The organism is Deltaproteobacteria bacterium (assembly GCA_016178705.1).
Lineage (GTDB): Bacteria > Desulfobacterota > Binatia > HRBIN30 > JACQVA1 > JACOST01.
The window spans coordinates 1-50,521 of sequence record JACOST010000016.1 but is presented as its reverse complement, the minus strand read 5'-3'; the positions used below and the strand labels follow the sequence as shown (position 1 = coordinate 50,521).

The 50,521-nt window shown below is 63.7% G+C and carries 49 protein-coding genes; 32 read left to right on the top strand and 17 right to left on the bottom strand.

Going from position 1 to position 50,521, the window contains the following annotated elements; translation table 11 throughout:
• The first annotated feature begins 456 nt into the window (after window positions 1-456).
• From HYR72_13080 to HYR72_13050, 7 genes are all read left to right on the top strand, one after another.
• Window positions 457-705, top strand: coding sequence for a hypothetical protein (locus tag HYR72_13080; GenBank protein ID MBI1815906.1), 249 nt, complete (start codon window positions 457-459; stop codon window positions 703-705).
• A gap of 2 nt (window positions 706-707) precedes the next feature.
• Window positions 708-1,547, top strand: a complete 840-nt coding sequence (locus tag HYR72_13075) for a hypothetical protein (GenBank protein MBI1815905.1) — start codon at window positions 708-710, stop codon at window positions 1,545-1,547.
• Complete coding sequence (locus HYR72_13070; protein MBI1815904.1) at window positions 1,548-1,877, top strand: hypothetical protein; 330 nt, start codon at window positions 1,548-1,550, stop codon at window positions 1,875-1,877.
• Window positions 1,878-1,958: 81 nt separating this feature from the next.
• Complete coding sequence (locus HYR72_13065) at window positions 1,959-3,395, top strand: hypothetical protein (protein ID MBI1815903.1); 1,437 nt, start codon at window positions 1,959-1,961, stop codon at window positions 3,393-3,395.
• A 65-nt stretch (window positions 3,396-3,460) separates the two neighbouring features.
• The gene (locus tag HYR72_13060; protein ID MBI1815902.1) at window positions 3,461-4,948 is read left to right on the top strand and encodes a hypothetical protein; all 1,488 of its coding nucleotides are present in this window, start codon (window positions 3,461-3,463) and stop codon (window positions 4,946-4,948) included.
• Window positions 4,949-5,291: 343 nt separating this feature from the next.
• Window positions 5,292-6,536 carry an adenylate/guanylate cyclase domain-containing protein gene (locus tag HYR72_13055; GenBank protein MBI1815901.1) on the top strand — a complete coding sequence of 415 codons (1,245 nt, stop codon included), beginning with the start codon at window positions 5,292-5,294 and terminating at the stop codon, window positions 6,534-6,536.
• A 132-nt stretch (window positions 6,537-6,668) separates the two neighbouring features.
• Window positions 6,669-7,118 carry a hypothetical protein gene (locus HYR72_13050; GenBank protein MBI1815900.1) on the top strand — a complete coding sequence of 150 codons (450 nt, stop codon included), beginning with the start codon at window positions 6,669-6,671 and terminating at the stop codon, window positions 7,116-7,118.
• 10 nt (window positions 7,119-7,128) lie between these two features.
• On the opposite strand, the gene HYR72_13045 is transcribed toward HYR72_13050, so the two are convergent.
• Together HYR72_13045 and HYR72_13040 are read right to left on the bottom strand one after the other, a co-directional pair.
• Window positions 7,129-7,800 (bottom strand): hypothetical protein, encoded by a 672-nt coding sequence (locus HYR72_13045; GenBank protein ID MBI1815899.1) that lies wholly within the window; start codon window positions 7,798-7,800, stop codon window positions 7,129-7,131.
• Window positions 7,784-8,326, bottom strand: coding sequence for an archaeosortase/exosortase family protein (locus HYR72_13040; protein ID MBI1815898.1), 543 nt, complete (start codon window positions 8,324-8,326; stop codon window positions 7,784-7,786). The genes HYR72_13045 and HYR72_13040 overlap by 17 nt, the downstream gene beginning before the upstream one ends.
• Before the next feature lie 128 nt (window positions 8,327-8,454).
• On the opposite strand from HYR72_13040, the gene HYR72_13035 reads away from it, so the two are divergent.
• On the top strand, window positions 8,455-11,247 hold the full coding sequence (locus HYR72_13035) for a proprotein convertase P-domain-containing protein (GenBank protein ID MBI1815897.1): 2,793 nt from the start codon (window positions 8,455-8,457) through the stop codon (window positions 11,245-11,247).
• Complete coding sequence (locus HYR72_13030; protein ID MBI1815896.1) at window positions 11,244-12,068, top strand: polysaccharide deacetylase family protein; 825 nt, start codon at window positions 11,244-11,246, stop codon at window positions 12,066-12,068. The genes HYR72_13035 and HYR72_13030 overlap by 4 nt, the downstream gene beginning before the upstream one ends.
• Before the next feature lie 136 nt (window positions 12,069-12,204).
• Here HYR72_13030 and HYR72_13025 read toward each other — a convergent pair whose 3' ends face one another.
• The 5 genes from HYR72_13025 to HYR72_13005 form a co-directional block, all read right to left on the bottom strand.
• On the bottom strand, window positions 12,205-13,341 hold the full coding sequence (locus HYR72_13025) for an ABC transporter permease (GenBank protein ID MBI1815895.1): 1,137 nt from the start codon (window positions 13,339-13,341) through the stop codon (window positions 12,205-12,207).
• A 5-nt stretch (window positions 13,342-13,346) separates the two neighbouring features.
• Entirely contained in the window at window positions 13,347-14,513 is a 1,167-nt protein-coding gene (locus HYR72_13020; protein ID MBI1815894.1) for an ABC transporter permease, read from the bottom strand.
• Between the two features lie 139 nt (window positions 14,514-14,652).
• Window positions 14,653-15,600, bottom strand: a complete 948-nt coding sequence (locus tag HYR72_13015; GenBank protein ID MBI1815893.1) for an ABC transporter ATP-binding protein — start codon at window positions 15,598-15,600, stop codon at window positions 14,653-14,655.
• Between the two features lie 226 nt (window positions 15,601-15,826).
• Window positions 15,827-16,855, bottom strand: a complete 1,029-nt coding sequence (locus tag HYR72_13010; protein MBI1815892.1) for an ABC transporter ATP-binding protein — start codon at window positions 16,853-16,855, stop codon at window positions 15,827-15,829.
• Between the two features lie 100 nt (window positions 16,856-16,955).
• Window positions 16,956-17,948 carry an efflux RND transporter periplasmic adaptor subunit gene (locus HYR72_13005; protein ID MBI1815891.1) on the bottom strand — a complete coding sequence of 331 codons (993 nt, stop codon included), beginning with the start codon at window positions 17,946-17,948 and terminating at the stop codon, window positions 16,956-16,958.
• A gap of 133 nt (window positions 17,949-18,081) precedes the next feature.
• Here HYR72_13005 and HYR72_13000 point away from each other — a divergent pair, with 133 nt between their 5' ends.
• From HYR72_13000 to HYR72_12965, 8 genes are all read left to right on the top strand, one after another.
• Window positions 18,082-18,591 carry a molybdenum cofactor biosynthesis protein MoaB gene (locus HYR72_13000; protein ID MBI1815890.1) on the top strand — a complete coding sequence of 170 codons (510 nt, stop codon included), beginning with the start codon at window positions 18,082-18,084 and terminating at the stop codon, window positions 18,589-18,591.
• Between the two features lie 179 nt (window positions 18,592-18,770).
• Window positions 18,771-19,211 carry a hypothetical protein gene (locus HYR72_12995; protein ID MBI1815889.1) on the top strand — a complete coding sequence of 147 codons (441 nt, stop codon included), beginning with the start codon at window positions 18,771-18,773 and terminating at the stop codon, window positions 19,209-19,211.
• Between the two features lie 2 nt (window positions 19,212-19,213).
• Entirely contained in the window at window positions 19,214-19,471 is a 258-nt protein-coding gene (gene moaD, locus HYR72_12990; GenBank protein MBI1815888.1) for a molybdopterin converting factor subunit 1, read from the top strand.
• Window positions 19,464-19,886 carry a molybdenum cofactor biosynthesis protein MoaE gene (locus HYR72_12985; protein MBI1815887.1) on the top strand — a complete coding sequence of 141 codons (423 nt, stop codon included), beginning with the start codon at window positions 19,464-19,466 and terminating at the stop codon, window positions 19,884-19,886. Before moaD ends, HYR72_12985 begins: the two co-directional genes overlap by 8 nt.
• A complete protein-coding gene (locus tag HYR72_12980) occupies window positions 19,883-20,131 on the top strand; it encodes a DUF4926 domain-containing protein (protein ID MBI1815886.1) in 249 nt (82 codons plus the stop codon). Before HYR72_12985 ends, HYR72_12980 begins: the two co-directional genes overlap by 4 nt.
• Window positions 20,132-20,205: 74 nt before the next feature.
• The gene (locus HYR72_12975) at window positions 20,206-21,048 is read left to right on the top strand and encodes a hypothetical protein (protein MBI1815885.1); all 843 of its coding nucleotides are present in this window, start codon (window positions 20,206-20,208) and stop codon (window positions 21,046-21,048) included.
• A 152-nt stretch (window positions 21,049-21,200) separates the two neighbouring features.
• The gene (locus HYR72_12970) at window positions 21,201-21,428 is read left to right on the top strand and encodes a hypothetical protein (GenBank protein MBI1815884.1); all 228 of its coding nucleotides are present in this window, start codon (window positions 21,201-21,203) and stop codon (window positions 21,426-21,428) included.
• A 184-nt stretch (window positions 21,429-21,612) separates the two neighbouring features.
• Entirely contained in the window at window positions 21,613-22,386 is a 774-nt protein-coding gene (locus HYR72_12965) for a hypothetical protein (GenBank protein MBI1815883.1), read from the top strand.
• A 1,225-nt stretch (window positions 22,387-23,611) separates the two neighbouring features.
• Here the strand turns inward: HYR72_12965 and HYR72_12960 are convergent.
• Together HYR72_12960 and HYR72_12955 are read right to left on the bottom strand one after the other, a co-directional pair.
• Window positions 23,612-24,067 (bottom strand): hypothetical protein, encoded by a 456-nt coding sequence (locus tag HYR72_12960; GenBank protein MBI1815882.1) that lies wholly within the window; start codon window positions 24,065-24,067, stop codon window positions 23,612-23,614.
• Window positions 24,068-24,145: 78 nt separating this feature from the next.
• On the bottom strand, window positions 24,146-25,129 hold the full coding sequence (locus HYR72_12955; protein MBI1815881.1) for an IS1595 family transposase: 984 nt from the start codon (window positions 25,127-25,129) through the stop codon (window positions 24,146-24,148).
• Window positions 25,130-25,223: 94 nt separating this feature from the next.
• Here HYR72_12955 and HYR72_12950 point away from each other — a divergent pair, with 94 nt between their 5' ends.
• Complete coding sequence (locus HYR72_12950; protein MBI1815880.1) at window positions 25,224-25,436, top strand: hypothetical protein; 213 nt, start codon at window positions 25,224-25,226, stop codon at window positions 25,434-25,436.
• A gap of 71 nt (window positions 25,437-25,507) precedes the next feature.
• Here the strand turns inward: HYR72_12950 and HYR72_12945 are convergent, their stop codons facing one another.
• From HYR72_12945 to HYR72_12935, 3 genes are read right to left on the bottom strand one after another with little or no spacing between them, the layout of a single operon-like run.
• Complete coding sequence (locus HYR72_12945) at window positions 25,508-26,200, bottom strand: 2-phosphosulfolactate phosphatase (GenBank protein MBI1815879.1); 693 nt, start codon at window positions 26,198-26,200, stop codon at window positions 25,508-25,510.
• A 3-nt stretch (window positions 26,201-26,203) separates the two neighbouring features.
• The gene (locus HYR72_12940; GenBank protein ID MBI1815878.1) at window positions 26,204-26,806 is read right to left on the bottom strand and encodes a nitroreductase family deazaflavin-dependent oxidoreductase; all 603 of its coding nucleotides are present in this window, start codon (window positions 26,804-26,806) and stop codon (window positions 26,204-26,206) included.
• A 17-nt stretch (window positions 26,807-26,823) separates the two neighbouring features.
• On the bottom strand, window positions 26,824-27,531 hold the full coding sequence (locus HYR72_12935; GenBank protein ID MBI1815877.1) for a glutathione S-transferase N-terminal domain-containing protein: 708 nt from the start codon (window positions 27,529-27,531) through the stop codon (window positions 26,824-26,826).
• Between the two features lie 84 nt (window positions 27,532-27,615).
• Between HYR72_12935 and HYR72_12930 the strand changes: the two genes are divergently transcribed.
• Together HYR72_12930 and HYR72_12925 are read left to right on the top strand one after the other, a co-directional pair.
• Complete coding sequence (locus HYR72_12930) at window positions 27,616-28,335, top strand: 16S rRNA (uracil(1498)-N(3))-methyltransferase (GenBank protein MBI1815876.1); 720 nt, start codon at window positions 27,616-27,618, stop codon at window positions 28,333-28,335.
• 102 nt (window positions 28,336-28,437) lie between these two features.
• A complete protein-coding gene (locus tag HYR72_12925; protein MBI1815875.1) occupies window positions 28,438-29,043 on the top strand; it encodes a glutathione S-transferase family protein in 606 nt (201 codons plus the stop codon).
• A gap of 17 nt (window positions 29,044-29,060) precedes the next feature.
• Here the strand turns inward: HYR72_12925 and HYR72_12920 are convergent, their stop codons facing one another.
• From HYR72_12920 to HYR72_12910, 3 genes are read right to left on the bottom strand one after another with little or no spacing between them, the layout of a single operon-like run.
• Window positions 29,061-29,360 carry a hypothetical protein gene (locus HYR72_12920; protein ID MBI1815874.1) on the bottom strand — a complete coding sequence of 100 codons (300 nt, stop codon included), beginning with the start codon at window positions 29,358-29,360 and terminating at the stop codon, window positions 29,061-29,063.
• A 23-nt stretch (window positions 29,361-29,383) separates the two neighbouring features.
• Entirely contained in the window at window positions 29,384-29,665 is a 282-nt protein-coding gene (locus HYR72_12915) for a hypothetical protein (GenBank protein ID MBI1815873.1), read from the bottom strand.
• 59 nt (window positions 29,666-29,724) lie between these two features.
• On the bottom strand, window positions 29,725-30,039 hold the full coding sequence (locus HYR72_12910; protein ID MBI1815872.1) for a hypothetical protein: 315 nt from the start codon (window positions 30,037-30,039) through the stop codon (window positions 29,725-29,727).
• A 116-nt stretch (window positions 30,040-30,155) separates the two neighbouring features.
• Here HYR72_12910 and HYR72_12905 point away from each other — a divergent pair, with 116 nt between their 5' ends.
• Both HYR72_12905 and HYR72_12900 read left to right on the top strand, forming a co-directional pair.
• A complete protein-coding gene (locus HYR72_12905) occupies window positions 30,156-31,004 on the top strand; it encodes a hypothetical protein (GenBank protein MBI1815871.1) in 849 nt (282 codons plus the stop codon).
• Window positions 31,005-31,016: 12 nt separating this feature from the next.
• Window positions 31,017-31,322 (top strand): hypothetical protein, encoded by a 306-nt coding sequence (locus HYR72_12900; protein ID MBI1815870.1) that lies wholly within the window; start codon window positions 31,017-31,019, stop codon window positions 31,320-31,322.
• A gap of 235 nt (window positions 31,323-31,557) precedes the next feature.
• On the opposite strand, the gene HYR72_12895 is transcribed toward HYR72_12900, so the two are convergent.
• The gene (locus tag HYR72_12895) at window positions 31,558-32,019 is read right to left on the bottom strand and encodes a cytochrome c (protein MBI1815869.1); all 462 of its coding nucleotides are present in this window, start codon (window positions 32,017-32,019) and stop codon (window positions 31,558-31,560) included.
• Between the two features lie 31 nt (window positions 32,020-32,050).
• A complete protein-coding gene (locus HYR72_12890; GenBank protein MBI1815868.1) occupies window positions 32,051-32,929 on the bottom strand; it encodes a cytochrome C in 879 nt (292 codons plus the stop codon).
• Between the two features lie 72 nt (window positions 32,930-33,001).
• Between HYR72_12890 and HYR72_12885 the strand changes: the two genes are divergently transcribed.
• The 10 genes from HYR72_12885 to HYR72_12840 all read left to right on the top strand — a co-directional run bounded on the left by HYR72_12885 (window position 33,002) and on the right by HYR72_12840 (window position 50,329).
• Window positions 33,002-33,763, top strand: coding sequence for a glucose 1-dehydrogenase (locus HYR72_12885; protein MBI1815867.1), 762 nt, complete (start codon window positions 33,002-33,004; stop codon window positions 33,761-33,763).
• Between the two features lie 72 nt (window positions 33,764-33,835).
• Complete coding sequence (locus HYR72_12880) at window positions 33,836-34,663, top strand: alpha/beta hydrolase (GenBank protein ID MBI1815866.1); 828 nt, start codon at window positions 33,836-33,838, stop codon at window positions 34,661-34,663.
• Window positions 34,664-34,737: 74 nt separating this feature from the next.
• Window positions 34,738-37,347 carry a DNA mismatch repair protein MutS gene (mutS, locus tag HYR72_12875; protein MBI1815865.1) on the top strand — a complete coding sequence of 870 codons (2,610 nt, stop codon included), beginning with the start codon at window positions 34,738-34,740 and terminating at the stop codon, window positions 37,345-37,347.
• Window positions 37,348-37,435: 88 nt separating this feature from the next.
• Entirely contained in the window at window positions 37,436-40,144 is a 2,709-nt protein-coding gene (gene glnD / locus HYR72_12870; protein MBI1815864.1) for a [protein-PII] uridylyltransferase, read from the top strand.
• A 29-nt stretch (window positions 40,145-40,173) separates the two neighbouring features.
• Window positions 40,174-41,085 (top strand): site-specific tyrosine recombinase XerD, encoded by a 912-nt coding sequence (gene xerD / locus HYR72_12865; protein ID MBI1815863.1) that lies wholly within the window; start codon window positions 40,174-40,176, stop codon window positions 41,083-41,085.
• A gap of 155 nt (window positions 41,086-41,240) precedes the next feature.
• A complete protein-coding gene (locus tag HYR72_12860) occupies window positions 41,241-43,076 on the top strand; it encodes a hypothetical protein (protein MBI1815862.1) in 1,836 nt (611 codons plus the stop codon).
• 191 nt (window positions 43,077-43,267) lie between these two features.
• Window positions 43,268-46,867 (top strand): AAA family ATPase, encoded by a 3,600-nt coding sequence (locus HYR72_12855; protein MBI1815861.1) that lies wholly within the window; start codon window positions 43,268-43,270, stop codon window positions 46,865-46,867.
• A 133-nt stretch (window positions 46,868-47,000) separates the two neighbouring features.
• The gene (locus tag HYR72_12850) at window positions 47,001-47,561 is read left to right on the top strand and encodes a hypothetical protein (protein MBI1815860.1); all 561 of its coding nucleotides are present in this window, start codon (window positions 47,001-47,003) and stop codon (window positions 47,559-47,561) included.
• A 106-nt stretch (window positions 47,562-47,667) separates the two neighbouring features.
• Window positions 47,668-49,251 carry a sigma 54-interacting transcriptional regulator gene (locus tag HYR72_12845; GenBank protein MBI1815859.1) on the top strand — a complete coding sequence of 528 codons (1,584 nt, stop codon included), beginning with the start codon at window positions 47,668-47,670 and terminating at the stop codon, window positions 49,249-49,251.
• Between the two features lie 199 nt (window positions 49,252-49,450).
• Complete coding sequence (locus HYR72_12840; protein MBI1815858.1) at window positions 49,451-50,329, top strand: SUMF1/EgtB/PvdO family nonheme iron enzyme; 879 nt, start codon at window positions 49,451-49,453, stop codon at window positions 50,327-50,329.
• Window positions 50,330-50,521: the final 192 nt, after the last annotated feature.

The following is a 50,521-nucleotide window of genomic DNA, read 5'->3' as shown; positions in this document are numbered from 1 at the left end:
TCGGGTCGCTGCACTACCTTGGTCATGGGAGCCTCCCTTCTTGGTGCAACAATCTTGCGGCCACGTTTGGCGTGTCCCGCGTGCACAAGGTGAGGCTCCCATCTTTCTCAGCTCACTCCAACCGAACACATGGTAACTCCGTGCCGCCGCGTTGAATTCTTCTCCGCTGGTCGCTCGCCCGCATTTGTGCCCTCTTCGCGGCACACTGTGCCGTCGAACGTCACGCCTCCTTGGTTAAGAGGTAACATGGCTTCACAGGCACGCAGGGTCACGCGCCCTGCCGTGTCGGGCACGGCCGCGGTCGTCTCACCGATCGTTGTTGGCGTGTTCCGGCAGGAAGGCGAGTACTGGACGATCGAGTACGGCGGCACATTGTTTCGTCTGCGCGACGGCAAGGGGTTGCGGTATCTCGCACAGTTGCTGCGCCATCCGGGGCGGAGCTTTCCGGCGACCGATTTGGTCGAGCCGTCAGGCGCAACCGAGGATCACTCCAGCCAGCAATCCGATTCGGAACGTGCGCGGCTCGCCGTGACGAAACGCGTGAAAGCCGCCATCGGCAACATTACCGAATATCATCCGATTCTCGGCTACCACCTCGGCGTCACGATCAGAACCGGCGCCCGCTGCGCGTATCACCCCGACCCCGAGCGGCAAGTGTCGTGGGCAACTAGCGCAACCACATCAACGAGGAACGAAGGAGGCTAGAAATGCGAACGATGAATGACAGCGAGGGCACGCAGAAACCGGTCGCTCCACCGAGAGTGGGGCTCGCCATTTTGGCGTGGGTGCTATTCACGGCGGCGGCGCACGCGGCGACCCTGAACGTTTCCAACAAAGGCGTCGACAGCGGCACCTGCGGCGTCACGCTCCAGCCGCTCTGCCGCTCCATCGGTCAAGCGATTGCGAACGCCAGCCCCGGTGACAAGATCATCGTTGGTCCCGGGGTGTACGGTGACCTCAATGGCGACGGCACGTTCGGCAATTCGCCGGGTGAGGAGGTGGCTGTGTCGAGCATCATGATTGACGTGAACAAGCCGCTCACGATTGTTTCCCGCGACGGCTCCGGGGCGACCGTGCTCGACGGGGGGACACTGACGCAGCAGGTCAACATCGACGCAAACAGCGTCGTGTTTGGTAAAGCGAATCAGGGATTCACGCTTCGTAACCTCGGCCTGCAGATCAACGGCGCGAGCGTGACCGTAGCCGGGAATGTCGCTCCAGCATTTGTTGTCGAAAACATTGCGACGATGGGGGGCGGACCAGTAACGGGCGTGGTCTTGAGTGGCAACGCCGCTATTGGTGGCGCGACCGCAGGTTTCCTGGATTTCGGCACCGGCACAATCGTGAAAGGGAATGTAGCCCGAAATAATGCCAGCGACGGCATGCAGTTCTTCGGCGCCGGCGCCGTTGTCACGAAAAACGTCGTCGTATCCAACGGCGGAAGCGGCGTGGCAATCTTCAATTTTCTGGCGACTCCCGGCAATCTTGGCACAGCGATCTTTAGCCACAATGCCATAGTCGGTAACCGCTCGGGCGTAGCCGTGTAAATGGGTGGCGACAACACGGCCGATCGATCGGTGACGCTCGATCACAACGACTATTTCGCAAATGGGGGATACTTCGGGGACATCGGGACATTTGGTGCAAACTGTGGCCTGTTTGCCCAAATCAACGACACGGATGCAACGCCGCACAACTTGATCGTGACGTCGACGAGCGACTTCTGGGGTGGCTCGGGCGGTCCGGGATCCGACCCCAAGGATGATGCCGGCACCACCAGCCCCAATTGCCAGGAAGCGATAAACGGCACGATCACCCTCAACGTCGTGACGCCCGCAGCTACGGAATTCAGAGTCATCCCGCCGAGCATAAAGTGACGGGTGCGCTGACGCATCCAGTGACGCAATGGTCGCGAGGCATGGCTCTGCAGACGAAGGGAGGGTGATTCAATGACACGCATGACCCCGAGACGAATCGTCCCCACAATCATCGCCGCACTGCTCGCGCTACGCGGCGTGTCGGCGGCGGGTGGGCTGTTCTACACGCAGCAGGCCAATGTGAGCACACCGATTCCCGGCTGGTACGACATCGCGGCCAAGAACGACGTGAGGGCCGGCGGCAAGTTCAACGGCCGGCTGTTCGCGGACTTTCCCACCAGCGCACGCGCCGCGATCGCCGCCGACACGGCGGGTTCCGGCGACTTCGTTGCGGTCTTCGCGGCGAAATTCCAAGGCCTCGCGCCCAACACCGGAATTTTTCTTTACGATTATGCCACTGGACACATCATTGATATCGCGAACGAGGGGGATCCGTTCGATGTCGCGGGCGACGGCTTCTATGGCCCGTTTGCCGGGCAGAACCCCTCCGTTGCGATCGAGGGACTCTATGCGGCGGTCTCGTATCGCTCCAAAGCCGTCGGCGCCGGTGCGCCGCCGCTGAACCAGGATACGAAAGTCGAAATGGCTTACTACCTTCTTGGCAGCGATCTGCCGCCGATTGGCAAACAGTGGAGGGCGGGAGAGGGCGATCCGAGTCCGATCGCCGGAACCGTCTACGGCGACTTTCCCAGCTCGCTGGAAACCTCGTCGGCGCCAGCTTTCATCAGCGCTCAAAACTGTGCCGGAGTGGCGTTTGTGACCAAGCTGGTGAATCCTCCCACCGGCGGTACCGTCTTCGGTGATGGCAGCAACGACACCGCGCTGGTCATTGGCGCGGATTGTTTAGGATACCCCAAGCTCGCGGTGCAGGCCGGCGAGGCTGGATGCGCATCGCACTTCGGTGGCGCCGACTACGCCAAATTCACATCGAAGCAGCACCTCGCCCTCGCCACGGATGATCATCACGGCTCGGGATTCGCGCTCGGCTTCCGCGCCAAAGCGGCGTTCGGGGCGAGCAGCACCGCCGACACCGGGATCGAGATTGCGTACCCCGGCGTCTCGTACTGCCACACAGAGGCGGTTATCCAAGAGGGCCAGCCCACCAGCGGTATCGCCGGTGGAACTTTTGGTGACTTTCCGGAAGACGTCTCGCTGGCGCTCAGCAACCCGAGCGACTACCTGTACTTCTCGAGCAAAGTGACCGGGGTTCTCGATACACCCAGCGGCATCTTCGCCGGCGACGGGTACAGCGGCGGCGGCAACAATGCTTTCGTTCTCGTACGAAGCGGGCAGCCCGACACCAGCGCCGGCTTGGGGCTGCTGTCTTTGCCCACCAATCCACAGTTGACGGTCAGCGGTGGTTCCATCGGTTGGCTGTTCGTGGGCAAAGTGAAGAACCTTGCTTCCGGCGTGTTCGGCGAAGATCAGAATGGCTCGTTCGCCTCGGTGCCGATCATGTGGAGTGCCGAGAACCCTCGCGTCGACGGCCGCGGCAACATCACCGCGCGCATGCCGTGAGCGCTGGCGCTGGTCACAACTGACAGGACGCCAAGAATGACGACGACAACAACAGGAGGTCTCCGATGAGCACACGTATTCACGTTCCATTCCTCGCGTGGGTGACCGCACGTTCGCGTGCCCTGACGGTTCTCGGTGGCAGTCTCTTGCTGCTGGTGCCACTGGTGGCGTCGGCCGCCACGATCTCGGTGAACGACACGAGCGACACCACCGGCGGCCGAGGTTGCACATTGCGCGACGCGATCGACTCTTCCAACAGCGACACGCCGGTTGGCGGCTGCGCCGCCGGCAGCGGGGCCGACACCATCGTGTTCAACGTGCCGCCGAAAACCACCATCAAACTGACCACCGGTGCCTTCCTGAAGATCCTCGACGACGTCACGATCCTCGGCCCGGGTGCCAGCTCGTTGACCATCGACGGCAACAAGAGCACGGAAGTGTTTGAGATCGACTCCGGCACGGCCACTATCTCCGACCTCACGATCAAAAACGGCGCGGCTGGGGGTGATGGTGCCGGCATCAGCAACTTCGACACGCTGACGCTCACCAACTGCACGGTGAGCGGTAATTCGTCTACGGCCAGCACAGGCGGCATTTTCAACGGCGGGTATCTGACGCTCACCAACTGCACGGTGAGCGGCAACTCGTCAGCGGGCGGCCATGGCGGCGGCATTTACAATGACGGCGTGCTGACCGTCACCAATTCCATGCTGAGCGGTAACAAGAACCTGGCCGGCTTGGGCGCCGGCATCTACAACGCCAACGGCGGTATGGTGACTCTCACCAACTCCACGCTAAGCGGCAACAAGAATCCCGGCGGCGACGGCGGCGGCATCTACAACGTCAGCGGTGGCACGGTAACCCTCAACAATTCCACCGTGATTGGCAACTCGCTCCCGGGCGCCAATGGCGTCGGCGGCGGGATCGGCGCCGGCATTGCCAACCGAGGCACGCTGACCCTCAACAGCTCCACAGTGAACGGCAACTCGTCTGCAGGCGGCTTCGGCGGCGGGGTCTTCAACGACGGCACGGCGACCCTCAACAACTCCACGCTGAACGGCAACTCGGTCCCGCCCTTCGGCTCATCCGGCGCCAAGGGCGGTGGGATTATGAACGTTGGCGCGCTGACCCTCACAGCCTGCACGCTGAGCGGCAACAAGGCTCCGAAGAATGCTTTCAGTGGCGACGGTATCGGCGGCAACATTGCCGACGAAGGCGGCACGCTGACCGTCGCCAACACCATCATCGCCAACAGTCAGAGTTCGGGCGGGGATTGTGTGCACATCGCCGGTACGGTCACCGATAACGGCCACAACCTGACCCTAGATCCGACGAACAACTGCGGACTCACCAGCGCGGCGGGCGACCTCACCGCGACCAATCCACACGTCGGGGCCCTGGCCAAGAACGGCGGCGGCACCAAAACGATGAAGTTGTCGAACACGAGCCCCGCCATTGGCGTGGGCGGCCCTGTGCAGTGTGCGATGTTCGATGTCGATCAGCGGGGCTGGTCCCGTACTTCCTGCGACATTGGTGCGTACGCGGCGCCGTAGGATGGCAACACGGAGACTCGTACAGGGTGTGACATCGCGCTCGGCACACTGTCGCTCGAAGTCTGCCCCTCTTCGATAGCGACCACAGCGGAACGGTGACGGTCGCAGCCTCGATATGAAGAAGGAAGAAGTTCACGCAGAGCCGCAGAGCAGGATGCTGAGAAGTTTCCTCAGGCAAAGGCCCTTGAACTCTATTCGGGTGGCGCTCACGCTCGATGAGCCGTTCCGTTGCAGTGATTCTTGCTGCGCCCTCTGCGGCTCTGCGTGAGATTTCATTTCTGGGTTTAGGGGCAGGGGTTACTCAGGCAACGCGCGCTTGTGCTAAGCGAGTCGGGGCAGCGCGATGACGAAGACTTTTGCACGACTGGTTGATCTCGGCGTAACGCCGGAGATGCCGCTCGACATTGCGTTCGCGGTACGGGCCGGCAACCTGGCCGGATCACTCCTGGCGTTGGTGGCGGTTGCCGGGATTGGCATGTCACTCCTCAACGACCAGAGCACAGGGCTCGCGCTTGTGCTGGCGCTCCATCTCGTTGGTTTGTTGGTCGCGGGATTTCTGAACGCTGGCGGGTTCACCATCGCGGGGCGCTTCACCGGCCTCGCAGTCGCGTGCTCTTACTATTGCGTCCTACTCGTTAGCCTCGGGCCAGAGAGCGGCGTGCGGATCGGTCTTGTCGGCTTCGTAGTGTTTGCGGTGCTTCTCTTTGCTCGTGTCGAAAGCCGGAGAGCGCTGGTCGCTTACCTCATGATCACTGCGACCTTCGTCGGTTCGGAAGTTTTGAGTCGTCAATTCGGCCCCCTGGTGACGCAGTCGGTGGCCGCGCGTGAACGCGCCAGCGTCTTCATCCTCCTCAATGTGTGTGCGCTCGTCGGTTACGGCATGCGCTACTACCAGAACTCATCGTTCTTGGCGCGCCAAGAACTCGGTGAGGCGACTCGCCGCATCGCTGACTTGCTCAGCAATGTGCTGCCGGAATCGATCGTGGCCCGGCTCGAGCAGGACCGCGGCACGATCGCTGACAGCCACGGCGAGGCGACGGTGTTGTTCGCCGATCTGACCGGCTTCTCCACGTTGGCCCGCCGGCTCTCGCCGCCGCATCTGGTCGAGATGCTCGACTTGATCTTTTCACGCTTCGACGAAGCGGCGGCGCGCCACGGCATCGAGAAGATCAAGACTATCGGCGACTGCTACATGGCGGCCACGGGCGTGCTCAGCGAGGCGGCCGGCGCCGCAGCGGTGGAAGCGATGGCCGACTTCAGCCTCGACATGCTGGGCATCATCGACCGCACCGCCGCTGAGATCGGCTTGCCGCTCGGCGTGCGCATCGGCATTAGCACCGGGCCGGTGATCAGCGGTGTGATCGGCCGGCGCAAGTATAGCTTCGATGTGTGGGGCGATACGGTGAACTTGGCCAGCCGTATGGAGAGCACCGGAGTCGCCGGGCGCGTGCAGGTATCGGAGGTGAGCTACTGGCGCCTGTCCCCTGCCTTCGAATTCGAGACACAACGCACGGTCGCGCTCAAGGGGAACCAGGAGGCCGAGGCGTACTTGCTGGTCGGCCGCAAACCGGATGCGGTCGCCAAATGAGACAAACATTTCACCGCCAAGTCGCCAAGAACGCCAAGCCAGAGGCCTAAGACTTTCGTGTCGGTTTCGCTTGTCGCGCCGTCGTCGCCCGACCTACAAAGCGCGCGGGAGGGACCAGCGATGATAAACTCGATGATGCGCAATGCGTGGCGTGTGGCCGCGCTGCTGACCGGCCTGATGCTCACGGCGTGTCCGCCGCCGGAGATGCAGCGCGAGCGCGAGCTGTATGCGGGCACCGAGACCAAGGGCGTCGTGGATCCGTTGGGACGACTCGAAGTGTTTACCACGTCGCTCTTGACCGACGGACGTAACGTGAAGGTGCGAGGGAAGCTGCGGAACACGATGGCCGAGACCACACACGGCGCACGCCTCTTGTTTAGGATCTTCTCCAGCGGTGAATCGCGGCCGCTCCAAACGATCCAAGAAGACAAAGATATCCAACTCGAGAGCGGCGGAACTACTGCACTGAGAATGGATGTCGAGACGATGTATGCTAACGGGAACTTCTTCTTCGTGGTTGAAGCCTACGCCAAGCGCGTTGGCGATCACGACATCCCACCGCCGCCTGGCTGGAAGGAGTGAGTGCGCGGCGCTACGACGAGCGCGCAGCGCGCGCGGCCGCCTTCGCCTTGTGGCGAGATTTCGCGCGTGGTTTCGTTGACGACGACTGCGGCGGCGGCGCGGCAGGCTCGCTCCGCCCGGTGAGCTGGCGGAAGTGGATGCCGGCCCAGATCGCGAAGGGGAACAGTTGGGTATCGAAGCTCTGACAAAACGCGTCGAGGAAGCTGTAGATGAAGCGATCGCTGCGTGAGAAGTAGCGGAAGCTGAATTCGCCCAGTTCGGTCGACCACGCCGCTTTGATCGTTACCACCAAGCCGAACACCTGCAACGCAACCGCGCAGGCGAGCGCGATCGCCAGCCGGCGAAGGCGCAGCGCCCACGTCGCAGCCGGCGTCGCCAGCATGAGCGGGATGAGCAGCACCAGATTCGCCTGCACCCAATCGCCGGGAATGCCGGGGGGCTCGGCGTTCGGGAACAAGCGATGCGCGAAGTAGATGCCCTCGCCGCGCGCGAACACCGTAGTGCCACCGCGCACGTTCGCGTCGCCGAACCATTCGGTCATCCGAATCGCGGCGTTCGTCAACGACGCCAACAGTTGCGTGTAGATCGTCGCCAGCGGCGTGAGCGCCCAGACCACGTAGACCAGGGCGAACCACGCCAACAGGCGCAGCAAGAACACCGCGGGCTTAACGCCCAGGCGCATCGACGAATCGTCCCGCCCAGTACAGCCACGTCGCCACGGCGATGCAGATCACCAGCGCCTGCGCGACGTAGACGTGCGTTTCGTGGAACAACCGGTGGAAGTACAACCCGATCAGGAACAGCGCGCTGACGCGCAGCAGATTCACGGAGTGAATAACCACGATGCCGAGACCCGCGCCGATCAATTTCGCCCGCCATTTTGCCGGATAAGCGAACACCGCGGCGAGATAGATCATCGTCGGCACCGCGCCCGAGCACGCCGGACTGACGTCGACCTCAAACGCCCCCGAACCCAAGATGGTGCCTTGCTTCGTCACCTCGAAGCCGACGACGGCGCCGAGCACCTTCAGCATCAGCCACGCCATCCACGCCGCGAGCTGCGCGAGTCCGGACGCCACGTCGAACCGCTCGACGATCGGCGCGTAGGTCAACGTCGAGAAGAACACCACGATCAACAGAACGAACGCGCCCACCACCCGGATGGTTAACCAATGGGCGGCGATGGCCGCGGCGAGACGTCGAAACATGCGGGAGTGCGATCAGAAGTGCAGCGGATTGTTGCGGGGGGTGTCCGCAATGTCAAGGTACTGAAGCAGCAAAGCCTTGCGGCGCGCTAGGTCGTGGTGTTATCGAGGCCCGAACACGGAAGCTACGAATGAGGCACCAGAGATGGCGGTCGGTTCAGCGGGCATCCCTCGCGGCCATCCTGCTCTTCTCACCACGTCCTGCTGCGGCGCTCATCCCGGGCGACAGCAATCTTGATGGCCGCGTGTCGGCGGCGGACTTCACGGCGTTGCAACGCATCCTCGGCGGCGAACTCGGTAACGACAGTGCCGACGCGAATCGCGATGGCCACATCACCGGCGATGATCTCGACGCCACGGCGGCGCTCCTGTTCGGTGGGCCGCTCACCGCAGCGACGCCGACACCGACGGACACGGCAACCCCAATCGCATCACCTTCGCCGACCTCCACTCAAGGCGCCTCGCCAAGTGCAACGGTCACACGTACGTCTACCGAGCCGTTTGCTACGCACACCGCCACGCTCACCAGCACGCCGACGCTTTCGCGCACGGCGACCGCTAGTGCGACGCCGACCGCGTCGCTCACCGTCGCGCCCAGCCATACGCCGGGTAGCGCCGCGGTGGCCGAGTCGGTGGCCGGCAGCGCTGTGATCGTCGCCAACGGGATGACGGCCATTCCGTCGGTGGTCACCGCGCTCGTCAGTGGATTGCAGTTCGGTGGTGCCGCGAGCTTCGACGACGGCGGCGCCGCCGGTTCGTGTCCGCTCGGCGGTTCGGTGACGCGGACGTGTCCGTTCGGCGATTCGATGCTGACGATCAAACTCGTCGGTTGTCGCATCGCGACCCCGTCGGGCACGGCGACGATCGACGGGAGCGTCAAGCTCGGCACCGGCTTTTGCCCGCTCGTGCTCCCGCCGTGGATGGCGACCGTCGACGTGACCGCAGTGTTCCGCGATCAGGCGAACAACAAGCTGCTGACTGCGAAGGCCAACTTCACTGGCACCGTCGATCCGCAACTCGGCGGCACGTGCAAGGCCACCGGCGCGAATCTCGTCCTCAACGGCACGCTCGAGACGTTGTTCCCAAGTAGCGATGATGTGCAGGTGACGTTCGCGAATACCAGTGTCGCGGTGACGGTGGCGACCTTCAACGCCGCTTGCGTGCCGGTCAACTACTCGCTCGATTTTGACGGCCCGGCAACGATCGCGACGAGCGAAGCCGGCGGTGGCGCGGCGGCGACCGACCCGCCGTTTGCCGTGACGTTCGGCCACTTTGTGATGCAACAGAACGCCAGCGCCAATCCGACCGTGTTGAGCATCGACGGTGACATTACGGCCGCGTGTTACGGCGGCACGGTGACGTTGCAAACGCTGACCCCGTTGGCCCAGGCGGTGGGGCAACCGTGTCCGACCAGCGGCAAGGTCAAGGTGAACGCGCCCGGCGGCATGTCGCGGCTGCTCTACCTTGCGGGCGGCATGGTCGGCATCGATACCAATCTCGACGGCATCGCCGACGAAACGTTCCCGTCGTGCCTCGACTCGTTGCTGCTCCTGTGTCTGGCGCAGCCGGCGCCGACTGTGACGCCGACCGTGACCGCAACGGGCACGGAGACCGAGACGGCGACGGCAACCGCAACTGAAACCGAGTCACCGACGGTGACACCATCGGCATCGGCGACGTCGACCGAACCGCCTACGGAAACCCCGACCCGTACGCCCACGCGCACCGCGACGGCGACCGTCATGACCTCGGGGACCGAGACCGTGGAACCGTCGGCGACCGCGACGACACCGACTCCTCCATCGAAGCGGACGAAGACGGAGGCACCTTCGGCGACATCCACGGCCCCGGCGAGCGCGACGGCCAGCGGGTCGCCGACTTCATCTCCGTCATCGACGCCAACAGCGACGGCCGGCGAGTCGCCGACTTCATCTCCATCGTCGACGCCAACGACGACGGCCAGCCACTCGCCGACCTCGTCCCCGTCGCCGACGCCAACGGTGACCGCCACTGCCACCGCCAGTGGCACGTCGACGCGAACACCCTCGGTGACTCAGACCACCACGCGGACCGCAACCCCTTCGCGTACCCCGACGCCGACCCCGAGTCTCGCACCATTTTGCGATACCCTGTCGAGCCCCGCGCTCATTCCCGACAACAACCCGACCGGCATCAACAACTCGATCACGATCGCGAATCAGACCACGATCGCCGATCTCAACGTCCGTCTCGACATTGACCACACGTGGGTCGGTGACTTGAAGGTCTCGCTCACTCACGTCACCACCGGTATGACCGTCGTGCTGCTTGATCGGCCGGGTGTTCCCGCGACATCCGGGAGCTGTAGCGGCAACAACATCTCATGCGTGCTCGATGACGAGGCGGGACGGTTCGTGGAAACGCAATGTCTGGCCTCCGCCGTGACCAGTCCGATGGCCGCAATCGACGGCAGCGTGAAGCCCAACAACCCGTTGAGCGCGTTTGACGGGCAGAGCGTCGCGGGCATGTGGCGACTGAACGTGTCCGACAATGCGGTCGACGATATGGGCAGCTTGCTTGGCTGGTGTCTGGAAGTGAACGCCCCCGCGCCGGTGGTGACGGCATTCACCTGCAACGGCAGTGACGTTTGCACAGTGGCGCTGGGCCAACCGTTCACGCTCTCGTTCAGCTTCTTCGACCCGGACGGTAACGCCAGCAGTTGGCACATGGGCCGAACCGACGACAACGGAGTCACCGTCGACATCGCCGACGGCGTCATCAGCCCCGCCAGCGGCACCGGGTCTGTCCCGCTTTTGTTCGACCCGTTTTTCTGTCCCGGCGCCACCTGCCGCACCAGCGAGTTCGATTATTTCGTGATCGTCTCTGACGCTGGCGGGAACCCGAGTCGTCAGACGCGCGTGCACGTCACGGTTCCGGGAACGTGACGCGCCGGCGGCTCGCACTCCTCGTGCTTGGTGTGTGCGCTCTGCCAGCGACTCAGTGTCAGCGGGCAACGCAACCGGCGGCCTTCATCTGGCCCGACGCCAAGCGCGCGGCACTGAGCTTGAGCTTCGATGACGCGCGCGCGAGTCAGATCGACGTCGGGATGGCGTTGTTGGATCGGTACGGAATCAAGGCAACGTTCTACGTGTTGCCCAGCAACGTTCAGTCGCAGCTCGATGGCTGGAAGCGAGCCGTCGGCACCGGTCACGAGATCGGCAATCACTCACTCAATCATCCGTGCACGGGAAACTTCCCGTGGGTCAAGAAAAATGACCTGGCGATCGAGGACTACACCCTGGAGCGGATGCAGCGCGAAGTGGACGGCGCGAATCGCCGCATTGCCGAGTTGCTTGGCGTGACGCCGCGGTCATTTGCCTATCCGTGCGGACACACGTCGGTCGGTCGCGCGCAGAATACGCAGAGCTACGTCCCGCTGGTCGCCGCAATGTTTGCGTATGGACGCGAGTGGGCAAGCGAAACCGCGAACGATCCCGCCTTTTGCGATCTCGCACAGGTCACCGGCATGGCGATGGACGGGTTGGACTTCGAAGAGCTCCAGCCGATTTTGGAAACCGCGAAGGAACGCGGGCAGTGGGTGGTGTTGGTTGGCCACGAGATCGGGCAGAGTGGTCGCGAGACGACGCGCATCGCCATGCTGCAGAAGCTCCTGCCGTACGCGTTGGATCCGGCGAATGCGCTGTGGACCGCGCCGGTAGGCACCGTTGCCGAGTATGTGCTCACGCAACAACGCGCTGCGAAGTGATTGATCGCGCCTCACTGACTTTTGCAATGACAATGGAGTGACCTCCCACCTCGTCATTCCGGCGAAAGCCGGAATCCAGGATCGCGCCCTACGCCCCCGTCTGGATACCGGCCTTCGCCGGTATGACGGACCTACCTCACCTAATCTGTTTGCGGAAGAACGTGCTCGCCACGCCGAGGATGAGCACGCCGTAGACGGCGAGGACCGCGGCTTCATCCCACAACTCGGCCCAGCCCGCGCCCTTCAAGAAGATGCCGCGCGAGATGGCGATGTAGTAGCGCAGCGGGATCAGGTAGGTGAACTTCTGCACCAGCGGCGGCATGCTGGCGATCGGGAACATGAAGCCGGAGAAGAACATGCTCGGCAGAATGACGAACTGACCCGCCATCGACGCCTGCTGCTGGGTGTTGGAAATCGTCGACACCACCAGGCCCATCCCTAGGCACGTGAGAATGAAGAGGCCGCTGAGCGCGAGCAGCAGCGGCAAGCTGCCGCGGATCGCCACGTCGAACCAGTAGGTGCCGACCAGGATCACCACCGCGACGTTGAGGTACCCCACGCCGATGAACGGTACGGCCTTGCCGATGATGAGTTCGTACGAACGAATCGGCGTGACGATGAGCTGCTCCATCGTGCCGCGCTCCTTCTCCTTCACAATGGCAATGGCGGTGAGGATGACAAGCGACTCCATCAGCAGCACGCAGATGATCCCCGGCACCATGAACTTCACGCTGCGCAGCTCGGGGTTGAACCAGACGCGCGGTTCCACCGCCACCAACGGATGGCGCACCAGGCGCGTCTGCCCACCGCCGCCGGGGAACTGGACGTCGACCGCCTGCGTGAGCGTGATCTGTTCGAGATACGACGACGCGATCATCGCAGTGTTCGAGTTGCTGCCATCGACGGCGGCCATCACCTGTGCTGGCTGGCGGCGTTTCAGTCGCTCGGCGAAGTCGGGCGGAATGGCGAGCGCCACGCGCACGCGACCGCGATCCAGCAGTTGGTTGACCGCGCCGACCCCCGCGCAGTCGTCGCGCACACGGAAGTAGCCGCTGCGCTCGAGTTGGTCGACGTAGGCGCGGCTCTCCGCCGAATGGCTGTAGTCGCACACCGCCAGGTCGATGTTGTCGATGTCGGTGGAAACCACGTAGCCGAAAATGAACAGTTCCATCACCGGCATCAGCAGCACCAGTCCGAACATGCGCCGGTCGCGACGGATCTGGATGACTTCTTTCCAGATGATCCGGTAGATGCGGGCGAGCGAGGCGATCATGGCGATCACTCCAACGTGTCGCGGAAGCGCGACGCGCTCAGCCACACGATGCTCACGCCGAACACCATGAGGGACACCGCCTCCGGCCACAGCACGCCAAGTCCGACACCTTTGAGATAAATGCCGCGGATCGCCGTGACGAAGTAGCGCCCCGGAAATAAGTAGCTGAAGATCCGGATCGGCAGCGGCATGTTCTCCAGCGGGAAGACGAAGCCGGAGAGCAACACGGCCGGCATCAGCGACAGAAAGATCGCCGCCAGCATCGCATTCTGCATGTTGTCGGCGATGGTCGAGACAAACACGCCGACACCGAGGGAGCTAATCAGATACAGGATGGCAAACACCGCCAAGGGGAACAGGCTGCCTTTGATCGGGACCTCGAAGAGGAGATAGCCGGCGGTGATGATGATCACGAGATCGAGCAAGGCGATGAAGACGTATGGAATGATTTTGCCGATCATCATCTCCAACGGGCGAATCGGCGAGACGAGAATCTGCTCGATCGTACCGCGTTCTTTTTCCTTCACAATGCTGAGCGCGGTGAGGATGGCGCCGACGATCATCATGATCACCGCGATCACGCCGGGCACGATGAAGTTCACGCTCTTGAGTTCCGGGTTGTACCAGACGCGACTCTTCACCTCGATCGGGGCGACCAGCGTTGTTGCGGTCGCCGTGCTGGCGTTCATGACCTGTGCCGGCGTGAGCGTGGCCAGATAGCGATTGATGATCGCCAGCGCGTAGCCTTGGGCGATCGTCGCGGTGTTCGAGTCCGAGCCGTCGATGAGCACTTGCACGGCGGTCGGCGTACCGGCGCGCAAGTGATCGGCGAAGTCGCGCGGGATGACGACGGCCGCGCGTGCGGCGTCGGTAGTGAGGTCGCGCTCCACGTCACGTTCGGAGCGGGCGTAGCGCACGATTTGGAAGTAGCCCGAGCGCAGCATCTGCTGGCTCAGGTCGCGGCTCTCCGGCGTCTCGCTGCGGTCGAGGATCGTCAGCGGCACGTTGTCGACGTCGTAGCGGATGCCGTAGCCGTACATGATCAGCATGCTGATCGGATAGAGGAAGGTGAGGAACAGGCTGCGGCGATCGCGGCGAATGTCGATGAACTCGCGGCGCAGAATGGCGCGGATCGAGCGCAACGAACGGCGAACGCGAGATTCGGTGGTCATGGCCGAAGGAGGTTCTCGTAGGGGCGATGCATGCGTCGCCCTCCGGTCTCTGCTGGGCCGCGCTGCCAATTCGCGGGCGACGCATGCCTCGCCCCTACGGGGACATGAGAAATCGCGCGCAGATTACACCAACGCGGCTTCATGTGGGAGAAGAAGCCCCCTCGCTCGCTTCGATGATTGCCACGAAGGCGTCCTCCAGCGACGGTTCGATGCGTTCGAGTCGCAGCAGGGCGACGCCGTGTTGCTGGAGCTGTCGCGTGATGGCGGCGCGGGCCGCGGTTTCGTCGTCGGCGACGATGTGGAGCGCGTTGCCGAACAGTGCCACCGCGGCGAGTGCCGATTCGGTCTTGAGCGCGGCGTACGCGGCCATCAGATCGCCGCACTCCAGTTCGAGCAAGGCGCGCGACATGTGCTGGGTCTTCAGCGCCGACGGACTGCCCGCCGCGACCAGTTTGCCGCCGTAGATCAGCGCGAGCTGATCGCAGTGCTCGGCCTCGTCCATGAAGTGCGTCGTGACGAATACCGTAATGCCGCGATCCGCCAGCTCGCCGATCATCTCCCAGAAGTTGCGGCGCGAGGCCGGGTCGACACCCGAGGTGGGCTCGTCGAGAAACAGAATCGGCGGCTCGTGCAAGATGGCGCAACCGAGCGCGAGGCGCTGGCGCCAGCCACCCGCCAACGCGGCGGTCTTCATTGTCCCGCGCCCCTTGAGGCCGGCCATTTCGAGCGCCCATTCGATGCGCGCATCGCGCTGTGCGCCGCGCACGTTGTAGATGCCGGCGAAGAACTGCAGGCTCTCCAGCACGGTGAGGTCTTCGTAGAGCGAGAACTTCTGCGACATGTAGCCGATGCGGCTCTTCACCTGCTCGGTCTGCCGGGCGATGTCGAAGCCGCCAACGGTGGCGCGTCCGCTCGATGGCCGCAGGATGCCGCACAGCATCCGGATCGTGGTCGACTTGCCGGCACCGTTGGGCCCGAGGAAACCGAACACGGTGCCAGCCGCGACCTGCAGATCGATGTGATCGACAGCAACAAAGCGGTCGAAGACGCGCGTGAGGCCTTCCGCATCGACGGCGAGTTGAGTCATGCGGAAGGCCTCACAAGAAGCAGCCCCTCGATACGCAGCCATTCGATACGAAGCCTGCGGCTACTCAGTGCTGCTACTCGGGGAAACGGTTTCTTGTCGCACCGTTTCAATATCCGTTTGCCCGAGTAGTGAGCGCAGCGAACGTATCGCAGGCCTCCCTTGCGCATCTGGAGCGCGTGCTTCGAGAGCCTCAGCACGAACGGTCTGGGAACCATTGGGTTCGGAGTCACAAGGGCTTTTCCGTTCGCCCTGAGGAGCCGCCTTCTTTTGGCGGCGTCTCGAAGGGCTGTCTCGGAGAAAATCGAGAGCCTCCAGACGGCGAGGGAGAAGAAGCAGCCGCGGAATGCGTATAGGCCAGGAACACATCTTCCAGCGACGGCTCGCGCACGTGCCACTCATTGATGGTGATCCCGGCTGCACGCGCGCGGCGCACTGCGGCGTCGGCATCGAGGCCGGCGCGCGGCATGGTGACGTGGATGCGCTCGCCGAACAACACGGTGTTGGCGAAGCCGTCGATGCGACGCAACGCCGGCTGCGCGGCGCGCGGCTGCGCACAGCGCAGATCGAGCACGGCGATGCCGAGGTCGGCTTTGAGCTGCGGCGGCGCGCCGCAGGCGATGACGCGGCCGTCGAGCAGAAAGGCGACGCGCCCGCAGCGCTCGGCTTCGTCCATGTACGGCGTCGAGAGCAAGATCGTCGAGCCGTCTTGCAGCAGATCGTAGAGGATCAACCAGAAGTCGCGCCGCGACAGCGGGTCGACGCCGATGGTCGGCTCGTCGAGCAGCAGGATGCGCGGTTGATGAATCAGGCATGCCGCCAGGCTGAGCTTCTGCTTCATGCCACCGGAGAGATTGCGCGTCAGGCGATTTTGAAACGGACCGAGCCGGCTGAATTCGAGTAGCCGCGTGATGCGTTGCCGCCGCGTACCGGGCGCCACGCCCCAGATCTCCGCCACGTAGAGCAGGTTCTCCAACACGCTCAGCGTCTCGGACAGACTGAAGCGTTGCGACATGTAACCGATGCGGCTTTTCACCTCGCTGGCATGTTCGGTCACATCGAGGCCGTCGATCGTGGCGCGGCCGCCGCTCGGTCGCAGCAGGCAAGCGAGGATGCGCAGGAACGTCGTCTTCCCCGCGCCGTCGGGGCCGACCAGTCCAAACAACTCGCCCGGCTGCACGTCGAGACTGACGTCGCGCAGCGACTCAACCGTGCCGTAGCGTTTGGCGAGGTGCGCGGCGTGGATGGCGGGGGACATGGGGAGTCAGAATGCGGATTGCGGAATGCGGATTGTGGATTGCGGAATTTGGGACATGGGATGCTTGGATCTCCTGACTTCCGACTCCTGAAGTCCTCCTCTATGGCTCCAGCGGCAGCTCGGCGTCGGCGGGCATGCCGGGTTTGAGCGCTTGGTCGCGCGTCTCCACATCGACCTTGACGCGGTAGACCAGCTTGACGCGCTCGTCGGGGGTTTGGATGTTCTTCGGCGTGAACTCGGCGCGCTCGGAGATGAAGGTCACCTTGCCTGAAAACGGATCGTGCGGAAACGAATCGACGGTCACACGCGCCTTCATTCCCAGCCACACTTTGCCGAGATCACGTTCGCCGACGTAGACGTTCAGCCACGGTCGGGTGAGATCGCCGAGTGTAACCACCGGCGTGCCGGGCTGGACCATTTCGCCCGCTTCGCGACTTTTGCTGAGCACGCGACCGGCGGCCGGGGAGTAGAGCTGACAGCGTGCCAGGTTCAACTCGGCGAGTTCCAATTCCTTGCTGGCTTGTTGCAACTGCGCACGGGCTTGTTCGATCTCTTCGAGGCGAAACCCTTCGCGCAACATGTTGAGCTGCGCGCGGGCGCGGTCGCGCGCCGCCTGAGCGGTGTCGAGGGCGGAGTTGATGCGGTCGAGCTCGCCCTGTGAAACCACGCCGTCGGCCGCCAACTTTGCCAACCGTTTCTGCTCGCGCTGTTGCAGTAGCAGAGTGCTCTCTGCGGATTCGAGCGCGGCCAACGCTTGATCGATGTCCTGCGCGCGCGACCCCTTCACCAACATGCGGTAATGCGCGTCGGCCGCCGCCTTGGCCGCCGTGGCGCGCTCGACGTGCAGCCGATACTCGTGATCGTCGAGGCGCGCGACCGGCTCACCCTTGTCGAGCATCACGCCTTCGTCGGCGGAGCGCTCTATCATGCGCCCCGGCACTTCGAAGGCGACGTCGACCTGCGTGACCTCGATGATCCCGGTACCGCGGATCGCCTTGTGGTTGCCGTCACGCACCGTTTGCCAACGCCACCATCCCAACGTCGCGCCGGCGACGACGATCAGCACAATGGCAACAACGATCCGTCTTCGCATGTCCGTCTTAGACCACAAACCCCGCGCCTGCGCATCTGCGCCAAGATGACAAAGGTCAGGACTTCAAATCGACTCACCCACCACGCCCACAACCGCATTTCCCAATGCGATCGGCGCTGGTATGCTGTGGCCCATGAGTGTCCACTCTTCGCACTCGGGCCATCGTGCGCACGGGGCGACGCAAGTCGGCTGCGGAATCATCACCGTGAGCGACACGCGGACGCCCGACACCGACACCAGCGGCCGGACGATTCGCACGCTGTTGGAGACCCAGAATCACCGCATCGAGCTGTATCAAATCCTGAAAGACGAACCGGATCAGATCATCGCCGCGATCCATGCCGCGCCGGTGGCGGTTGAAGTCCTGATCCTTAACGGTGGCACCGGCCTGGCGCGTCGCGACACTACGTACGAAGCCATCGCGCGGGTGTTGGACAAAGAGATCACCGGCTTCGGCGAATTGTTCCGCATGCTGAGCTACGAACAGATCGGCGCAGCGGCGATGCTGAGTCGCGCTACCGCCGGTGTCGCCGGGCGCCGCGTGATCTTCTCGTTGCCCGGATCAACCGCCGCCGTCGAGTTGGCGATGACCAAGCTGATCCTCCCCGAGCTGGCGCACGTGGCCGGTCTGGTGCGGGGCTGATGCGATGCGGGCGCATTGCACAGCCGTGACAGATTGTGGGTCCGTCATACCGGCGAAAGCCGGTATCCAGGCGGGGACGTGGGGCGTGAACCTGGATTCCGGCCTTCGCCGGAATGACGAGTGGGGAGGTTGCTCCATTGGTGTGCAAAGCCCGATGCGGGTGACAAGATGTGGGTGAGATGATGGCGATGACGGTGCAGGTCGCGCGCATGAAAAATCTCCTCGGCGTGATTTGGGGGGGCATGTTCGTCGCGCTCGGGAGTTACGCCGGGGTCTGCTTGGTGCTCGCCAGCGCGCCGGAGGACGCCGCGAGTGCTGGCGATACTCTGCGCTATGCACTCACCGGGATCGCAATCGCGCTGGGCGCCGTGTCGCTGTGGTGGCGCGGACGGTTCCTCTCGTCCGAGGGGCCGGCCACGCTCGCGGATACCGATCTGCGTCGTCACAGCATCGTCGTGTGGGGGTTGAGCGAAGCGGTCGCGATCTGCGGTCTGGTACTCGGCTTCGTCACCCACGCCGCCAACGAGTTCGTCCCGTTTGGTCTCGCCGCCGCGGCGCTGCTGGTGTTGCATCGCCCGGCGAACTTGCCGTTCGCGCGCTTGCGCGATCCGATTGCGTGACGATGATGCAGCTCCACGTACGTTTCTTCGCCTCGATCCGAGAAAAGTTGCATCGCGCTGAGGCCACGTGGTCGGCGCCGGCTGGCGCGACCGTGCGCGAGGTGCTCGATCACCTCTGCCGCGAGTTTCCCCCGCTGGTTGCCCTGCGGCCGTCGGTGTCGGTCGCCGTGAACCGCGAGTACGTCGACCCGGATCACGTGCTTACCGATGGCGACGAGATCGCGCTGATTCCGCCGGTGAGTGGAGGCTGTGATGTTTGAAATCGTCGCGCAGCCAATCGACCTCGCGCCACTGATCGCCGCGGTTAGCGATGCCACGGCCGGGGCCATCGTCACGTTTCTCGGCACGACGCGCAATCACAACGACGGCCGGCAGGTGACGCAACTGGAATACGAAGCGTATCTCGAGATGGCGATCGCCGAGCTACGCAAGATCGGCGAGACGGCGAAGACGCGCTGGCCGATTCACGCGATCGCCATCGTCCACCGCATCGGCGTGGTACCGATCGGCGAAGCCAGTGTCGCCATCGCGGTTTCATCGAGCCATCGCGTCGCGGCGTTCGAGGCCTGCCACTTCGCCATCGATCGTCTCAAGGAAGTGGTGCCGATCTGGAAGAAAGAACACTTCGACGGCGGCGAAGTGTGGATCGGCTCGCAGACCGGTCAGAAGAGATGACCTACCAATTGCTGGACACGGTCGTACTCGATCGAGATCTTCCCCAGCACGGACTGGAGAAGGGAGATCTCGGGGCGGTCGTTGAAGTCTACGACGACGAGGCGCTTGAGGTCGAGTTCGTCCGCGCATCCGGCAAGACCCAAGCCGTCGTGACCCTCACCGTCGGCAGTGTCCGCCCTGTGCTTGAGAACGACCTGGTGGCCGTGCGCTCGGTTCCGCCAGAGACCGCCGCAGCCGGTGGCTAGCAGCTATAAGGCCTCCGGCTATCAGCAGGACTCACCGATGCCGCACGGACGTTGAGTTGTAGGTGGTACTGACGATGCCCTCTGACGACAACCCCATCTGGCACGTGTTGGACAATGACCAGCACGAGGTCGAGCAGAACCGAAGGTACCTACGCGAGATGGGGCTGGTCACCTTCATCGAACAACTACCCTTGCTCTTCGACAGCCTGCGGCGAGAACTCGAGGTGGCCCCTGAGGGTGTGAGTACTCCGCTGACTTGTTGGCTGAACACTGACGGGGGTCCAACACCGGCGCCAGACTTCGTCCTCCGGGTGCTCATGTTCCAATCCGCACATTCTCAATATCTTCACGCCGCCGCCCATCTTTTGCGCGGCCAATCCCTCGAACTCTTCGGCCACGCGCGCACGATGATCGAGAACGCTGGAATCGCATATTTGTCGCGAAGCAAGCCCGAACTTGCCAGCCTCTATCTCACGGCCGATGGGCAGTACCAGAAGCTTACAAAGAGTTGGGCCATCCTTCCAAAAGACGACCCTCTAATGGGGAAGTTGAACGCCGCCTTCGAGCTTGCGTCGTCTATGTTTCATAGTAACTTCGTGGCCGTCGCTGGGAAAATCCGTACGACCGTGAGCCTCTCCGAAAGTACCGCGACATTCGAGAACGCAATGGAGTATCGTGATCGCGAAGGCGATGGCGGGAGGCTTTACCTTCGGCACGTGGCGTGGTTGATCGCAACTACGTATCGCGTCCTCCGAGTTTTAGCTGCGAGCTTCTCGTTGGGTGAGTCGGTCTGGCATCGCAGAATGGAGATTTTCGACGAAGAGTTCCACGCTCTGATCGACCGCCTTGGTCCGGAGACCTTAGTGTTTGCTCCTGGGAAATCGAGTGCCACATATGAGCATGACACGACGAATTGAATGCAGATCGTAGCGTTCCTGCCCCGACCACCAGATGCGGGTGCGCCGTCATTCGGACGTCGAAGGGTAGGCAGGCGGGATACGGGCTGCACGGAATTGACCCAGCCCGTCTGCATTCCCGCATCGGTGGACGGAATGGGAGGAGGGACAACGTGAACAAACGTAGCAAGTACTTGGAGATCTACAAGTGCGCCGTCCTTACCGTGATAGCGGCTCTGCTCGCCGGTATCTGGCTCAATACTCCCGCACCTTTCACTGCGGGAAATCTGATGTCCGAACGGGTGGCGATAGAGCAGATCCCCGTTGTCCGTGTTCAGGGCGGTAGCATCGACGTGAACAACACCGTGGATGTTGAGGGTACGGTTTCGATCGAACGCTGATCGGGAACGAGTGGACAGGGATACGAGACTCGGCGCGCTGAACCTTCACGACGCATTCTCGAGCGCCGCACTCATGAAGCAGCAGAAGTGGGCCGCCCCGATCGAGACGGGTCGTTCTTGCGGCGATGCGTGCGACTGAGGCCGATGCCAAACCCGCGCGTCGAACCGATCGGCTTGAGCGCCGGTGCTCGTCGCGTGCGTTACCGCGCTTGCGGTTCACGCGCACGGCGTTATGTTCCCGGTTGAAGCTCTGATCATGGTTTCCAACGGCCGATACGTTCGCGACGAGGAAAAATTCAAACGCTATGCGTACGCCGCATTAGCTTCACGCTTTCAAAACAATCGGGCAAGCTTCGAGCACTTCTACTCGTCTTTGCCCTCTGCTGCGACAAAGGACGAGTTTCTTCGTGTGACGTCCTTCTATCTGTTTCTGGTCAAGCAAGGCGACTGGCGCGTTGCCGTCGAGGGATCTGATCCAGTCATCGACTATCTCACCAACACCTTCAAACTGGTCGCGTTCTTCTCGCTAGTTGAGTCTCTGTCGGATGAAGGGCATCAGGACTTCTACGAATGGCTATGTGGTGAAGATCCCGAAAGGACGTTCCCTGTTGGTGATCCGGCGGCGTTGCGCACGCTCTACGAAAGGTACAAGGCCTCCTACGGCTCCGTTCGTCGTTGCATCGCCTTCTTTGATCGTCTGCCGCAACCCCGCAAGGAGGCACTCTGCAACGCCATTCATTTGGATGGAATCCCCGTCTCGTCGATCAAGAAGGTCGCGGAGTTTCTCTACGACCTGCGCAGCAAGTTCGTGCATGAGGGGCGCTTGGCGTTGCAAGTCAGCGACACTTCAGTTTTCTCTCAGCGCAAGGAGAAGGTGGTCCGAACGGAGTTGACCATCACCGGATTGCTGGAGGCGTTTGAGGAAGGCGTATTGGCCTACTTCGGCGATGGAACATAACGCGGCGATGGAGACCGACGCCAGAAACAGGCGCGGCTCATCGCAACGTCGTTCGGTGGCAACCGCTGGGGTCATAGCAACCGCTGGGGTCAGCCCTTGAAAGTAGAATTTAGTGCAGCCATGCGGCATTCGGACGTCGAATTGTAGTTAGGCGGCACTACGCACCAGAGGTAAATATGTTTGTTCTTGTCCGTGCGGTCACCTACGCTGCGCTCTTCATCGGCCTCGTGCTCATCTACGTACCGGCTCGCCTCTTGTCTTGGTCGGGCATTGTCCGCCCTGCGGCGATTGAAGTGCAGCAGGTTGCTGGGATGGTTATCGCGGCCGCTGGTGCGGCGGTCGCTCTGTGGTGCATACTCACCTTCGCATCGATCGGGAGAGGGACTCCGGCGCCCTTCGATCGGTATTAATATATTTGACTGGACCTAGCCCAGCATGGTAGATGCCTTCGCGAGAGAAACAGAGGAGGCAGTTTGCGAATGGCTGGCATGCTTCAGATTCTCACCTATCTTCTCGCGTTCTACCTTATCGTAAAGGGAATTGAGGTTCTCCAAATCGGCTTGGCGAGCAGCCGTGCAGATCGATCCGGCCTAATCCTCATTGGTGTGCTAACGCTTTTCGCGTGTGGCACGGTGGCTGTCGGGATTGTGCTTTGGCAGGACCAACAGGCTCAATCCATAAGTCAGGCCGTGAGACCGTAACTGAAATCAAGCGGCCTTCCGGCGACGCTTGCGTTTCCGCTTCTCATACTCGGCAAGCTTCGCGTCTATTTCCTCTTTTGGAACGGCGAAGATAGCGCGAGCAAACTTTTCGAAACGCTCGAAGGGTGACACTAGAGTGGTGTGGGCGAGTGACGGTGGTTTAGCTCTTCCCGGCATGCTGCCACGCTCTTACCGCTGCGAGTTCACTGCAATCGCTTCGGGGCGGCGGTGAGGATCGATCCGGGAGCAAGTTCGCTTGCCCCCACTGGCAACACTTGTTGGCGAAGCTCCTCAAACCTGTCGGTGCTCCACCCTGCGGTCTCAGAGATCGATTTTACCAATTTGAGCGGTACTACCGAGTTCAAAGGGAATCCGCGATGCTTTCCACGGGGTGACCGCAAGTGACAGTGGCCAGCCCTTTCCCATAGCATCTCCCAGCGATCAAGAAGGAGCATGTCTCTGAGGCGATGACCGATTACTGAAACGATGTGAGCCACAACAACCCCGCATCCACTCACTACTAGTTAGCTGTGCGCACACTCCGAATCGTCGGGAGAACCTTGCGCCAAAAACCAAGCAGGGGGAACAATGCGAGCAGCCGTTCTATCCGCGCGACGATGCCCACCGGAAATTTGTCTTTCGACAATGGAGTTGATCGACTCCACGAGTTCCTCCATTGATACATTAACCCTCTGCATGACATCGGAATCACCAAGCAGTTCGCCAAGCTGATCCGCCTCCAAGGCATGGTCAACCATCTGCTGAAAGAGGGTAAGCGCATTCGACTCCGCCTCGTCCGGGGTCGATCCGTGAGAAATGACCGTCCCCTCTTCGAGGGGAAGAACGGTCGAGATATATTCGACTTCGCCATCAGGGCTCGCCTGCTTCTCGATTTCGACGCAGACGACGAAGACGAGCGTTCTCCGCGGCTCGATTTGCCGAATCAACGCGCGACTGTGGCGAATTTCGATGTCTGCCATTGCGTGGCTCTCCTTCCCCGCAAACGCAGGTTATCGCCTAGGGCACTTGCGGTCAACCCCGCGCCGTTGCCTTTTGATTCATGACGTTATGGCCTGTCCCCCATCGCCGATCAGTTGCTTGTAGGTCAGGCGCTTGCCGAACGCGCCGGACAGCACTTCATCGAACCGCCCGCTGTCGCCATCTTCGTGCTTGCGCTCGTTGTAGCGAAACGCCTGCTCGTCCAAATAGCGGTGAAGGTGGAACGGTTCGACCGAGACGTAGGTGCCCTTCAACGCGCGTTTGAGCAGCGACCAAAAGTTTTCGATTCCGTTCGTGTGGACATTGCCGCGCACGTAGCTCTCCGCATGGTTCACAAACTCGTGGACGAACTCGCGATCGAGTCCGGTGTAGCTGGCGAGTTCGTCGGTGAAGATTTCCGCACCCGGTTCAACGTGCGCGGTCACTTCGGCCTGAAGGGTTTTCTTCTTGCGGTCCGCGACATGCTTGACGTGGACTTTCCCCGTCTCGCGGTCGAGCAACCCCATGACGAGTTCTTTGCCTACTCCGCCAGTGCCGCGAATCCGCTGCTTGCGGATGTGCTTGTGCATGTTGCGCGCCTTGCCTCCGATGAACGTCTCGTCCGCCTCAACCGGACCGCTGCCGCCCATTTTGGCGAACGTGCCCGTCTGCATCGCGAGCCGGATGCGCTGCAACAGAAACCACGCCGACTTCTGGGTGATGCCTAGGCCACGGTGGATCTCATACGAGCTGATCCCGTTCTTGCAGTTGCCGATCATCCACATGCCAGCGAGCCACGTATCGAGGCCAAGCGGCGAGTCTTCCATGATCGACCCGATCTTCACGCTGAACTTGCGCTGCGGGTGCTTCGCCTTGCACTTCCACGTGCGCGTGCTCGCCAAGAACCACACGTCGGCGGAGTCACAGCGCGGGCACTTCACTACGCCACTAGGCCAGCGCAGTGCCTTCGCGTGATCGAAGGCCACAGCAGGATCAGCAAAATACTTGATGGCTTCCGCGAGCGTCTGCGGGCCGGTTCCAGTTCGCTCTTTCTTCTTCGGCACGCCATGAATCTAGCACCGATGCGCGGTCCAGTCAAGTATATTAATACCCTTCGATCCGCCTCGCCGACTAGTGATTCGGGGACCCTACCGTTTCGTGCGGAATCCCATGTACATTGGCGCAGGACTCGCCCTCGCTGGCGCCGCGCTCTTCTACGAGTCGTTGCCGCTTCTGGGTTATGCTGGCCTCTTCATTCTTGCAACTCACGTCTTCGTGATGTGGTACGAGGAGCCCACTCTACGGCAAACCTTCGGGCAAGAGTACGAAGCATACTGCCGGCAGGTCAGGCGATGGTGGCCGAGCGTATGACCCGCACATGGTTCTGATGCCGCTGGATCAGCGGTACTGAACGAGTCCGCTGCTTTCTTGCGCCGCACGAGTCAGGCAAGCGCAGCGGCGCGGGCGATCAACAGGCCACCCTCACGCGCCACACGGATCGCCAACGGAATCGAATCGATCTGCAACGCGATCTCGCGGTCCTTGGGATGAAACTGCGGGCGTGAGGGATCGTCGTAGTTCTGCGACTCGGCACTCGCCAGCACCAAGCGTCGCACAGCGTCGCGATCGGGTTGACGGCCTTGCAAGAGATTGCGGAGGTAGAGCGCGCACAGTTCGTCTTCGTCGGCGCGGGTCTCGCCTTGCGCGCCCATGGCGACGATGGTGACGACCGCGGGATCATCGCGCCGCAGCGCTTGCACCGTGGCCTGCGCGTTCACCAATGCCGCCACGAAGATTTGCGTGGCCTTGTGCGCGGCGGTGACACCCACTGTTCCGGCCGTGGTTGAGTGAATCAACGTCCGTCCCCTCACGTCGGCGATCGAGAGCTCGAACGGCGAGTTGCCGAAATCAAAACCGGCTGGGCGTTTGCCGTGAACTTCGCCCATGCACAACTCACCGACGCCGCGGCTGCGCAGGTCCAGCGCTTCATCGACGCTAGCCACCAGAACGATCCGTGCCGCACCACGTGCGAAGGCGACCGCCGCGGTCGTGAACGCGCGCAACACGTCAACGATGACGACGGTCCCTTCCGCCTCCTGCGCGCCGCGCAACAGGCTGTCGATGCGGATCTCCATCCGTTAGCGCGATGCCGCGCGCGAGGCGCGAGGAGCTTTGCCCGCCACTTTCGACCCTTCGACGTTGCTCAGGGCATGCTTTGGACCCTGGACCTTGGACTTTGGACTTTCAGCTTTGGGCTGCGGGCGAAGCCCGCCCTGTGGACTGAGAACAGCAAATGCCCAGCCGGCGTAAGTGTACGGAGCCAACGTCGGAACGAGCCAGCGCAGTGTCGGTGGCAAGGCGCTCTGGCTTTGCGTGCGATGCGCGGCAGAGATGACATGCGCCGTGGCTCGCTTAGCTCGCCCGCGCAGCCAATAGCGCACCTCGGGGTTGGCGGCGACGTTTTTTACCCACTGCGACCGATCACCGCGAAAGGTGCTGACGACGATGCGGTCCTGAATCCGAATGGCCGCGAGGGGGACCTTGGAGCGACGGGCGGTCTTGCGGCCCTTGGTTTCAAGCACAACGAGGCCGCCGGGAACAAAGCGCGGGGCAGCCCATCCGGCGCGGATATAGGGCTCCACGAGCCGGTTGAGCAGTCGGAAGAACTGCGTCTCGACGGAACAGCGATTGGTCACGTTGGAAACTACCGCATGCAGAAGCGGCACGGAAGCCGTCGCCATCGCTGAGCAAGCAGAGGCTATCGTGCGCGCTGGCCGAAGAGGATTTTCTTCGCCTGCTCGTCCATACCGGCGGATTGGCCCACGGCCTGCGCCGCCTGGCGCAAGTCCTTGCCGATCGCGAAGCCGCGCTGCACTGCGGGCCGAGCGCGGACCGCTTCGAGCCAGCGCGCGAAGTTGGGGAAGTCTTCGAGCTTCTGCCCCTGTCGCTCGTAGAGCACGCTCCACGGCCAACACGCCATGTCGGCGATCGAGTAGTCGCCAGCCAAGAACGGCCGGTCGGCGAGTCGTGTGTTCATCACGCCGTAGAGGCGATTGGCTTCGTTGGTGTAGCGATCGATCGCATACGGCAGCGGTTCCGGCGCGTATTGACGGAAGTGGTGTGCCTGGCCGAGCATCGGGCCGAGCCCACCCATCTGCCACATCAGCCACTGCGTAACGTCGTAGCGCCCGCGCACGTCCTTCGGCATGAACTGACCGGTCTTCTCGGCGAGATAGAGCAGGATCGCGCCCGATTCGAAGATCGCGATCGGCGCACCGCCGCCGAGGGGATCGTGATCGACGATCGCCGGCATCCGATTGTTCGGACTGAGCGCGAGAAACTCCGGCGTGAACTGCTCGCCGCGTCCGATGTTCACCGGCTTGACCGTGTACGGCAGCCCGGTCTCTTCGAGCATGATGGTGATCTTCCACCCGTTCGGCGTCGGCCAGTAGTACAGATCGATCATCGGGTCCTCCAGCGGTTGCCGCTCACCATGCGTTAGCGCGGCAGTTGAGGCAACCCGGCCGCTTGAGGTAGGGCAGTGCAGCGCATGAACCTGCTCCTGCTCTTCAATGACGACTTCGTCGACTTCGTCGGTGACGCGAACCGCGTGCGCATCAGCGGGCGCCGCGTCGAGCACGTCCGTGCGGTTCATCGCGCGCGCGTTGGTGACGAACTGCGCGTCGGGGTGGTGAATGGTCAACTCGGCCGCGGCGTGATCACCGCACTGAGCGACGACGCGCTGGAGATGGACGTTGCGCTTGATCAAGCGCCACCTCCGCCGCTACCGGTGACGCTGGTGCTGGCGCTGCCGCGACCGAAGAGTCTGAAGAAAGTGCTCGCGGCGGTGACGACGATGGGTGTGAAGCGCGTCGTACTGTTGAACACGTTTCGGGTCGAGAAGAGTTACTGGCAGAGCCCGCTGCTGCGGCCGACGGCGTTGCGTGAGCAACTGCTGCTTGGGCTCGAGCAAGCCGGCGATACGGTGCTGCCGGAGATTTCGCTGCGGCATCGCTTCAAACCGTTCGTTGAGGACGAGTTGGTTGAGCTTGCGCGCGGCACCCGCGCACTGGTGGCGCATCCGACCGCGGCGCATCTCAGTCCGCGCGACGTGCAACAAGCGGTGACGTTGGCGGTGGGCCCTGAGGGCGGATTCATTCCGTTTGAAGTCGAGCTGCTGCAAGCCCACGGTTTCGAGCCGGTGTCGCTCGGCGTCCGGCGACTGCGTGTCGAGCACGCCGTGCCCGCACTGCTGGGGCGGCTGTTCTGATTCATCCCACTGGACTTCGCCCCGCTGGACTTGGCCCCACTGGACTTAGCGGCGGCGCAGGATGAAGATGCGCTGCAACTGGACACCACAAAGGAGGTCGTCATGAAGCTCTATCATCGTCCGCAATCTCGTTCGGTGCGGCCGCGCTGGCTCTTGGAGGAGATCGGTGCGCCCTACGAACTGATCACGCTCGACCACGCCAAAGGCGAGGACAAGACGCCGGCGTATCTCAAGATCCATCCGCACGGGGCCGTGCCCGCGTTGATCGACGGCGACTTGGCGTTGTTCGAATCGGCGGCGATCTGCAGCTACCTCGCCGACAAGTATCCCGACAAGCGGCTCGCGCCACCGGTCGGCAGCACGGCGCGCGGGCTCTACTACCAGTGGATGCACTACGCGATGGCGACGCTCGAGCCGCCGGTGCTGCAAGTGTTCATGAACACCGTGATGCTGCCGGAAGCGGAGCGTTCGGCGAAGGCGGCTGACGCCGGCCGCAAGCAGTTCGCTGAAGTCGCCGCTGTGCTCAGCAGCGCGCTGGCGACCAAACCCTATCTGTTGGGGGAACAGTTCTCAGCCGCCGACGTGATGATCGGGTCGACGCTCGGCTGGGGACAATTCATGGGATTGCTCGCCGATCAACCGACCCTGAGTGCGTATGTCGCCCGTCTCACCGAACGGCCGGCGTACCAGCGCGCCCAGGCGGCTTGAGCGGATCGCGCTTCGGTTTACCAGCAGAGCAACACCGGCTGCCCGTCGGGTGTATGGCACTCCGGCCCGACGTGCAGCCGACTCTGCGCCCGTTGTTCGGGAAGATCGAACCGGCGCGCTGGCGGAACGAGAAAATGCGCTCCGTCGCCGTAGACCATTTGGTAGCCGACGTAGATGAGCCCGGCATACGCCGCCACACCCGCGATCGAAATGATCACCGCCTGCTCGGTGCTGAGCGCGTGCACCCGCCTGGGCCGGGGCAGTCCGGCCAGTAGCAGAGCGACGAGCACGAGTACGAACACTCTCGTTCGAGTCATCGACGACTCCCACTAGTTTTGAGTTACCAACAAAGCAGCGCCGGCTGCCCGTCAGGCGTCTTGCACTGCAAGCCGACGCGGACAGCGGCGCGCTCGCGGACGCGAGCTTCGGGCGACAGAAAATGGGGTTCATCGTCGTGCGCCATCAGCACGGCAATAACGGTGATGAGGGTGGCGGCGCCGACGACCGCCCCACCGATGATCAACGGGGTGGTGATGTCGGTCGCTCGCGCCCGACGCGGCGCCAGCGCGGTGAACATCAGCAGCGCGATGACGACGGCAGCGACGAACTTCTTGTCGAACATATTTCTCTCCTTGCAGTGATGGGCCGTGTCCATCGGCCGATCTCGGAAGCGCCGGTACACTACGAACCTTGCGCAGCCTGTTGCGCGCGCTTGGCGCGTTGGCAGGGGCAGCCGCCGGCGGCTTCTTCGGCGGGCTTGGCGTCGGCCGCCTTCTTCTCCTGACAGGTGGCGCAGCACGTGCCGTCAGCGCCGCAGCCCGGCATGCCCGGCATCCCAACGGTCTCGGCCGGTTTGTCGGCAGGTGCTGCTTGCGCGGACGTGGCATCGGCCGACGCCGCGTCATCGGCGTGCGCCCATGCCGGCGCCATTGTTACGGCGAGCGCACACGCGGCGATGATCAGTAGTCTGCGAATCGATAGCAACGAAGCGATCATCTCTTCTTCCTCTCCTCTCCGGAACGAAAATAGCAATGCCGGCATGGTAGTGACCGTCTCGCGCCATTGCAACTCGCGCCAGCAGTTGGCTAGGCTGATCCCGCAAGGAAGGAACAATGGCTGCCGACATCGACGGACTCCTGCACGGCGCTATCGATCTACACGTCCACTTCGGTCCCGACGCGCATCTGCAGCGCAGCGTCGATGCCTTCGAAGCCGCGCAGCAGGCGGCCGCGGCGGGCATGGCCGCGATCGTCCTCAAGAGCCACGACTACCCGACGGCACCGCTGGCGACCATCGTGCAGCGCGCGGTGCCGGGGCTGCGCGTCTTCGGCGGCTTGACGCTCGACAAACAGATCGGCGGACTCAACCCGGCGGCGGTCGAAGTGTCGGCGCGGCTTGGCGCCAAGATCCTGTGGATGCCGACGCTGTCGTCGGCGAATGATCACGTGAAGTTCGGACGTCACGAACCGGGCATCTCGCTGTTCAACGACAGCGGTAACCTTGCCGAGCCGCTGTGGGAAATACTCAAACTCGCCCGCGAGCACGGCATGATCGTGGCGTCGGGCCATGTGACCGTGCCGGAGATCCACGCGGTGTTTCGCGCCGCCTCGCAAGCTGGCGTCGAGCGGCTGCTGATCACGCACGCGTTAGAAACGCTCGCGGGCCCGACGCTGACGCTGAGCGATCTGCACGACTTCGTCGGCGCCGGAGCGATGATCGAGTTTTCGTATCTGACCTGCGGTGGCGCGCTCGCCACCGAGCCGCCGGCGAAGATTGCCGCGGCGATCAAAGAAGTCGGCGCAGCGCGCTGTGTGATGTCGACCGACTACGGGCAGAAGAAGAACGCCCCGCCGGCCGAAGGTCTGCGCCGCTTCATCGCTGAGATGCTCGCCTGCGGCGTGAGCGTCGCGGACGTGCACGCCATGGTGCAGACGAATCCAGCGACACTGCTGGGACTCTGACTATACTTCGCCATGAGTGATCGCAGCTGCGAACTGTGCGAATGCGCGCCCATCACGCGCCGTTACGCCGAGTATCAGCAACCGTTCCGCTTCGTGATCATGGACTGCGATTCCTGCGATGTACCGATGGCGGTGCTCGGCGAGCATCGCCGCGCGCCGCACGACACCGAGCGCGCGTTCATGCAAGCGGCGCTTGGCGCGATCGCCGACGCGATGTTTCGCCACGGCTGGTTCTTCGACGATCACATGCGTCAGATCCCTGACCACTACCATCTCCACGCCCGCCCGTATCCGGCGTGGTGGCCCAAGACGCGCTGAGTACGACACCTCGCATCCGAGTCACGAATCCCGCGTCACGACTCACGAACGCCAACCGGTCGGATTGGAAGGCCTCCACCCTAGCCCTCCTCTGTTCGCGGAGATGCTCACGGAGCAGGGAACCGGAAGTCGGCGGCGATGCGCGAAAAGTTCCCTCCTCTGCGGCATCACCCGCCGCGGAGGAGGGTCAGGGTGGAGGCTCCGACTCACGAGTCACGACTCACGGTTCACGACACTAGTCCTTGTCCGGCACACGAAACTGCTCGTGGCAACTCTTGCACGAACCGAATAGGGCCTTGGCGGCGGCGGGAACATCGCCACCAGTTTTCGCTGCAGCCGCCAGCGCGCCGGCGGTGGCGGTGAGTTGCTTGGCGCCGTCTTCAAACTTGGGCCAGTTGGTCCAGATCTCGGGTTTGGCGCGCGACTTCTCGAAGGTGCTGCCGGGAGGAAACAGGGCGGTGATCTTGGCGGAGTCCTTCTCAATCTGTTCGGCCGCGGTTTGCACCACAAGGTTGTCGCCGCTCTTGGTCGCGTCGTTGATGGCTTTGGCATTCTTGCCGATGCCCTCCATCAACTCGTGGCGATCGCGGATCGGACCGGCAGGCAGATCCTTGCTTTCGACGTCGTGAGCACGTGCGGCGGTGAGCGCGAGCGGCAGGAGCAACGCAGATACGAGCAAAATCCAAGCGGGGCGCATGGGGACTCTCCTTCGAAATGTTTGGTCGGTGCTACTTGTCGTCCACCACGTTGTCAATTGGCGCGACGCGCTTGAGATAGGCGGCGATTGCCTTGAGATCGTCGACCGGCGCGTCCTTATATCCCGGACCACCACCGTGCCCATCGATGACGTCGGCCATGAATCCCTGCACGTTGTCCATGTTCGGCAGCATGCCCATGGTGAGCAGACCGACGATGTCGCCGGCGTCCCAATCGTGAATACCGGTTTGGTGCGGCGTGATGTTGGGGACGGGTTTGCCGCCGGGTCCGTGCTGGGTACCGGCGAGATACATGGAGAGGTCGGGCGCGCCGAGGCGATTGCGCGGGGTGTGGCAATCGACGCAGATCGAAACATGCTCGACCAAGTAGCGACCGCGCGCGATCTCATCGGTCGGTGCGGTGGGCGGCGCTGGTGGGCGGCGCGCAAACACGCGGCGCCACGCGCGGTACGCCCAGCGCGCCAACGGCAGCTCGCCTTGGTGCGGTCGGTTCGTCTGCCGCACGGGAGGCAGTGTTCGGAGATAGGCGATCAGATCGGTGACATCGGCGTCGGCCATGCCGGCGTAGTAATAGTAGGGCATCACCGGCGCTTCGGCGCCTTTGTCGCGCGCGCTACCGTCGCAAATCGCGGCGCGGACTTCGTCGTCGCTCCAGCGACCGATACCGGTGTCCGGGTCGGGCGTGATGTTGGTGCCATAGAATGTTCCGAACGGGGTGACTACTTCGCCACCGCCTGACCCAACGGGTCCATTCGTTGGCGTGTGGCACCCGCAACCGGCGGCGAGCGCGAAAATCGCGCGGCCGTGTTCCGTGTCACCGGCCGCGTGGGTCTGCGACGGGCGCGCGTTCATCAGCGCGAGCAGGGCGAGTACGGTTCGTATGCGGCGCATACCGAACCATAGCCGACGCGATGGGACACAGCCACCGTTGCGGCACACGGCGAGCTGACCTATATCGCTGCTGTGCGCCTCGACCAAAGGATCGCTTTCGTTACCGGCGCCGGCAGTGGAATCGGCCGTGCCATCGCTCAACGCCTCGCGCGCGAAGGTGCCCGTGTCGCGGTCGCCGATGTCAATGTCGCGGGTGCGGAGGCAACAGTCGCGCTGATCTCGGCGGACCATGGAACTGCGATCGCTTTGTCGACCGACATCACGGATTTTTCGTCGGTCCAGCGGGCGGTGGCCCAGGTGCGCGAACGATGGGGAGACGTCGAGATCTTGGTCAACAACGCGGGATGGGACCGCATCGAACCATTTGTGCAGAACACGCCCGAGCTGTGGCAGAAGATCATCGCGATCAATCTGAGCGGGCCGATCCACTGCTGCCGCGCGGTGCTCGACGGTATGATCGCGGCCGGTGCGGGAAAGATCATCAGTATCGGCTCCGATGCCGGTCGCGTCGGTAGCAGCGGTGAAGCGGTGTACTCGGCGTGTAAAGGCGGTGTCATCGCGTTTTCGAAGACGTTGGCGCGCGAAATGGCGCGGCACCACATCAACGTCAACGTCGTCGCACCGGGGCCGACCGAAACCCCGCTGCTGAAAGAAGTCACCAGCGGTCCCGACGGCGCGAAGATCATCGCCGCGATGACCCGAGCAGTGCCGTTCCGGCGGCTCGGCACGCCCGACGAGATCGCCGCCGCAGTGGCGTTCTTCGCCTCGCCAGACGCTGACTTCATCACCGGTCAAGTGCTCAGCGTCAGCGGCGGCCTGACGATGATCGGCTAGTCTTCCTCCCGACGATCCGTGATGGCAGATTTTACTTGACACTCGGCCCCGCGTCGCTTAACCCGTGGCCGCATGGGTGCGGTTGAGCTGTCGTGTCGAGAGTGGGGGGATCGTCATCATTCGCTCACAGTGGTGCTGATTCATTGCCTCTCAGCACAGGGGCAGATCTGGGACCCGCTCGCGCGCGGTCTCTCGGATGTCCATCACTTGGTTGCACCCGATCTGCGTGGTCACGGTGCCAGTCCCTGGCCGGGCTGCTACGGTGCCGAAGAATATCTGGCCGACCTTGAGGCGCTGGTCGCCCGTCGCGGCACTACTTCGGTGGCGCTGATCGGCCATTCCTTCGGCGGGATGATCGCGGCGGGTTTTGCGATTCGACACCCGGAGCAGGTCCGCGCGTTGGTCACCATCGACATCAACATTCCTCCGCCCATTCGATTGATCGAACGCGTGCGTGCCGCTGGAGCACGGCCGCACCCGGTGTTTGCGACGCGCGACGAAAGCGTGAGCGCGCTTCGCCGAGCGCTGGCGCCGAGCGCGAGTGAGGAAACGGTGGGGCTGTTAGCGGACGCACTACTGACAACGAGCGAAGGCGGGTTGACGTTTGACTTCGATCGCAACGTGCTGCGGCAGTTTGAGCCCCTGGAGTTCGCCGAGCAGATTGATCGTATCCTCTGCCCAACGCTGTTCTTGCGCGGCAGCGAATCGTCCATAACCGACCGCGGTGGCGCCATCGCCATGCTCAGTCGTCTTGAGCACTCCCGCCTGGTCGAGATACCGCGCGCCGGCCATCACGTGTTTCTCGATAACCCGTCGGCAACGATTCAGGAGATTCGCCAGTTCCTGGCGGAGACGCTGGGGCGCTCCCCGACCGTCGCGCCGCACCCCGCGCAAGCCTGAGGTGCGAGGGGCGACGGGTCGTCGCCTGCCTCACGAGTTGCCGCTGTCGGATCACAGTGTCAGAATCCGCGCGCATGTCATCCCCCGACAGTGGTGCGCGCGTGAAACTGACGCCGATGCTCGAACAGTACCTGCGCGCGAAGAGTGAGCACCCCGACGCATTGCTGTTCTTCCGCCTCGGCGACTTTTACGAACTCTTCTTCGAAGATGCCGAGCGCGCGGCCCGGTTGCTCGATCTGACGTTGACCTCGCGCAGCAAGAAGGACGATGTGCGCATCCCGATGTGCGGCGTTCCCTACCACGCCGCGCAGCCGTATATCGCCAAGCTGCTCGCCAGCGGAATGAAAGTGGCCATTTGCGAGCAGGTGGAAGATCCGGCGACCGCGCAGGGCCTGGTGGATCGGGCGGTCATTCGCGTGGTCACCCCAGCGACCGTGACGGAAGAAGAGTGCCTCGACCCCAAGACACCGAACTTTCTGGTCGCCGTGGCCGCGGCGTCCGATGAGATCGGTCTGGCGGCGGCGGATCTCTCCACCGGCGAAATGCGCGTGATGATTGCGAGTGAGCTGGCGGCGATCGGCGACGAACTTGGCCGCCTGTTGCCGCGTGAGTTATTGCTTCCCGAAGACGGGATCCAGCTCGCCGCGCTCGAGGCATCGGCACCGCAAGCGCTGGTCAGTCGCTTGCCGGCTGCAAGCTTCGCCGTCGACGCGGGTGCGGCGTGGTTCCGCGAGCATGGCGCGGAGGTGCCCATTGATGCCGTCGCGTCCGCCGTTGGCGCCGTGCTCGCATATCTTGCAGGAACGCATCGAGCCAGCGTCGCGCACTTGCGGCCGCCGGCGGCCGAAGAGCGCGGCGCACGGTTGGCGCTTGACGACGCGACGCGGCGCAATCTCGAATTGCTTGCGACGTTGCGCGGCGAGCGGCGCGGTTCGCTGTTGTGGGTGCTCGATCACACGCAAACCCCGATGGGCGGCCGCCTGTTGCGCAGTTGGTTGCTGGCGCCACTGACCACGCCGGCTGCCATCGGTGCGCGACTTGACGCGATCGAGGAACTGGTCGAGCGCGCAAGCTGGCGCGGCGCGCTGGTCGCCGAGCTGAGTACGATCGGCGATCTCGAACGACTCGCCGCGCGGCTTGCCGCGGCTCGGGTCACCCCCCGCGACCTGCTCGGTCTCGCCGCCGCTTTGGCAACAGTCGGGCGTCTTCGCGACGCGCTCGCCGACGCGCGAACCACGACGGTGACCGCCAGCCGCGCGGCGCTCGACGATCTGCCGGCGGTGCAGGTCCGAATCGGCGCAGCCATCGGCGACGAACCGCCGCTCAATCCCCGCGCCGGTGGCCTGATCCGCAGCGGCTTCGATGCGACGGTGGACGAATTGCGCGAGCTCTCGCGCAGCGGCAAAGACTGGATGGCGCGCTTCGAAACCGATCAGCGTGCACGCGCTGGAATTGCCTCACTCAAAGTCCGCTTCAACAACGTGTTCGGCTACTACATCGAAGTCACCAAGGCGAACCTGCATCTGGTGCCGAGCGACTACCGGCGCAAACAGACGCTTGCCAACGCCGAACGTTTCGTGACGCCTGAGTTGGAAACCTACGAAGCGAAAGTGTTGGGCGCCGAGGAGCGCCTGCGCGCGCGCGAATTCGAACTGTTCAGCGCGTTGGTTACTGAGATTGCCGCCGAGCAGACGCGACTCGGCCGCACCGCAACAGCACTGGCGCAGCTCGATGTGCTCTGCTCGCTCGCTACCGTCGCCGAACGCCAGCGCTACTGTCGCCCACAACTGACCCGCGAGCCGGGCCTGGTCATCCGTGACGGACGCCATCCGGTGGTGGAGTTGATGGCGAGCCGCGGTGGCTTCGTGCCCAACGAGTGCGTGCTCGATCCCGAGACCCAGCAATTGTTGGTGATCACCGGACCGAACATGGCGGGCAAGTCGACCTACCTGCGCCAGGTCGCGCTGATCGTGCTGATGGCGCAAATGGGCAGCTTCGTACCCGCTTCGGCGGCCACGGTTGGGGTCGTCGATCGGCTGTTCACTCGTGTCGGTGCGTCTGACAACCTCGCCGGGGGCGAATCGACCTTCATGGTCGAGATGAAGGAGACGGCGCACATCCTCAGCCACCTGACTGACCGCAGCCTGATCATTCTGGATGAGATCGGCCGCGGCACCAGCACGTTCGACGGCATCTCGATCGCGTGGGCGGTTGCGGAACACTTGCATGATAGTGCCATCGGCCGGCCGCTGGTGCTGTTCGCCACGCACTATCACGAGCTGACGGATCTGACGCGCACCAAAGCGCGGGTGAAGAATTTCTCCGTTGCGGTGCGTGAGTGGAAGGGGGAGATCGTTTTCCTCCGGCGCATCGTGGCGGGTCCGGCGAGCCAGAGCTACGGTATTCAAGTCGCCCAGCTCGCCGGTGTGCCGTCGCCGGTGATCGGCCGCGCGAAAGAAATTTTGCGCAACCTGGAACAAGGCGAGCTAACAGACGCCGGCGTGCCACGGTTGGCCCAACACGACGGCGCGGTGGCAAACCAGTTGCCACTATTCGGCGCGGTGCGTGCACTGCCGGATCCACTGCGCGACGAGTTGGCGGTGATTGACGTCGACCGGCTGACGCCGGTCGAGGCGCTCACGCGGCTCAACCAGCTGGTGCGTCAGGCGCGCGGGCAAGAGTGAGCGGCGTCACCGCACCGAAAGGTAGCGAAGTGAATCAGCCGTCCCCCTTTTCCGTGCTCGTCCCGGCTGGTATGCCTCACGGCACGCTATGATGCAGACGGAAACTGCGGCGGACAGCCAGGCGTCCGAACCGCTGGAAGGCCTCGGCCACTTCGCGGCCGACAGCGATTGGGGTCGCCACGCGAAGGAGTATCTCCGGCATGCGCAAGAGCTGCTCCGGCAGCGCCATCTGGCGGGCGCCAGCGGACGCGAGATCGTGCGCGGCTACACCGGCGTGATCGATCATCTGATCCGCGCCTTGTTCGATGCCGCCGCCGCCGTCTTCGCCAGCCGCTATCACGTGTTGGATCAACATTGCACAGTCGTGGCACAGGGCGGCTACGGCCGCGCTGAGTTGAACCCGTGCTCCGACATCGATCTGCTTTTCCTCTATCCCCGCAAGCGCGACCCGTACGTCGAGACCGTCGCAGAGAAGATTTTGTACACGCTCTGGGACACCGGCCTCACCGTTGGCCACGCGACCCGCAATGTGACCGAGTGCGTGCGCTTGGCGGCCGCCGACTTCAAGGTGAAGACCGCGCTGCTCGACGCGCGCTACATTGGCGGAGACGGAAAGCTGTACGCCGAATTCGCTAGCGCCATGGAGGCGCAAGTACTCAAGCGCAACGCGGCCCGCTTCTACAAAGACAAACTGAGGGAAAACGAGGAGCGCCACCAGCGCTACGGCGATTCGGTCTACGTCCTCGAACCCCAGCTCAAGGAAGGCGAAGGCGGCCTACGCGATCTCCACACTGCGATGTGGCTGGCCAAGGTGAAGTACAAGACCAACGACGTCGCCGAACTGGTTCACAAGGGCGTCATCAATGACCGCGAGCGCGCCGAGCTAGAAGCCGCGCGCGATTTCCTCTGGCGCGTGCGCAATGCGCTGCACTTCCTCTCTGGCCAGCACCAGGATCAACTCACGTTCGAATATCAGGAACGCATCGCCGCGGAGTTCGCGTACCACGACACCGATGGGCTCAAGGGAGTCGAGCGCTTCATGCGCGACTACTACCTGCACGCGGCCGCGGTGAATCGATTTGCCGACGAAATCATCGAGCGCTGCACCGCGCGGCCGCGCGTGTCGAATCTGATCGGCCGCTACACTGGTCGCGAGATTCGTCCGGGCGTGCGCATCATGTCGAGCGAGTTAGCGGTGGGCGACCCCAATCTGTTTCGGACGCAACCGGTCGAACTGATCCGCGTCTTCTCCGACGCGCAGCGCCATGGCGTGCCGCTGTCGCACCTCACCAAGCGCCACATCCGGGCGCACGCCGAGCTTGTCGATGCCACCGTCCGTACCGATCCGATCGCTATCGAGGCGTTTCTCCAAGTTCTAGACTGGAAGTTCGATGTGTATGAGACGCTCTTCGAGATGCACCGCCTCGGCGTGCTCGGCGCCTTCTTGCCCGAGTTCGGTGCGTTGCTCTGCTTGGCGCAACATGACGTCTACCACATCTACACCGTCGACCATCACTCGCTGATGGGCGTGCGCGAGATGGAACGCCTGCGCGACGGCTACTACAAGACCAGCGTGCCGCTGCTCACCGAAGTGATGCGCGACATCGACAAGGTCGAGATCCTGTTCCTGGCTATGCTGTTTCACGACGCCGGCAAGGGGCAGGGCGGCGGTCACTCCGAGAAGGGCGCCACCATGATGCCGCGCATTGCCAAACGCCTGCGTCTCAACGACGACGACGCGCGCCAGCTCGAGTTTCTCGTCCTCCATCACCTGACCATGTCGCACCTGGCGCAACGGCGCGACGTAGGTGACGAGCAACTGGTCATTGAGTTCGCCCGCACCGTGGGCTCGGCCGACAACCTCAAGAAGCTCTACCTGCTGACCTTTGCCGACATGAAGGCGGTTGGCCCCAAGGTGTGGAGCAATTGGCAAGACATGTTGCTCGCCGAGCTCTACCTCAACACACTCAACGTGTTCGAGCGCGGCGTTTTCGTCCAGTCGGATCACGCCGAGCGGGTGGCGCGCATCCGCAATCGCGTGGTTGCGGTGGCCGACGAAGCGCACCGCGAGCGCACCGAGCAGTTTCTGGCCGACATGCCGGACCGCTACTTCTTGCAGACTCCCGAGGAGGACATTCCGCACCACATTACCTTGGTGGGGCATCTGCGCGAAGAACCGTTGGTGACTGCGGTCCAACACTTCCCCGAGCGCGAGTTCAGCGAGTTCACGGCGGTCACCAGCGATCGGCCGGGGCTGTTCTCGAAAATCACCGGCGTGTTGACGGCGCACGGGATGAACATCCTGGGCGCCCGGATCACGACCAGCCGCCGCGGGGTCGCGCTCGACGTGTTCCGTGTGTCGCACGCTGCCAATGCGGAGATCGCCCAAGACGCCGAGCGCTGGGAACGCATCCAGGTCACCCTTGGCCGCGTGCTGCAGGGCGAGCTTGATGTGGAGCAACTGGTGGCGCAGTCACGCCGGCCGTCGTCGCTGGCCAAGAAGTTCGTGCCGCGGGTGTCGAGCAACGTGATGATCGACAACGGCGTGTCAGCCCACTACACCGTGCTCGACGTTTTCACTCAAGACCATGTCGGCGTGCTATTTTCGATCACGAACTGCCTGTTCCATCTCGGGCTATCGATTCATTTGGCGAAGATCACCACCAACGTCGATCAAGTGCTCGATGTGTTCTACGTGAGCGAGAACGGCCACAAGGTTGAGGACGGCCTGCGGCTCGACGCGATCCGCGCCGAGTTGCTGCGGCGCCTGCAGGAAGGCGTGCCGGCCGCGGCGTAGCCATGGGCGCACGCGCGACCGGCCGAGACATCGATCGCACCATTGACGAGTTTGTCGCCTATCTCGCCGCCGAGCGCGGATTGTCCCGCAACACGCTCACCGCGTATGGCAGCGATCTCGCCCGACTCGCCGAAAGTCTCGAACGCCAGCGCATCACCGAAATCGCCGCCATCCGTCCGGCGCATCTGATCAAGTTTTTGGAAGCCTTGGCGCGGCGCGGCCTGGCGGCGCGCAGCCGGGCGCGGACGCTGGCCGCGGTGCGGATGTTCTTCGCCTATCTGCTGCGCGAACACGCGGTGGCGGTCAATCCAACCCAGGACCTGCATTTGCCCCGGCTGGGTCAGCGGCTGCCACGTTCGGTATCACAGCGTGAGATCGAACAGTTGATCGATGCCCCGGCGCCGCCGCAACAACCAGTCAATGCGGTCACCGCTGCGCGTGCAGCCCGCGATGTGGCGATGGTGGAGCTGGTGTATGCGACGGGCCTGCGCGTGTCCGAGGTGGTGTCGTTGAAAGTGAATCAGGTGAACCTGGAAGCCGGTTACCTCACCGTGATCGGGAAGGGGCGCAAAGAGCGCGCGGTACCGGTGGGACACTATGCCTGCGAGCGCCTGCGCGGCTACCTCGCGGAGACGCGGCCGGCGCTGCTGCGCAACCGGAGTAGTCCATACCTGTTCGTCACGTGCGCGGCCAAGCCGATGACGCGGCAAGCCTTCGGCCGCTTGCTGCGCAAGCGGGTGCAGCGCGCCGGCATCGCCACCAAGGTCAGCCCGCACACGCTGCGGCATGCGTTTGCAACGCACCTGGTCGACCACGGCGCCGACTTGCGCGCCGTGCAGATGATGCTCGGCCACGCCGACATTGCCACCACGCAGGTCTACACCCACGTCGCCCGTGAGCGGCTGCGCGAGGTCCATCGCAAGTTCCATCCGCGCGGATGAGCGTCGTCTCCATTTCTGTCTGTCAGCGCATCGTGTGGCGAAGGGGGCGCGGACGCCACCGCCGCGAATTTTCTTGGTTGACAGACTGTCCGAACGCAGTCTAGACAGGTACCTGCGCTTCTCGCGCGGCTAACAGGAAGAAGAGAGGATTGAACATGCGGGCGCTCCCTCGCGTGCCATTGGTGGTTGTCGGTTTGGTCATTGCCTTTGCGCGAGCCGGTGCGGCGATCACGCTGCCCCATGCAAATACTTTGGGGGACCTCTGTCCGGGTACGCCAAACCCGTGCGTGGTGAGCGGCAAGTTCGCGGTTTCGAACGGCGTCTCGTTCAATGCGTTCGGCCGGGCGATGCAGTTCACTTCCAAGGCGGCGCTGGTTGGCGATCCGGGCGCCTCGTTCATCATTGGCAACACGAGCGCAGTCGCCGTCGATCAGGGCGCTGTGCTGAGTTCGAACGCGAAGGGTGCTGCCGCCGGAAGCGTTACGGTGTACAGCGGCGGTGCGTGCGCGATCGCCGGCAAAGTAGCCGCTAGCGCGACAGCGGATGCGCTGGCCGGACTCGGTGGCAACGGAGGTTCCGTGGTGATCTGGTGTCACGGGATTAGCTTGGCGGGTTCCGCCACGGTGGAGGCCAAGGGTGCTGGCTTTGTGAAGCATGGCGTGGCCAGCCCGGGGGCGGGGGGGGCGATGTCTCTCAACGCCTTCACCGGCGCGTTCAGCGCAAGCAAGGGTGCGAAGATCAACGCACAGGGCAAAGGCGCTGGTGGCGGCTTTGTCGGCATTGCGAGTCAGGCTGCCTGCACGGGTCTGGCGACGGCGATCCAAGTCGACGCTGGAGTGCTCCACATCCCGAAGAGCCCAGCGGTCGGCGGTGATGGCGGCGGCGTCAACCTCAGCTGCAGCGGCGATGTCTCTCTCACCAAAAACGCGAAGATCGTCACCGGAACGGTCAAGACCGCGCACTTCGGTGCGGTGGTGATCGACGCTGGCGGCAGCCTGCAACTCGACGAAGGCATGAAGGTGCAAGCCGATGGCGGCGGCGTCGGTCCCTACGGCGTCGGCACCGCGATCGACATCAGTAGTGCAACCAACGCCTGCACTCTCAACGGCAAGTTGCAGTCCGACAGTCAGGGTGCGGCGGGCGGTGCCGTCCAGATCACCTGCGCTGGATTGACTCTTGGACCCAAGAGCACGGTGGAAGCAAACAACAAGGGAGACACTGCGAGCAACTTGTTCGTCGATACCACCGGTGCAACCACCGGGCGGCCGCCAGCGAGTTGCAATTTGAGCGGGAAGATTGCGCTGAAAGCCAGCGCCCAGCCCCTGGGGTTCGGTGCCTCCGCTCCTGGTACCGGTGGCGCATTGCAATTCGCGTGCGGCACAACGCTGACCATGAGCACCGGCGCTGCGATTGACGTCTCCGCGTCAGGTGGTGACGCGTCCGGCGGTGGAAGCGATGCCGGCAGTGTTGATGTCAAAGCGGCTGGTGCGGTTTTCATTGGCGGCAAGCTGACCGCGAAGGGCACGGGAACCGGCGGCACGGTCACCATCGTGGGCCTCGGGATCACGGTGACGAACGACAGCGGCATCGATACTGCCGGGGCATCGGGCGGCGACGTCTTGCTGAACTCGCAGCAACCGAACGGCTCCGTCGGCGGCGATATAGTGATCAGCAAGACCGTGTCGGCCAAAGGCAGCGGCGGTGGGGCATTCGGCAGCTTCGGCGGTGTGGTCGCAGTCGAGGGTTGTAGCGTCACCATCGACGACAAGGGCAGTGTGGTCTCGGACGGCACTCTCGGTGGGCAGAACGCGATCACCGCCCACAAGAATCTCGTCGTCGCGGGCAAGATCTCCGCCCACTCTTTGAATGCGGCGAACGGGGAGGGCGGCAACGCCCTGCTCTACAGAAACAGTGTCATGATTGCCGATCCGACGCACATCGTGCCGGCCACAACGCCAACGCAAGATATGAGCCTCATGGCTTGTCCGTAGACTTTCAGGGACCGAACCATTCTTGTCTTGCGTCGCCGCGCGCAGGCGACCCGGGTAGTAACCGCCAGTGCCGCGCATCTCGCGCAGGTTTGACTTGCGACCGAGGCCAACGCTAAACCGCCGGGCAACTCGAACCAATCGCGACGGGGCGTCGCCTGACGGGGCGGCGCTGACGTCACGCGGAGAGACCGGTGGCCCTGTCTTCGGAATCCAACCGTGACCAGTCGGGAGTGAGCGGCGCGTCTGCTCCTCTGCCGTTCATCAATCGCCGTGAACAACTGGACTGGCTGCACGGGCGGTTGCAGGAAACGCTCACCGGGCGGCCACAGGTCGTGGAGGTCGTGGGTGAAGCCGGCATCGGCAAGACCCGCTTCGTCCAGCACGCGCAAGCTGTGGCTGCTCCATATGGTGTGCAGGTTTACTACGGCCGCTGTTACGAAGAGTTGGCGCTTCCATATGTCCCCTTCGTCGAGGGGGTGCTGTCTCATTTGCCAGAAGTGTTGGGCGATTTAGATCGCGCGCTCGGACCAGACGCCGAGGTCATTCGCCGATTGATCGAACGCGCCCCGACCATAGGAGGCGGGACGTCTTCGGTTGCACCGCCGACTGAGCACGACAAGCAGCGGCTGTTTTCCGCGGTCGCGCGCGCCGTGCTGACGGTGGCGCGCGCGGGCCCGACGGTGCTGGTGCTCGATGATCTCCACTGGGCCGATCGGCCGTCGCTCGATCTCCTCAGCCATGTCGTCTTTTCGGTCGCCGATGCCGCGGAGCGGGAAGCGGTGCCGCTGATGATCGTCGGCGCGCATCGGCCGGTCGATCCGACCGCTTACCTGACCGGAGTGCTCGCGAGTCTGCAGCGGGAACCGGCTTACCACACGTTGGTGCTACCCGGGTTCGACGAACCGGAGCTCGCCGAGTTGATTCACGCGCTCCATCTCGGGCGGCCGGCGACCCAGTTCGTTACGACCGTGGCCGAGGCGACGCAAGGCAATCCGTTGTTCGCGCAAGCCGCGATCCGTCACCTCGTGCAACAGGGCGCGCTGTGCGAGCGCGGTGGTGAGCTGGTGGCAGCGGTTGCTGCACCGGAGCTGCACTTTCCGGAACACGTCACCGGTGCGATCGCCGCACACATCCAAGGACTCAGCGATCGCTGCCACCACGCGTTGACAGTCGCCGCGTTCCTCGCCAGCGGCTTCACGCTCGAGTCGCTGCACGCGCTTAGCGGGCTCGACGATGGCGAGGTCCGCGACGTCATCGAAGAGGCGCAGCTCCACGGGCTGCTGCGCGCAGAGGGCGCGCGCTTCCAGTTCGCACATCCATTGATTCAACACGTGTTCAGTCGCGAGCCGAGCGCGGCGCAGCGCCAAATGATCCACAACCAAGTCGCCGACGTCCTTGAATCCACTCGTGACAGCGACGGCGATGCGTACGTGTTCGAGATCGCGCATCATCTCATCGCCGCCGGTGCGGCGGCTGAAGCACCGAAGGTGGTCGCGCACGCGCGCCGTGCCGGCGATCGCGCCTTTGCCACCTACGCGTGGGGCGATGCGGCACGCTACTATCAAGGGGCGCTGGCCGCCGCCGAATCGATTGAGCACTCCTCGCTGGCTGAGCGCGCCGAGTTGCACTATCGCACCGCTTACAGCGGCCATCGCGATCGCAATCCGGATCTGTGCCTCGATCACTACGACCGAGCGATCGCGGCCTATCGGGCTGTCGGTGACGCGCGCGGTGTGGCGCAGACGTTCGCCGACCGCACGAGGGCTCAGTTCGAATTGATCCCGGTCGCGTATGGCACGCTGATCGACGTACAGCCGTTGGAGCAGGCCCTCGAAGCCCTTGGTGAATCCGAACCCGTGTTGCGTGGGCGCATCTGGTCAACGCTCGCCGATGTGTATTGGACGGCGCGACAACCGGACAAGGCCCGCGAACTGTCGGAACGCGCACTGGCCATAGGGCTGGCTATCCCCGACGCGCAGCTCTGTGGCTATGCTCGTCAGGCGCTCGGACTTACTCAGATGCAGACTCTCCATCTGCACGGGTCACTCGACTACTACGAGCAGGCGCTGCTCGATACCCGAACTGCCAACGACGTATGGCTGGAAGCCAACGCCCGGTCTCGCGTGCCGTTGCTGCTGACTTGGTTGGGGCGACTAGACGAGGCCCACGCACGGGCCACAGATGCTGGCGCGTTCAGCCGTAAGATCCAGGACTGGACCGGCTGCTCGCTCGCCGCCACTGCCCTGTCGAGTGTGGCATTGGCGCGCGGCGCGTTCGACGACGTCGAGACCTACGCGGCGCACGCGATGCTGATGCTGGACCGTTCACACTACCCCTGGGGTGGCTTGCTCTTCCTCCCGGCACTCGCAGGTGCGCGGGCGCTGCGGGCCGAATGGGATGCCGCGGCGGATGCCATCGACATTCTGGTCGAGCCCGACCGCGTGTTTCCCGACCCCGGCGCCTCGGTGCAATTCATTGCCTGGGTCTATCGGCAGCTCCTGGCGCTCTACGCGCATCGTCTGACCGATGCGGACGCCACCAGCTTCGCTCGCACGGTCGTGGATCTGTTGCGGGACGCCGCTCCGGATATCAACACGATCGTCTGCCTGTGCGCGGTCGTGGAGGTGGCCGACGCAGTCAACACACCGAGCTTCGTGGAACCGATCGAGGGCATCTTGCGCGCTGCCGCCGAGAGTGGCGCCCTCTTCTGCAACGGTTGGCCGTTTCTCATTCCGCGCCTGTGCGGCGTCGCTGCGGCATCGCACCGGAAGTGGGAGGATGCCGAGGTGCACTTTCAGCTCGCGCTGCAGGCGGCAACCGCTGCCAATGCCCAGCCGGAACTGGGCCGCGCGTGCCTGGACTACGCTCGCATGCTGGCCGCGCGCGGCACTAACGCAGATCGCCAACGAGCGAGCGAGCTGTTGCATCACGCCGCATCGATCTTTGCCGACCGGGAGATGATCCCTTTCAGCCAGCGCGCCGGCGAACTGGCGGCCGCGCTGCCCACGTCACTGCCGGCTCCCACGCCGCGTGACTCGAACCAGTTGACCAAACGCGAGATCGACGTGTTGGCGCGACTGAGCCACGACCGCCGCGACGATGAAATCGCTGCGGAGATGTTGCTGAGCCCCGTCTCGGTGGCTAGCCGGGTGCGCAGCATCTTGCAGAAGACCGGGTCTGCTGACCGAGCCGCTGCGGCCGCGTACGCACGCAGTCGTGGTTTGGCCACGCCGATCCGCAAACCGGCAAACGCAACCGAGCCGGCGTACCGTTCCCTGCCGCCGACGCAGCCGCGCGTGATCATGTTTACCGACATGGAGGACTACACGCCGCTGATTCAGCGGCTGGGCGATCGCAAGGCGCAGGCTGTCATGCGGACGCACAACGCCATCATCCGTGAGTGCCTGGCGAAGCACGGCGGCACGGAGATCAAACACACCGGCGATGGGGTCAACGCTTGGTTTCAATCGGCGCGGGCGGCACTGGCCTGTGCGGTCGCCATTCAGAGCGACTTTGCCGCGTCTAACGGCGCGCAACCGCAGCACGCGATTCGCGTGCGGGTCGGGTTGAACGCCGGCAACCCCATCGCCGAAGAAGGTCAACTGTACGGTGCGTCGGTCAACGCCGCGGCGCGCATCTGCGCCGGCGCTGAGGCTGGGCAGATCCTCGTCTCCGACGTCGTACGGCAGCTCGCGGGCGACACGCGATTCACCTTTCGCGATTGTGGCAGCGTCGCGCTCAAGGGTTTCTCCGATCGCTTTCAGCTCTACGCCGTCACCTGGGAGGTATGAGAGTGTCCCGAGCCCCTCCAATCGCGGCGCGCTCCCGTGCCGACCATCACCGACCGCGTTTGCGATCGGGACCTAAACACACGACCATACAGATCATCGTGCGGCGTGAGAATCCGATGGAAAGGAATCCAAGATGCCCACTGCGATGCCTGAATCGATTCAGAAGGGACCGTTTTTTGTCAACCTCGACAACGCTCTGAACAATCCAACCACCCGCGAGCAGGTTCGCGCTGACCTGCAAGACTGGCTCAAGAAGCAGCCGCTCGACAACGCGGCATTCGCCGCTCTTGCGATGAAGCACAAGGTGTTCACAGATCAAGTAGGAGGGATAACGGCCGCAGCGGGGAGAGATCATTTTCTGAACGACTGGTTGGCGCCGGCGACATTCTGGTGGAGCGTGAAGAACACCGCAGAGATTCTGGCGCAGGCTCTTCTGCGGGCGATCGACCTGACCGCCAAGACCGGTCTGCCGATCGGTTCCCTCTGGTCATGTCATGGAACCGCCGAACATGTCGATGTAGCCGTAGGAGTCAACGGCCAGCAGATCACGTTCATCATCCACACCAACCAGCCGCCGGCGCAGACGGCCGGAACCGAACCCCAGAATCTGTTCATGGTGCGAAACCCGCGGCCGCCGAAAATGCCGGGCGACCCGAAAGAGGAGGGCGTCCAGATCGTGTCAATCACCGCCTGAGACTTCCCGCGAACGCGCGGCCGTTCGCGCCGCGATTGAGTCGGGGCGCGGTTTCGTGCTTCAGTCGTCGCCAAGCCATGCGCCATTGTCATCAAGCGGGCTTGCGATGAAGCCCACCGACCGCCGTCTCCTCGCGCTCGAACTCGGCCGCGCGTTTTCGGAACGACTCGAACTCGACGATCTGATTCCGTTCGTCATCGCCAAATGCCGCGAAGTGCTGGCCGCTGAGAGCGCGGCGGTGTTGCTGATCGATCCCGATCGCAACGAGTTCTTCTTTCCGTGCGCGGTGGACGAGAACCCGGACGTGGCAGCGCGACTGCAGCAAGCCCGGTTCGCGGCCGACCAAGGCATCGCGGGAGCTGCTGCGCAGTCTGGGAGTGCGGTACGGGTCGACGATGCCGCGACCGACCCGCGTTGGTTCGCCGGCATCGACCAGATCACCGGACGCACCACCCGGAGTATCTTGGCCGCGCCGCTTACCGCGCAGGCGCGCACCATCGGCGCGCTCGAAGTCGTCAATCGTCTCGACGGGCGCCCGTTCAACGACGACGACCTCGCCTTTCTCGATGCGCTCGCCGCGGGTGTGGCGGTGGCGATCCAGAACGCGCGCCGCTACGGCGTGCTCAAATCGACCGAAGAGAAACTGCGCGTGCAGGTGGCCGCGTTGCGGCGCGACTTGGCCCGCAGCGACCGCTTCGGTGACATCGTCGCCACCAGCGCGGTGATGCGCGACGTGCTGCGGCTAATGGACAGCGCCGCCGCGTCCACCATCACCGTGTTGATCGAAGGCGAAACCGGTGCGGGCAAGGAGCTGGTCGCGCGCGGCATCCATCGCGCCAGCGAGCGGGCGGAAAGGGCGTTCATCGCCGTCAACTGTGCCGCGCTGCCGGAATCGCTACTGGAGAGCCAACTCTTCGGGCACCGCAAGGGGGCGTTCACCGGCGCGATGAAGGATCAAGTCGGCTTTTTCGAAGCCGCCGACGGTGGGACGATTTTTCTCGACGAGATTGGTGACATGCCGCCGCCGATGCAGGCGCGCTTGCTCCGGGTGTTGCAAGACGGCGAGGTGGTCCCCGTCGGCGATCCCCATCCTCGCGCCATCGACGTGCGTGTCGTCTCCGCCACCAATCGCCAGCTCGTCGACGAAGTCGATCACGGCCGCTTTCGGCGCGACCTGTACTTCCGCTTGGCGGCGTTTCCGATCAATGTACCTTCCTTGCGCGAGCGGCGCGAAGACATCCCGCTACTCGCCGATCACTTTCTCGCGGCCGCGGCCGAGCGCCATCACAAGCGCATCGCCGGCATCGAGCCCGCCGCGATCGATCAGCTCATCAGCAGCGAGTGGCCCGGAAACGTGCGCGAGCTGCAGAGTGCAATCGAGCGCGCGGTCGCGCTCGCGCCCGACGGCGCGACGATCGGCGTCGAGCAGCTACCGCGCACGCTGGCGCAGGTGCCGAAACCCGCCACTACAGATCGCGACCCCGAAGTCGTGCCGGAGACGGCGCCGCGCAGCGATCCTGCGGACAGTGCCGAGGCGAGCGATCTCCGCCGCGCGCGTGCGGGGTTCGAGGCCACGCACGTTGCCAAGGTGCTCGCCGCGCACCACGGTAACATCTCGCGCGCGGCGCAAGCACTCGGTCTGTCGCGCGTGGCGCTGCGCAAGAAAATCAAAGAGTACGCTTTGCGGTAACCGCGCTTTCCATTTCTCTTCTTCAAGTTTCCACTGCTGGTCAATTGAGTTGATGCCGCGCGTCGCACCGGCACGCCGGTGCTCGTCGCACCGTGCGGGTGTGCGCCTGGCACCGGACCTGCTGTTTGGTTGTCGCAGCAAACGACAACTGGGGCGATGCCCCACCAACCCGCGCCGATGGCGCGAACAGGAGGACGCGATGAAAGTTCTGAGTACAGCATTGGCCAGCGTGGCGCTGCTCGCCGGCCTGACCGGCCCGGCGATGATGGCGGCGCCCGCCGCCGCGGCGTGGCCGGGGGACGTGACGACGAAATGTCCGATCGACTCGGTGAAGGTCGGCTCGTTCTGCGTGGACAAGTACGAAGCCAGCGTCTGGGAGATCCCGGCGTGTCACGGGTCGACGAGCAACAAGACGCTGATCACCAAGGTGCAGCGGGGCACCGTGAAGCGGGCCGACCTGTTGCTGGGCACCGCCGTCCAGCGCGGAGTGGCGGGCGACGACTACGTCTGTGGCAACAACGGCCAGGACTGCGCGGCGGAACTGAATTTCACGACGTGTACGGGCAGCGCAATCTTTGCCGTGAGCTTGAGTGCGACTCTGCTCGACACGACCCCGATCACCCCGTCGGCGTACGTCACGTGGTTTCAGGCGCAGCAGGCGTGCAGCAACGCGGGCAAGCGGCTGCCGTCGAACGGCGAGTGGCAACAGGCGGCAGCGGGCTCGCCGGACCCGGGTGGCGATAACGGCACCACGGACTGTAACACGGGCACTTTCGCGGTAACTGCCACTGGCTCGCGCAGCAGTTGCGTCTCGACGTACGGCGCCTTCGACATGGTGGGCAACCTGCACGAGTGGGTGGCGGACTGGGTGCCCACGTCGACGGCGTGCCCCGGGTGGGCCGCATTCAGCGACGACTACATGTGCTTGTCGGGGGCGAGCACGACAGCGACCGGCCCCGGCGCGCTTCTACGTGGCGGCAGCATGGACACCACGACGCATGCCGGCCCGCTCGCTGTCACCGGCTACCCCTCGCCGTTTTTCTCGCAATACAACGCCGGCTTTCGTTGCGCGCGTTAGTCACGTGGTCCGTGAGTGGGCGGGCTTTTCTCGCCCGTCCGCTCGCGGATGACTAACGAGCTTGTAGAAAAACCATTTGGCCGCATGGCCTCCGTCTCGGGAGGCGCTGATCGTGGATTGGGTGAATCATTCGCTGTGGTCGGTCGGTCTGTTTCCGACGTGGCGTCGTGCTTGGCTGCGGATCGTCCGGGT

Bases quoted from the DNA above. Each gene is read 5' to 3' on its own strand.
- HYR72_12920 (MBI1815874.1), bottom strand. From the start codon at position 29,360: ATGACTCGAACGAGAGTGTTCGTACTCGTGCTCGTCGCTCTGCTACTG.
- HYR72_12840 (MBI1815858.1), top strand. From the start codon at position 49,451: ATGAAAGTTCTGAGTACAGCATTGGCCAGCGTGGCGCTGCTCGCCGGC.
- HYR72_13000 (MBI1815890.1), top strand. From the start codon at position 18,082: ATGAGTGTCCACTCTTCGCACTCGGGCCATCGTGCGCACGGGGCGACG.
- HYR72_13060 (MBI1815902.1), top strand. From the start codon at position 3,461: ATGAGCACACGTATTCACGTTCCATTCCTCGCGTGGGTGACCGCACGT.
- HYR72_12975 (MBI1815885.1), top strand. From the start codon at position 20,206: ATGCCCTCTGACGACAACCCCATCTGGCACGTGTTGGACAATGACCAG.
- HYR72_13070 (MBI1815904.1), top strand. From the start codon at position 1,548: ATGGGTGGCGACAACACGGCCGATCGATCGGTGACGCTCGATCACAAC.
- HYR72_12985 (MBI1815887.1), top strand. From the start codon at position 19,464: ATGTTTGAAATCGTCGCGCAGCCAATCGACCTCGCGCCACTGATCGCC.
- HYR72_12915 (MBI1815873.1), bottom strand. From the start codon at position 29,665: ATGTTCGACAAGAAGTTCGTCGCTGCCGTCGTCATCGCGCTGCTGATG.
- HYR72_13025 (MBI1815895.1), bottom strand. From the start codon at position 13,341: ATGATCGCCTCGCTCGCCCGCATCTACCGGATCATCTGGAAAGAAGTC.
- HYR72_13045 (MBI1815899.1), bottom strand. From the start codon at position 7,800: ATGCGCCTGGGCGTTAAGCCCGCGGTGTTCTTGCTGCGCCTGTTGGCG.
- HYR72_12960 (MBI1815882.1), bottom strand. From the start codon at position 24,067: ATGGCAGACATCGAAATTCGCCACAGTCGCGCGTTGATTCGGCAAATC.
- HYR72_13055 (MBI1815901.1), top strand. From the start codon at position 5,292: ATGACGAAGACTTTTGCACGACTGGTTGATCTCGGCGTAACGCCGGAG.
- HYR72_12945 (MBI1815879.1), bottom strand. From the start codon at position 26,200: ATGGAGATCCGCATCGACAGCCTGTTGCGCGGCGCGCAGGAGGCGGAA.
- HYR72_13020 (MBI1815894.1), bottom strand. From the start codon at position 14,513: ATGACCACCGAATCTCGCGTTCGCCGTTCGTTGCGCTCGATCCGCGCC.
- HYR72_12895 (MBI1815869.1), bottom strand. From the start codon at position 32,019: ATGCGCCCCGCTTGGATTTTGCTCGTATCTGCGTTGCTCCTGCCGCTC.
- HYR72_12900 (MBI1815870.1), top strand. From the start codon at position 31,017: ATGAGTGATCGCAGCTGCGAACTGTGCGAATGCGCGCCCATCACGCGC.
- HYR72_12860 (MBI1815862.1), top strand. From the start codon at position 41,241: ATGCGGGCGCTCCCTCGCGTGCCATTGGTGGTTGTCGGTTTGGTCATT.
- HYR72_12845 (MBI1815859.1), top strand. From the start codon at position 47,668: ATGAAGCCCACCGACCGCCGTCTCCTCGCGCTCGAACTCGGCCGCGCG.
- HYR72_13065 (MBI1815903.1), top strand. From the start codon at position 1,959: ATGACCCCGAGACGAATCGTCCCCACAATCATCGCCGCACTGCTCGCG.
- HYR72_12935 (MBI1815877.1), bottom strand. From the start codon at position 27,531: ATGATCGATCTGTACTACTGGCCGACGCCGAACGGGTGGAAGATCACC.
- HYR72_12940 (MBI1815878.1), bottom strand. From the start codon at position 26,806: ATGGCGACGGCTTCCGTGCCGCTTCTGCATGCGGTAGTTTCCAACGTG.
- HYR72_13010 (MBI1815892.1), bottom strand. From the start codon at position 16,855: ATGTCCCCCGCCATCCACGCCGCGCACCTCGCCAAACGCTACGGCACG.
- HYR72_12905 (MBI1815871.1), top strand. From the start codon at position 30,156: ATGGCTGCCGACATCGACGGACTCCTGCACGGCGCTATCGATCTACAC.
- HYR72_12910 (MBI1815872.1), bottom strand. From the start codon at position 30,039: ATGATCGCTTCGTTGCTATCGATTCGCAGACTACTGATCATCGCCGCG.
- HYR72_12995 (MBI1815889.1), top strand. From the start codon at position 18,771: ATGATGGCGATGACGGTGCAGGTCGCGCGCATGAAAAATCTCCTCGGC.
- HYR72_12890 (MBI1815868.1), bottom strand. From the start codon at position 32,929: ATGCGCCGCATACGAACCGTACTCGCCCTGCTCGCGCTGATGAACGCG.
- HYR72_13005 (MBI1815891.1), bottom strand. From the start codon at position 17,948: ATGCGAAGACGGATCGTTGTTGCCATTGTGCTGATCGTCGTCGCCGGC.
- HYR72_13015 (MBI1815893.1), bottom strand. From the start codon at position 15,600: ATGACTCAACTCGCCGTCGATGCGGAAGGCCTCACGCGCGTCTTCGAC.
- HYR72_12850 (MBI1815860.1), top strand. From the start codon at position 47,001: ATGCCCACTGCGATGCCTGAATCGATTCAGAAGGGACCGTTTTTTGTC.
- HYR72_13050 (MBI1815900.1), top strand. From the start codon at position 6,669: ATGATGCGCAATGCGTGGCGTGTGGCCGCGCTGCTGACCGGCCTGATG.
- glnD (MBI1815864.1), top strand. From the start codon at position 37,436: ATGATGCAGACGGAAACTGCGGCGGACAGCCAGGCGTCCGAACCGCTG.
- mutS (MBI1815865.1), top strand. From the start codon at position 34,738: ATGTCATCCCCCGACAGTGGTGCGCGCGTGAAACTGACGCCGATGCTC.
- HYR72_13035 (MBI1815897.1), top strand. From the start codon at position 8,455: ATGAGGCACCAGAGATGGCGGTCGGTTCAGCGGGCATCCCTCGCGGCC.
- HYR72_13040 (MBI1815898.1), bottom strand. From the start codon at position 8,326: ATGTTTCGACGTCTCGCCGCGGCCATCGCCGCCCATTGGTTAACCATC.
- moaD (MBI1815888.1), top strand. From the start codon at position 19,214: ATGATGCAGCTCCACGTACGTTTCTTCGCCTCGATCCGAGAAAAGTTG.
- HYR72_13075 (MBI1815905.1), top strand. From the start codon at position 708: ATGCGAACGATGAATGACAGCGAGGGCACGCAGAAACCGGTCGCTCCA.
- HYR72_12880 (MBI1815866.1), top strand. From the start codon at position 33,836: ATGGGTGCGGTTGAGCTGTCGTGTCGAGAGTGGGGGGATCGTCATCAT.
- HYR72_12930 (MBI1815876.1), top strand. From the start codon at position 27,616: ATGAACCTGCTCCTGCTCTTCAATGACGACTTCGTCGACTTCGTCGGT.
- HYR72_12980 (MBI1815886.1), top strand. From the start codon at position 19,883: ATGACCTACCAATTGCTGGACACGGTCGTACTCGATCGAGATCTTCCC.
- HYR72_12925 (MBI1815875.1), top strand. From the start codon at position 28,438: ATGAAGCTCTATCATCGTCCGCAATCTCGTTCGGTGCGGCCGCGCTGG.